The 53,674-nt window shown below is 72.1% G+C and carries 60 protein-coding genes (2 of these 60 only partly in view); 36 read left to right on the top strand and 24 right to left on the bottom strand.

Annotation, left to right across the window (positions count from 1 at the left end; translation table 11 throughout):
• The 5 genes from ACIPW5_RS14025 to ACIPW5_RS14005 form a co-directional block, all read left to right on the top strand.
• Positions 1-584: the 3' portion of a phosphatase gene (locus ACIPW5_RS14025; RefSeq protein ID WP_401244359.1), read on the top strand. It extends 247 nt beyond the left edge of the window; only the last 584 of its 831 coding nucleotides appear in the window; its start codon lies beyond the left edge, outside the window; the stop codon is at positions 582-584.
• 115 nt (positions 585-699) lie between these two features.
• On the top strand, positions 700-909 hold the full coding sequence (locus ACIPW5_RS14020) for a helix-turn-helix domain-containing protein (protein WP_042803574.1): 210 nt from the start codon (positions 700-702) through the stop codon (positions 907-909).
• Between the two features lie 144 nt (positions 910-1,053).
• Entirely contained in the window at positions 1,054-1,152 is a 99-nt protein-coding gene (locus tag ACIPW5_RS14015) for a 30S ribosomal protein bS22 (RefSeq protein ID WP_003948845.1), read from the top strand.
• A gap of 96 nt (positions 1,153-1,248) precedes the next feature.
• On the top strand, positions 1,249-2,310 hold the full coding sequence (locus tag ACIPW5_RS14010) for an NAD-dependent epimerase/dehydratase family protein (protein ID WP_401244357.1): 1,062 nt from the start codon (positions 1,249-1,251) through the stop codon (positions 2,308-2,310).
• Positions 2,310-3,290, top strand: a complete 981-nt coding sequence (locus ACIPW5_RS14005; RefSeq protein WP_401244355.1) for a lysophospholipid acyltransferase family protein — start codon at positions 2,310-2,312, stop codon at positions 3,288-3,290. The genes ACIPW5_RS14010 and ACIPW5_RS14005 overlap by 1 nt, the downstream gene beginning before the upstream one ends.
• A 91-nt stretch (positions 3,291-3,381) precedes the next feature.
• Here the strand turns inward: ACIPW5_RS14005 and ACIPW5_RS14000 are convergent, their stop codons facing one another.
• The 3 genes from ACIPW5_RS14000 to ACIPW5_RS13990 form a co-directional block, all read right to left on the bottom strand.
• Positions 3,382-4,593, bottom strand: a complete 1,212-nt coding sequence (locus ACIPW5_RS14000) for a DUF5667 domain-containing protein (RefSeq protein WP_401244353.1) — start codon at positions 4,591-4,593, stop codon at positions 3,382-3,384.
• Between the two features lie 231 nt (positions 4,594-4,824).
• Positions 4,825-5,628, bottom strand: coding sequence for an ECF subfamily RNA polymerase sigma factor, BldN family (locus ACIPW5_RS13995; protein ID WP_401244352.1), 804 nt, complete (start codon positions 5,626-5,628; stop codon positions 4,825-4,827).
• Positions 5,629-5,968: 340 nt separating this feature from the next.
• Positions 5,969-6,976 (bottom strand): HAD family hydrolase, encoded by a 1,008-nt coding sequence (locus tag ACIPW5_RS13990; protein ID WP_401244350.1) that lies wholly within the window; start codon positions 6,974-6,976, stop codon positions 5,969-5,971.
• 99 nt (positions 6,977-7,075) lie between these two features.
• Between ACIPW5_RS13990 and ACIPW5_RS13985 the strand changes: the two genes are divergently transcribed.
• From ACIPW5_RS13985 to ACIPW5_RS13950, 8 genes are all read left to right on the top strand, one after another.
• Complete coding sequence (locus ACIPW5_RS13985) at positions 7,076-7,354, top strand: glutaredoxin family protein (RefSeq protein ID WP_401244348.1); 279 nt, start codon at positions 7,076-7,078, stop codon at positions 7,352-7,354.
• Between the two features lie 273 nt (positions 7,355-7,627).
• A complete protein-coding gene (locus ACIPW5_RS13980) occupies positions 7,628-8,452 on the top strand; it encodes a redox-sensing transcriptional repressor Rex (protein WP_401244346.1) in 825 nt (274 codons plus the stop codon).
• Positions 8,449-10,212 (top strand): glutamyl-tRNA reductase, encoded by a 1,764-nt coding sequence (locus tag ACIPW5_RS13975; protein WP_401244344.1) that lies wholly within the window; start codon positions 8,449-8,451, stop codon positions 10,210-10,212. The genes ACIPW5_RS13980 and ACIPW5_RS13975 overlap by 4 nt, the downstream gene beginning before the upstream one ends.
• Entirely contained in the window at positions 10,209-11,177 is a 969-nt protein-coding gene (hemC, locus tag ACIPW5_RS13970; RefSeq protein WP_401244342.1) for a hydroxymethylbilane synthase, read from the top strand. The genes ACIPW5_RS13975 and hemC overlap by 4 nt, the downstream gene beginning before the upstream one ends.
• Positions 11,174-12,859, top strand: coding sequence for a uroporphyrinogen-III synthase (locus tag ACIPW5_RS13965; protein WP_401244340.1), 1,686 nt, complete (start codon positions 11,174-11,176; stop codon positions 12,857-12,859). Before hemC ends, ACIPW5_RS13965 begins: the two co-directional genes overlap by 4 nt.
• 120 nt (positions 12,860-12,979) lie before the next feature.
• A complete protein-coding gene (locus ACIPW5_RS13960) occupies positions 12,980-13,345 on the top strand; it encodes a hypothetical protein (RefSeq protein ID WP_401244339.1) in 366 nt (121 codons plus the stop codon).
• Positions 13,346-13,434: 89 nt separating this feature from the next.
• Positions 13,435-14,436 carry a porphobilinogen synthase gene (gene hemB / locus ACIPW5_RS13955; protein WP_401244337.1) on the top strand — a complete coding sequence of 334 codons (1,002 nt, stop codon included), beginning with the start codon at positions 13,435-13,437 and terminating at the stop codon, positions 14,434-14,436.
• A gap of 65 nt (positions 14,437-14,501) precedes the next feature.
• On the top strand, positions 14,502-14,774 hold the full coding sequence (locus ACIPW5_RS13950) for a DUF1876 domain-containing protein (RefSeq protein ID WP_401244335.1): 273 nt from the start codon (positions 14,502-14,504) through the stop codon (positions 14,772-14,774).
• 59 nt (positions 14,775-14,833) lie between these two features.
• Here ACIPW5_RS13950 and ACIPW5_RS13945 read toward each other — a convergent pair whose 3' ends face one another.
• Positions 14,834-15,580: an ABC transporter permease gene (locus ACIPW5_RS13945; RefSeq protein WP_401244333.1), complete on the bottom strand. Its 747-nt coding sequence runs from the start codon at positions 15,578-15,580 to the stop codon at positions 14,834-14,836.
• On the bottom strand, positions 15,577-16,497 hold the full coding sequence (locus ACIPW5_RS13940) for an ATP-binding cassette domain-containing protein (RefSeq protein WP_401244331.1): 921 nt from the start codon (positions 16,495-16,497) through the stop codon (positions 15,577-15,579). Before ACIPW5_RS13940 ends, ACIPW5_RS13945 begins: the two co-directional genes overlap by 4 nt.
• A 94-nt stretch (positions 16,498-16,591) precedes the next feature.
• Between ACIPW5_RS13940 and ACIPW5_RS13935 the strand changes: the two genes are divergently transcribed.
• The gene (locus tag ACIPW5_RS13935) at positions 16,592-17,377 is read left to right on the top strand and encodes a TetR/AcrR family transcriptional regulator (RefSeq protein WP_401244329.1); all 786 of its coding nucleotides are present in this window, start codon (positions 16,592-16,594) and stop codon (positions 17,375-17,377) included.
• A 48-nt stretch (positions 17,378-17,425) separates the two neighbouring features.
• Complete coding sequence (locus ACIPW5_RS13930; RefSeq protein WP_401244327.1) at positions 17,426-17,698, top strand: DUF1876 domain-containing protein; 273 nt, start codon at positions 17,426-17,428, stop codon at positions 17,696-17,698.
• Here the strand turns inward: ACIPW5_RS13930 and ACIPW5_RS13925 are convergent.
• Positions 17,688-17,927 (bottom strand): DUF397 domain-containing protein, encoded by a 240-nt coding sequence (locus ACIPW5_RS13925; RefSeq protein ID WP_401244326.1) that lies wholly within the window; start codon positions 17,925-17,927, stop codon positions 17,688-17,690. The two genes, ACIPW5_RS13930 and ACIPW5_RS13925, sit on opposite strands and share 11 nt — an antisense overlap.
• A complete protein-coding gene (locus tag ACIPW5_RS13920) occupies positions 17,924-18,748 on the bottom strand; it encodes a Scr1 family TA system antitoxin-like transcriptional regulator (protein WP_401244324.1) in 825 nt (274 codons plus the stop codon). The genes ACIPW5_RS13925 and ACIPW5_RS13920 overlap by 4 nt, the downstream gene beginning before the upstream one ends.
• Before the next feature lie 140 nt (positions 18,749-18,888).
• On the opposite strand from ACIPW5_RS13920, the gene ACIPW5_RS13915 reads away from it, so the two are divergent.
• Genes ACIPW5_RS13915 through ACIPW5_RS13905 form a run of 3 tightly spaced genes read left to right on the top strand, consistent with a single transcriptional unit; the run spans position 18,889 to position 22,077 of the window.
• Positions 18,889-19,257 carry an ATP-binding protein gene (locus ACIPW5_RS13915; protein WP_401244322.1) on the top strand — a complete coding sequence of 123 codons (369 nt, stop codon included), beginning with the start codon at positions 18,889-18,891 and terminating at the stop codon, positions 19,255-19,257.
• Between the two features lie 37 nt (positions 19,258-19,294).
• Positions 19,295-19,657: a hypothetical protein gene (locus tag ACIPW5_RS13910; RefSeq protein WP_401244320.1), complete on the top strand. Its 363-nt coding sequence runs from the start codon at positions 19,295-19,297 to the stop codon at positions 19,655-19,657.
• A complete protein-coding gene (locus tag ACIPW5_RS13905) occupies positions 19,654-22,077 on the top strand; it encodes an ATP-binding protein (RefSeq protein WP_401244318.1) in 2,424 nt (807 codons plus the stop codon). Before ACIPW5_RS13910 ends, ACIPW5_RS13905 begins: the two co-directional genes overlap by 4 nt.
• A 34-nt stretch (positions 22,078-22,111) precedes the next feature.
• On the opposite strand, the gene ACIPW5_RS13900 is transcribed toward ACIPW5_RS13905, so the two are convergent.
• From ACIPW5_RS13900 to argS, 4 genes are all read right to left on the bottom strand, one after another.
• Positions 22,112-22,909, bottom strand: coding sequence for a VOC family protein (locus tag ACIPW5_RS13900; RefSeq protein WP_401244396.1), 798 nt, complete (start codon positions 22,907-22,909; stop codon positions 22,112-22,114).
• A 176-nt stretch (positions 22,910-23,085) separates the two neighbouring features.
• Complete coding sequence (locus ACIPW5_RS13895; RefSeq protein WP_401244317.1) at positions 23,086-23,376, bottom strand: hypothetical protein; 291 nt, start codon at positions 23,374-23,376, stop codon at positions 23,086-23,088.
• Positions 23,373-23,720 (bottom strand): DUF6247 family protein, encoded by a 348-nt coding sequence (locus ACIPW5_RS13890; RefSeq protein ID WP_401244315.1) that lies wholly within the window; start codon positions 23,718-23,720, stop codon positions 23,373-23,375. The genes ACIPW5_RS13895 and ACIPW5_RS13890 overlap by 4 nt, the downstream gene beginning before the upstream one ends.
• 121 nt (positions 23,721-23,841) lie before the next feature.
• Positions 23,842-25,605, bottom strand: coding sequence for an arginine--tRNA ligase (argS, locus tag ACIPW5_RS13885; RefSeq protein ID WP_401244313.1), 1,764 nt, complete (start codon positions 25,603-25,605; stop codon positions 23,842-23,844).
• Positions 25,606-25,796: 191 nt separating this feature from the next.
• Between argS and lysS the strand changes: the two genes are divergently transcribed.
• Complete coding sequence (gene lysS / locus ACIPW5_RS13880) at positions 25,797-27,539, top strand: lysine--tRNA ligase (protein WP_401244312.1); 1,743 nt, start codon at positions 25,797-25,799, stop codon at positions 27,537-27,539.
• A gap of 81 nt (positions 27,540-27,620) precedes the next feature.
• Here lysS and ACIPW5_RS13875 read toward each other — a convergent pair whose 3' ends face one another.
• The 3 genes from ACIPW5_RS13875 to ACIPW5_RS13865 all read right to left on the bottom strand — a co-directional run bounded on the left by ACIPW5_RS13875 (position 27,621) and on the right by ACIPW5_RS13865 (position 30,952).
• Positions 27,621-29,036 (bottom strand): DUF2637 domain-containing protein, encoded by a 1,416-nt coding sequence (locus tag ACIPW5_RS13875; protein ID WP_401244310.1) that lies wholly within the window; start codon positions 29,034-29,036, stop codon positions 27,621-27,623.
• Positions 29,037-29,135: 99 nt separating this feature from the next.
• Positions 29,136-29,924, bottom strand: coding sequence for a DUF3558 family protein (locus tag ACIPW5_RS13870; protein WP_401244309.1), 789 nt, complete (start codon positions 29,922-29,924; stop codon positions 29,136-29,138).
• 134 nt (positions 29,925-30,058) lie between these two features.
• On the bottom strand, positions 30,059-30,952 hold the full coding sequence (locus tag ACIPW5_RS13865) for a hypothetical protein (RefSeq protein WP_401244307.1): 894 nt from the start codon (positions 30,950-30,952) through the stop codon (positions 30,059-30,061).
• Positions 30,953-31,160: 208 nt separating this feature from the next.
• Between ACIPW5_RS13865 and ACIPW5_RS13860 the strand changes: the two genes are divergently transcribed.
• On the top strand, positions 31,161-32,354 hold the full coding sequence (locus ACIPW5_RS13860; protein ID WP_401244305.1) for an RtcB family protein: 1,194 nt from the start codon (positions 31,161-31,163) through the stop codon (positions 32,352-32,354).
• Between the two features lie 98 nt (positions 32,355-32,452).
• Here the strand turns inward: ACIPW5_RS13860 and ACIPW5_RS13855 are convergent, their stop codons facing one another.
• Entirely contained in the window at positions 32,453-33,376 is a 924-nt protein-coding gene (locus ACIPW5_RS13855; protein WP_401244304.1) for a hypothetical protein, read from the bottom strand.
• Positions 33,377-33,702: 326 nt separating this feature from the next.
• Here ACIPW5_RS13855 and ACIPW5_RS13850 point away from each other — a divergent pair, with 326 nt between their 5' ends.
• Positions 33,703-34,377 carry a polysaccharide deacetylase family protein gene (locus ACIPW5_RS13850; RefSeq protein WP_401244303.1) on the top strand — a complete coding sequence of 225 codons (675 nt, stop codon included), beginning with the start codon at positions 33,703-33,705 and terminating at the stop codon, positions 34,375-34,377.
• Between the two features lie 3 nt (positions 34,378-34,380).
• Here ACIPW5_RS13850 and ACIPW5_RS13845 read toward each other — a convergent pair whose 3' ends face one another.
• Together ACIPW5_RS13845 and ACIPW5_RS13840 are read right to left on the bottom strand one after the other, a co-directional pair.
• A complete protein-coding gene (locus ACIPW5_RS13845; RefSeq protein WP_401244301.1) occupies positions 34,381-35,148 on the bottom strand; it encodes an SDR family NAD(P)-dependent oxidoreductase in 768 nt (255 codons plus the stop codon).
• A gap of 147 nt (positions 35,149-35,295) precedes the next feature.
• On the bottom strand, positions 35,296-35,628 hold the full coding sequence (locus ACIPW5_RS13840) for a YnfA family protein (protein ID WP_401244300.1): 333 nt from the start codon (positions 35,626-35,628) through the stop codon (positions 35,296-35,298).
• Positions 35,629-35,752: 124 nt separating this feature from the next.
• Between ACIPW5_RS13840 and ACIPW5_RS13835 the strand changes: the two genes are divergently transcribed.
• The gene (locus tag ACIPW5_RS13835) at positions 35,753-36,232 is read left to right on the top strand and encodes a hypothetical protein (RefSeq protein ID WP_401244299.1); all 480 of its coding nucleotides are present in this window, start codon (positions 35,753-35,755) and stop codon (positions 36,230-36,232) included.
• Between the two features lie 36 nt (positions 36,233-36,268).
• Here the strand turns inward: ACIPW5_RS13835 and ACIPW5_RS13830 are convergent, their stop codons facing one another.
• Positions 36,269-37,006: a Mut7-C RNAse domain-containing protein gene (locus ACIPW5_RS13830; protein ID WP_401244297.1), complete on the bottom strand. Its 738-nt coding sequence runs from the start codon at positions 37,004-37,006 to the stop codon at positions 36,269-36,271.
• A 64-nt stretch (positions 37,007-37,070) separates the two neighbouring features.
• Positions 37,071-37,487 carry a winged helix-turn-helix transcriptional regulator gene (locus tag ACIPW5_RS13825; protein WP_401244296.1) on the bottom strand — a complete coding sequence of 139 codons (417 nt, stop codon included), beginning with the start codon at positions 37,485-37,487 and terminating at the stop codon, positions 37,071-37,073.
• Between the two features lie 166 nt (positions 37,488-37,653).
• On the opposite strand from ACIPW5_RS13825, the gene ACIPW5_RS13820 reads away from it, so the two are divergent.
• Complete coding sequence (locus ACIPW5_RS13820) at positions 37,654-38,553, top strand: NADP-dependent oxidoreductase (protein WP_401244394.1); 900 nt, start codon at positions 37,654-37,656, stop codon at positions 38,551-38,553.
• 168 nt (positions 38,554-38,721) lie between these two features.
• Here ACIPW5_RS13820 and ACIPW5_RS13815 read toward each other — a convergent pair whose 3' ends face one another.
• Entirely contained in the window at positions 38,722-39,291 is a 570-nt protein-coding gene (locus tag ACIPW5_RS13815; RefSeq protein ID WP_401244294.1) for a TetR/AcrR family transcriptional regulator, read from the bottom strand.
• Between the two features lie 95 nt (positions 39,292-39,386).
• Here ACIPW5_RS13815 and ACIPW5_RS13810 point away from each other — a divergent pair, with 95 nt between their 5' ends.
• A complete protein-coding gene (locus ACIPW5_RS13810; protein ID WP_401244293.1) occupies positions 39,387-39,992 on the top strand; it encodes a DUF2867 domain-containing protein in 606 nt (201 codons plus the stop codon).
• 32 nt (positions 39,993-40,024) lie between these two features.
• Here the strand turns inward: ACIPW5_RS13810 and ACIPW5_RS13805 are convergent, their stop codons facing one another.
• Positions 40,025-40,462: a hypothetical protein gene (locus ACIPW5_RS13805; RefSeq protein WP_007264729.1), complete on the bottom strand. Its 438-nt coding sequence runs from the start codon at positions 40,460-40,462 to the stop codon at positions 40,025-40,027.
• Between the two features lie 358 nt (positions 40,463-40,820).
• Between ACIPW5_RS13805 and hemL the strand changes: the two genes are divergently transcribed.
• The 8 genes from hemL (at position 40,821) to ACIPW5_RS13765 (ending at position 49,077) form a co-directional block, all read left to right on the top strand.
• Positions 40,821-42,143, top strand: a complete 1,323-nt coding sequence (gene hemL, locus ACIPW5_RS13800) for a glutamate-1-semialdehyde 2,1-aminomutase (RefSeq protein ID WP_401244292.1) — start codon at positions 40,821-40,823, stop codon at positions 42,141-42,143.
• Complete coding sequence (locus ACIPW5_RS13795) at positions 42,140-42,814, top strand: histidine phosphatase family protein (RefSeq protein WP_401244290.1); 675 nt, start codon at positions 42,140-42,142, stop codon at positions 42,812-42,814. The genes hemL and ACIPW5_RS13795 overlap by 4 nt, the downstream gene beginning before the upstream one ends.
• Before the next feature lie 192 nt (positions 42,815-43,006).
• The gene (locus ACIPW5_RS13790; protein ID WP_401244288.1) at positions 43,007-44,221 is read left to right on the top strand and encodes a hypothetical protein; all 1,215 of its coding nucleotides are present in this window, start codon (positions 43,007-43,009) and stop codon (positions 44,219-44,221) included.
• A gap of 66 nt (positions 44,222-44,287) precedes the next feature.
• A complete protein-coding gene (locus ACIPW5_RS13785; RefSeq protein WP_401244287.1) occupies positions 44,288-44,932 on the top strand; it encodes a TlpA family protein disulfide reductase in 645 nt (214 codons plus the stop codon).
• A 4-nt stretch (positions 44,933-44,936) separates the two neighbouring features.
• Positions 44,937-45,719, top strand: a complete 783-nt coding sequence (locus tag ACIPW5_RS13780) for a cytochrome c biogenesis CcdA family protein (RefSeq protein WP_401244285.1) — start codon at positions 44,937-44,939, stop codon at positions 45,717-45,719.
• Between the two features lie 13 nt (positions 45,720-45,732).
• Positions 45,733-47,463 carry a cytochrome c biogenesis protein ResB gene (locus tag ACIPW5_RS13775; protein ID WP_401244284.1) on the top strand — a complete coding sequence of 577 codons (1,731 nt, stop codon included), beginning with the start codon at positions 45,733-45,735 and terminating at the stop codon, positions 47,461-47,463.
• On the top strand, positions 47,460-48,548 hold the full coding sequence (ccsB, locus tag ACIPW5_RS13770) for a c-type cytochrome biogenesis protein CcsB (RefSeq protein ID WP_401244282.1): 1,089 nt from the start codon (positions 47,460-47,462) through the stop codon (positions 48,546-48,548). The genes ACIPW5_RS13775 and ccsB overlap by 4 nt, the downstream gene beginning before the upstream one ends.
• A gap of 25 nt (positions 48,549-48,573) precedes the next feature.
• Complete coding sequence (locus ACIPW5_RS13765; protein WP_401244280.1) at positions 48,574-49,077, top strand: SRPBCC domain-containing protein; 504 nt, start codon at positions 48,574-48,576, stop codon at positions 49,075-49,077.
• Here the strand turns inward: ACIPW5_RS13765 and ACIPW5_RS13760 are convergent.
• Together ACIPW5_RS13760 and ACIPW5_RS13755 are read right to left on the bottom strand one after the other, a co-directional pair.
• Entirely contained in the window at positions 49,053-49,598 is a 546-nt protein-coding gene (locus tag ACIPW5_RS13760) for a hypothetical protein (RefSeq protein WP_401244278.1), read from the bottom strand. The two genes, ACIPW5_RS13765 and ACIPW5_RS13760, sit on opposite strands and share 25 nt — an antisense overlap.
• Before the next feature lie 80 nt (positions 49,599-49,678).
• Positions 49,679-50,032: a PLD nuclease N-terminal domain-containing protein gene (locus ACIPW5_RS13755; RefSeq protein ID WP_401244276.1), complete on the bottom strand. Its 354-nt coding sequence runs from the start codon at positions 50,030-50,032 to the stop codon at positions 49,679-49,681.
• A gap of 90 nt (positions 50,033-50,122) precedes the next feature.
• On the opposite strand from ACIPW5_RS13755, the gene ACIPW5_RS13750 reads away from it, so the two are divergent.
• From ACIPW5_RS13750 to ACIPW5_RS13735, 4 genes are read left to right on the top strand one after another with little or no spacing between them, the layout of a single operon-like run.
• Entirely contained in the window at positions 50,123-51,580 is a 1,458-nt protein-coding gene (locus tag ACIPW5_RS13750) for a menaquinone biosynthesis decarboxylase (protein ID WP_401244274.1), read from the top strand.
• Positions 51,577-52,050: a hypothetical protein gene (locus ACIPW5_RS13745; protein WP_401244272.1), complete on the top strand. Its 474-nt coding sequence runs from the start codon at positions 51,577-51,579 to the stop codon at positions 52,048-52,050. Before ACIPW5_RS13750 ends, ACIPW5_RS13745 begins: the two co-directional genes overlap by 4 nt.
• The gene (gene mqnP, locus ACIPW5_RS13740; protein WP_401244270.1) at positions 52,047-52,970 is read left to right on the top strand and encodes a menaquinone biosynthesis prenyltransferase MqnP; all 924 of its coding nucleotides are present in this window, start codon (positions 52,047-52,049) and stop codon (positions 52,968-52,970) included. Before ACIPW5_RS13745 ends, mqnP begins: the two co-directional genes overlap by 4 nt.
• 26 nt (positions 52,971-52,996) lie before the next feature.
• Complete coding sequence (locus ACIPW5_RS13735) at positions 52,997-53,584, top strand: Uma2 family endonuclease (RefSeq protein ID WP_401244268.1); 588 nt, start codon at positions 52,997-52,999, stop codon at positions 53,582-53,584.
• Here ACIPW5_RS13735 and ACIPW5_RS13730 read toward each other — a convergent pair.
• Positions 53,577-53,674, bottom strand: the final stretch of a protein-coding gene (locus tag ACIPW5_RS13730) for a rhomboid family intramembrane serine protease (RefSeq protein WP_401244266.1). The gene runs 517 nt beyond the window's last position; 98 of the gene's 615 nt are visible here — the last part of the coding sequence; the start codon falls outside the window, past its right edge; it ends in the stop codon at positions 53,577-53,579. The two genes, ACIPW5_RS13735 and ACIPW5_RS13730, sit on opposite strands and share 8 nt — an antisense overlap.

Genomic DNA, 53,674 nt, shown 5'->3' with positions numbered 1-53,674 from the left:
GGACCGTGGCGGCTCTGGGGGCCTTCGCGGAGCGGCTGGCGGTGGCGGCGGGGGCGCGGTCGCCGGTGCTGTTCGGGACGGGGCACCCGCATCGGCTCCTGCCCTTCTACGCCGCTTTGGCGCGGGCGTTGTCGGCGGCGGGATGTGTCGTCCTCACTCCGGCGCAGGGGGTGCATGTCGACATGGCGACCCGGTTCGGCGTACGTGCGCACCGGATCGATTACGTACGGGGGGTCGCGCTGGTGCGGGAGTCCGGCGCGCGGGGCGCCGGGAGTGCCACCGGCGCACACTCCCATTCTCCGCTGCCGGTTCGGATCGCCCTGGGGGCGCTGGCGGCGGCCGGGGGGCCGTTGCCGGAACTGGTGGTGGGTGACCACGGGTGGGTCTGCGGTGCAGGTCAGCTGGGTGTGGAGGCGATCGGGCTGGGCGATACGGATGATCCGGCGCTGTTCGTCGGAGAGGCCGAGGGGCGGGTGGCGGTGACCGTTCCGCTTGATGACGGGGTGCGCTCGGACTACTACGGTCCGCTCATCCGGCACGTGTTGCACCGCGCCGGACTGCCGGGGTGTCAGGAGTGGCCGTAGCTCCTCTTCCCCACTCGTATCACCCGCCCCTACTCTGGGGAGTGAGCGTGCGACGACGAGGAGTAACCGGAGGGGAAGCCGGTGCCCGTCATGCGCGGAAGGTCAGGTGGGTGTCATGGCTGCTGGCGAGAGGCCTCTCAGTGAGGTTCAGTTCCTGACCGTGGCGGAGGTCGCCTCGGTGATGCGAGTGTCGAAGATGACGGTGTACCGGCTGGTGCACAACCGTCATCTGCCCGCGATCCGGGTGGGCCGGTCCTTCCGGGTCCCCGAGAACGCGGTCCACGAGTACCTCCAGGAGTCCTTCGTGGGGGTGGAGTCGGCCTGAGATCCGGGCCTCCTGCCGAGGCTTGGTAACTCCTGCGGAGGGCTCGGATTACAAGCTCTGAGTTTGGGCGGGTAGGCTAGGCCGACGTAGGTCGTGTGGGCCCAGACGCCCCGCACCAGTGAAGAGAAGTGAGCGAGGGTAGTCGTGGGCTCTGTTATCAAGAAGCGGCGCAAGCGGATGGCCAAGAAGAAGCACCGCAAGCTGCTCAAGCGCACCCGCGTCCAGCGCCGTAACAAGAAGTAAACGGCAGCTGTACGTGTTCTCCGCAGCCCCTCCACCATCCTGGTGGAGGGGCTGCGGTGCAGCCGGGGGTACTTCTTCGAGGGAGGCGCTGAGCTCGTGGGGAAGGTCGTGCTCGTCACCGGGGCAGCCCGGCAGCTGGGGGGCCGCTTCGTGCGCCGCGTCCAGCGCGACCCGGAGGTGGAGCGGGTCATCGCCGTCGACGCGGTGAGCCCGCCGCACCGGCTCGGCTCGGCCGAGTTCGTGCGGACGGACATCAGACAGTCGGCCATCGCCCGGGTGCTCGCGGAGCACGCCGTGGACACGGTGGTCCACCTGGCGGTGACCGGCGGCGCCGCCGCGGGGGCGCCGGGCGGGCGCAGCACCGTCAAGGAAACGAACGTCATCGGGACGATGCAGCTGCTGGGGGCCTGCCAGAAGTCGCCGACGGTACGGCGGCTCGTGGTGAAGTCGAGCACCAGCGTGTACGGGGGCACGGCGCGGGACCCGGCCGTGTTCACGGAGACCACGCAGCCGAAGTCGCTGCCGGCGGGTGGCTTCGCGAAGGACGCCGCCGAGGTCGAGGGGTACGTACGGGGCTTCGCGCGCCGGCGGCCGGACGTGGCGGTGTGCGTGCTGCGCTTCGCGAACATCCTGGGGCCCTACGCGGACTCCGCGCTGGCGGAGTACTTCTCGATGCCGGTGATGCCGACGGTGCTGGGGTACGACCCGCGGCTGCAGTTCGTCCACGAGGACGACGTGGTGGAGGTGCTGCGGCTGGCGGCGGGGGAGCCGGAGCGGGGGACGCTGAACAGCGGGACCTTCAACATCGCCGGCGACGGGGTGCTGCTGCTGTCGCAGTGCGCGCGCCGGCTGGGGCGGCCGACGGTGCCGTTCCTGCTGCCGGCGGTGACGTGGGTGGGGCAGGCGCTGCGGGCGGTGGGGGCGACGGACTTCTCACCGGAGCAGATCCGGCTGCTGACGCACGGGCGGGTCGTGGAGACCACGCAGATGCGGGAGACGCTGGGCTTCCGGCCGATGTACACGACCGCCGAGACGTTCGCGGACTTCGCGCGGAGCCGGGGGAGCGGGCTGCTGCCGCCGGAGCGGGTGGCGCGGGCCGTGGGGCGGGTCGCGGAGCTGTTGGACGTTGACGAGGTGGACGAGGGAGTGGAGCGATAGTGGCCGACGCCAAGGTCATCCCGTTCGACGAGGACCGGCCGCGCCGGCGGGCCGGTGCGGCCCGGAAGGTGCGGGCGGTCCCGGACCGGCCGGAGGCGGTGGAGCCGGTCGCGGAGGCTCCCGTGCGGGGCGGCGGCGAGGGCGGCTGGGACCGGCGGATCGCGGGCGGGCTGGCGTTCCTGCGGCGGCGGATCACGGGCGAGTACGAGGTCGACGAGTTCGGCTACGACAAGGAGCTCACGGACCAGGTCCTGATGTCCTTGATGCGGCCGCTGTTCGAGAAGTACTTCCGGGTGGAGGTCCGGGGCGTCGAGAACATCCCGAAGGAGGGCGGCGCGCTGATCGTGGCGAACCACTCGGGGACGCTCCCGCTGGACGGGCTGATGCTCCAGGTCGCCGTGCACGACCACCACCCGGCGCAGCGGCACCTGCGGCTGCTGGCGGCGGACCTGGTGTTCATGCTGCCGGTGGTGAACGAGATCGCGCGGAAGGCCGGGCACACGCTGGCGTGCTCGGAGGACGCGCAGCGGCTGCTGGAGGCCGGTGAGCTGGTCGGGGTGATGCCGGAGGGCTTCAAGGGCATAGGGAAGCCGTTCGGGGACCGGTACAAGCTCCAGCGGTTCGGGCGCGGCGGTTTCGTCTCGACGGCGCTGCGGGCGGGCACGCCGATCGTGCCGTGCTCGATCGTGGGGGCGGAGGAGATCTACCCGATGATCGGCAACGCGAAGACGCTGGCGCGGTTGCTGGGCCTGCCGTACTTCCCGGTGACGCCGACGTTCCCGTGGCTGGGGCCGTTGGGGGCGGTGCCGTTGCCGACGAAGTGGACGATCCAGTTCGGTGAGCCCATCCCGACGGACGGGTACGCGCCGGAGGCGGCGGAGGATCCGATGCTGATGTTCAACCTGACGGACCAGGTGCGGGAACAGATCCAGCACGCGCTGTACAAGATGCTGGTGCAGCGGAGGTCGGTCTTCTTCTGACGGTGGGGCGGGGCACGGGGTGCTCCCCGCCCCGGACCCCACGCCTTGAACGCCGGCGGGCTGGATCTCCCCGCCGGCGTTCGGGCGCGCTCTACTCCGCGTCCTCCGCCTGGATGCCCAGGCCCGGGAGGAGGCCCGGGAGGAGGGGTGGGAGGGTGATGTCGGGCTGGGGTTGGGCGGACGGGGCCGCGGGCGGGGTGGACTGGCCGTGCGCGGGCGGGTTGAGCAGGTTGCCCGTGCCGCCCAGGAGGCCGCTGCCCGGGGCCGGGGCGTGGCTGCCGCCGGAGGGGCTGGGGGCGGCCGGGGTCTGCGCCGCGGCGGGGGAGTCCGGTGCCGGTGCGGGCTGCTGCTTGCCCGTCGCCGGGGTGCTCGGCCTGGCCGGGGTGCCTCCGGAGCCGCCGCGCTGCTGCTCGGGTGGCTTGGGCAGCATGCCCTGGAGCGGGGCCACCTCGTCGTCTATGGCCTGGAAGACCGAGGTCACCTGGTCGCCCACGTCCATCAGCTGCGGCGGCAGGTTGGACCGGAGCCGGCCCCACGCGTCGCGGTGGGAGTTGGAGAACGAGGACAGGGTCTGGATCGGCCCGAGCGAGCCGTCCCGCTTGTAGGCCGCCTGGAGCAGCCGGTGGCCCTCGGCGGCGTCGTGCTGCATGCCTGCCAGCGCCCGCCGGATCTCGCCCAGGACCTCGTGGTCCAGGGGGCCGGAACGGCCGCGTTCCATCAGCCGGCGCGCTTCCGACAGGCGGTTCGAGGCCCGGTCGAGGTAGACCTCGCCCCGGTCCACGCCCTCGTCGGCCATGCCCAGCTTCAGGTCCTCCATACCCAGCTTGACCGGGTAGAGCGGATCACCGGGCAGGGCGTCGGTGCTGGCAGCGGCCACTCCGCTGAAGGCCCCTGCGGCCACACCCACGGTGAGGCCCCCCGCTGCGATGCCCTTGGACCAGCGGGAGCGGGGCCGCAATTTCCGGAGCGAGGTCGCCCGGTGGGCGCCGCGGCCGGTCCGCTGCTCGGGCACCAGAGGGTCCGCGGCGGCACCGCCCCCGGCCCTCTCCTCCATCACCATGGCCTCCATGGCGGCGACGAGCTGTGCTCGTTGCACCACTTTGACCTCGGGGTCCAGCACCGGGCGCGGCATTTCGCCGAGCACGCTCGCCAGGGTCAACAACCGGTCGTGGTCGGCGGTTTCGGCAGGTGCCTCGGACTGCTCGGCCGCCGGGTCCGGTTCCGAAAGAGCGGACGGGGTCCGATCCTCCAGGGCCTGGGCGAAGGCGTTCGCCCGCCGGTGCGGAGTCACGTTCGCGATCACTGGCGGCACCTCCTCTCGTCATGACGATCGACTCCCCAAGGTGTCCGGAAGGTTGCCTTCCTTGAGCACATCCACACGTTCGGGTGAGCGGCTTCGGGCAGGGCGTGTCCACAGGGAGCCTGCATTCCGCACAACGAGCGGCGCGGCACTTGGGTTACGGACGAAGGATGATCGGACCACAGCGTCATCGAGGGGTCACCGGTTGTGAGGTTGTGTGTGTGCGGGAGCGGGTCAGCGGGCGTCGTCCGGCAGCAGGCGGGCCAGGGTGCGGACCGCCCGGTACTGGAGCGTCTTGATGGCGCCTTCGTTCTTGCCCATCACCCGGGCGGTCTCGGCGACCGAGAGGCCCTGGAGGAAGCGCAAGGTGACGCACTCCTGCTGCTGGGGGTTCAGTTTCCGTACGGCTTCGAGCAGGGCCGCGTTGGAGAGGGACTCCAGGACGGAGTCCTCGGGGCTGCGCTCCACCTCGTTGGCGTCGAGCATCTCGCCGGTGGTGACCTCCAGGCGGAAGCGGCTGGACTTGAAGTGGTCCGCCACCAGGTTCCGCGCGATGGTCACCAGCCAGGCGCCGAAGTCGCGGCCCTGCCAGGTGAAGGTGGAGATGCGGCGCAGCGCGCGCAGGAAGGTCTCGCTGGTGAGATCCTCCGCGGTCGCCTTGCCGCCGACGCGGTAGTAGATGTAGCGGTACACCGTGTCGCTGTACTGGTCGTAGAGGCGGCCGAAGGCCTCGGCCTCGCCGGCCTGGGCGCGTTCGACGAGGTCCATCATGCGGGCCTGGTCGCTGTCCGCGGTGGGGCGGCGGGCGGCGGTCGTGCTGGTGCCGCCGGCGGCGGAGCCCGCGCGACCGCGTCTGCCCACGGTCGCCCCGCCGTCCGTCAGGGCGTAGCAGGGGCCGGCCGGGCCGAGGCCGGCAGGGACCGCGGCGGCGAAGGCGGGGACGGCGTACGCGGTGGGGACGAAGCCGCGCAGGTGGTCGAGGACCGTCGCGCGCAGCGTAGCCAGGCCCGAGGCGTCAACCCCGACAGGTGGGTACACGGGACTCCCAGAGGCAGAGCTTCCATCACGTGCAGTGCGGGACCGTTCACCCGTCGTGGGGACGGATGGGCGGTGGCATGCGTTTGAGGAGAATAACGCTTCGTACAGGCAGCGCTACACCCAGTTGCCTAAATCACCGGTTCCGACACTTCTGTTGCGTGTCCAGGGCATATTCAGGCCCGGTTGGTGATCGATTCCTGATCACTTGGGTGCGCGGAATGGACGCTTCCACGGTGGCTCGCGACCGAGTCGGGCAGGCCGGAGTGCCGCGCCGACGGCGCGGGTAGAGGGGAGCGAATGACCGCCGGGCGGCCCGTGGGAGGGCGGGGGCCCGGCGTTGCTACTTGCGGCGCCGGTGCAGGGCGATGGCGGCGGCCGCGCCGCCCGCGATCGCGCCGACTCCGGCGGCGGCCGGGACGCCGACCTTCACGGCCTTGCGGCCGGTCCGATAGTCGCGCAGCCGCCAGTCGTTGGCACGGGCATGCTTGCGCAGTTTTGTGTCGGGATTGATCGCGTACGGATGTCCGACCAGGGACAGCATCGGGATGTCGTTGTGCGAATCGCTGTACGCGGCGCAGCGTTCGAGGTCGAGGTCCTCGGCGGCGGCCAGTGCGCGCACCGCCTCCGCCTTCGCGGGGCCGTGCAGCGGCTCGCCGACCAGGCGCCCGGTGTAGACGCCGTCCACGGACTCGGCGACGGTGCCCAGGGCGCCGGTCAGGCCGAGGCGGCGGGCGATGATCGTGGCGGTCTCGACGGGGGCGGCGGTGACCAGCCACACCTTCTGGCCGGCGTCGAGGTGCGCCTGGGCCAGGGCGCGGGTCCCCGGCCAGATCCGCTCCGCCATGTACTCGTCGTAGATCTCCTCGCCGATGGCCATGAGTTCGGAGACCTTGTGGCCCTTGACGATGGACAGGGCGCTGTCGCGCGCGTCCTGCATGTGCTCGGGGTCCTCGACCCCGGCGAGCCGGAACCAGGCCTGCTGCCAGGCGAAGCGGGCCAGCTCGCGGCGGCGGAAGAACTCGCGCTTGTAGAGGCCGCGGCCGAAGTGGAAGATCGCGGCGCCCTGCATGACGGTGTTGTCGAGGTCGAAGAAGGCGGCGGCGAGGTCGTCGCCGTGGACCGGGAACTCCGGCTCGGCGGCTTCGGTCTCCGCGGCCGGAACCTCGGTTCCGGGGGCTTCCCCGGGCGCGGACGCAGGGGCGTCCTCCGGTGCGCCGGCCGCCTCGGGGGCGTGTGGTGCACCGGCCTGCGCGGTCTTGCGGGCGGCCTCGGCCGAGGCCTCGCCTGCCAGTACGCTCCGCGCCGTCGCGGAGCGCCTACGGGGGGTGAGCCATCCCAGAGCGGCCATGACGCGAGCATAGCCATTGTGTTCGGGAGTTCCCGAACCGCCGGGAAACGGAGCGGTTAACTCTTCGGGCACCCCCGCCCGGCGCGGGACAATGACGACATGAGTCCTCTGCTGCGCCGTAAGGAAAAGAAGCGTCCCGAGGAGCGGATGGTGACGCTCATCGGGAAGCCGGGGTGCCATCTGTGCGACGACGCCCAGGAGGTGATCGAGAAGGTGTGCGCCGAGACGGGCGCACAGTGGGAGAAGAAGGACATCTCGCAGGACGAGGAGCTCTACCGGCGGCACTGGGAGCAGATCCCGGTGGTGCTGGTGGACGGCGAACAGCACACCTTCTGGAGGGTGAACCCTGACCGGCTGCGACGGGCATTGGGCGCCTGACCGTTTCGCCCGTTACCATCATGGGCGATTTATGGGGACACGGGGGTGTATCGATGAGGAGTGTGTACCGCTTTGCCCCCCTCGGGATTTGAACGGGTTCGGCCCGGTCCCGGTCCGGACCCCTTCTGTCCGGCCCGCGTGACCCCGGTCACTTTGCTCGGACAAAGCGGACACAATCTTTGTGCACGCGTTCACAAAGACATAGCCTGCATTCGACGGGGCGGTCCTGGGACAAGAGGCCGCCTGCAGCCCCGCTCATCCCGCAGGAGCATCGTGGCAACTGGCCGAACTCACCGACCGGCGACCCGCAGCCGAGGTATTCCCGAGGCCACTGTCGCCCGGCTTCCGCTGTACTTGCGCGCACTCACCGCGCTCTCCGAGCGATCGGTTCCCACGGTGTCCTCCGAGGAGCTCGCGGCCGCCGCCGGAGTCAACTCCGCGAAGCTGCGCAAGGACTTCTCGTACCTCGGTTCCTACGGCACCCGCGGTGTCGGCTACGACGTCGAGTACCTCGTCTACCAGATCTCCCGCGAGCTCGGTCTGACGCAGGACTGGCCGGTCGTCATCGTCGGCATCGGCAACCTCGGCGCCGCCTTGGCCAACTACGGCGGCTTCGCGTCGCGCGGGTTCCGCGTGGCCGCGCTGATCGACGCCGACCCGGCCATGGCCGGCAAGCCGGTGGCCGGCATCCCCGTGCAGCACACCGATGATCTGGAGAAGATCATCGAGGAGAACGGCGTCTCGATCGGCGTCATCGCCACGCCCGCGGGCGCGGCCCAGCAGGTCAGCGAGCGGCTGATCGCCGCCGGCGTGACCTCCATCCTGAACTTCGCGCCGACCGTGCTCTCCGTGCCCGAGGGCGTGGACGTGCGCAAGGTCGACCTGTCCATCGAGCTCCAGATCCTGGCCTTCCACGAGCAGCGCAAGGCCGGCGAGGGCGCCGGCGGCGCCGACGCGGACGCCGAGACCGGGCCCGGCGGGGACGCCGCCGCGGGCGCCGCGCCCGTCGCCGCCGTCGAGCCGCCGGCCGGCCGGGCCGCCGCGGCCGCGCGCAAGGGCGGACCCGAGGGCGACGTGCCGGCGGTGATGCCGGCATGAGCCTGCTCGTCGTAGGCCTGAGCCACCGCAGCGCGCCGGTGAGCGTGCTGGAGCGGGCCTCGCTGTCCGCCGATGCCAAGGTCAAGCTGCTGCACGACACCCTGGCCGCCGAGCCGGCGGCCGAGGCGACCGTACTGGCCACCTGCAACCGCATCGAGCTCTACGCCGACGTGGAGAAGTTCCACGCCGGTGTCGCCGAGCTGTCCACGCTGCTGGCCCAGCACAGCGGGGTCGCGCTGGAGGAGCTCACGCCCTACCTCTACGTGCACTACGAGGACCGGGCGGTGCACCACCTGTTCTCGGTGGCGTGCGGGCTGGACTCGATGGTCGTGGGCGAGGGCCAGATCCTCGGCCAGATCAAGGACGCGCTGGCGCTGGGGCAGGAGCTCCACACGGCGGGCCGCCTGATCAACGACCTCTTCCAGCAGGCGCTGCGCGTCGGCAAGCGGGCGCACTCGGAGACCGGGATCGACCGGGCCGGGCAGTCGCTGGTGACCTTCGGGCTGGAGCAGCTCGCGGTGCACCGGCCGGTGGGCGAGTGGGCCGCCGGGAAGCGGGCGCTGGTGATCGGCGCCGGGTCGATGTCCTCGCTGGCGGCGGCGACGCTGGCGCGGGTGGGCGTCGCCGAGGTGGTCGTGGCGAACCGGACCGCGGAGCGGGCCGAGCGTCTTGCGGAGATTTTGGTTGCCTCGGGCACTGGTGTTGCGGCGCGGGCCGTACCGATGTCCGCCGTGGCGGACGAGCTGGCGTGGGTCGACGTGGTCGTCTCCTGCACCGGGGCCACCGGGCTGGTGCTGACCGGGGACGACGTCGCCGCCGCGCTGGAGGGTGGCCCTGCGGGGCTCGCCCCCACCCCGCCCCTTCCCGAAACCGGGGGCGAGCCCCCGGCCCTCGCGCTGCACGCGGCGGGGCTGGGTGTGGCCGGGGTCTCCGGGGCGGGGACGGCCGTCGGCTTCGCCGCGGCCGTGGACGCCGAGGTCGTGGCGCGGCTCGCCGCGGCTGCGCAGGGCGGGCTGCGGATCGCCGATGCCGGGGCCGTGCGGACGATCCCGGCGCCCGCCGCCGTCGACGCCGACGGGTGCCCCCTCGGGCTCGACGCTCCGGCCGGCGGCGGCCGCTCGGCGCTCGCCGGGGTCGACGCCGGGTCGCTCGAACTGCACGGGACCTGGGCCGACCAGGGCGAGGCCGCCGCGCAGCGGCAGCCGCGCCGGGCGGCGCGGGCGCTGGCCGACGGGGCCGTTCCCGTACGGCTGGCCCTGCTGGACCTGGCCATGCCGCGGGACATCGACGCCGCCGTGCACCGGATCCCGGGCGTGCGGCTCGTCGACATCGAGAGCCTGGCGGAGGCGTCCGCGGACGCGCCGATGGCCGCCGACGTCGACGCCGTGCGCGGGATCGTCGCGGCGGAGGTCGCCGCGTTCGGTGCCGCGCAGCGGGCCGCGCACATCACGCCCACCGTCGTCGCCCTGCGGGCGATGGCCGCCGAGGTCGTCGCCATGGAGGTGGCACGGCTCGACGGACGGGTACCGGACCTCGACGAGCGGCAGCGCGCGGAGGTCACCCAGACCGTGCGCCGCGTCGTCGACAAGCTCCTCCACGCGCCGACCGTGCGCGTCAAGCAGCTCGCGAGCGAGCCCGGCGGCGCCGGGTACGCGGAGGCGCTGCGCGAACTCTTCGACCTCGACCCTCAGACGGTGGCTTCCGTCAGCCGGGCGGACGCGGCCGATCCGATGAACGACGACCCAGGACGGGCATCATGAACACACGTCCCGACCAGCCCCTCAGGCTCGGCACGCGGCGCAGCAAGCTGGCCATGTCCCAGTCCGGGCACGTCGCCGAGGCGGTACGGGCGATCACCGGCCGGCCCGTCGAGCTCGTGGAGATCACGACCTACGGTGACGTGTCCCGCGAGAACCTCGCGCAGATCGGCGGCACCGGCGTGTTCGTCACGGCGCTGCGCGACGCGCTGGTGCGCGGCGAGGTCGACTTCGCGGTGCACTCGCTGAAGGACCTGCCGACGGCGCAGCCCGACGAGCTGGTCATCGCGGCCATGCCGAAGCGCGAGGACCCGCGCGACGCGCTGGTGGCACGTGACGGCCTGACCTTCGAGCAGCTGCCCGACGGGGCCCGCGTGGGTACCGGTTCGCCGCGCCGCATGGCGCAGCTGAACGCCTACGCCCGCAACCTGGGCAAGTCGATCGAGACCGTCGCGATCCGCGGCAACGTCGACACCCGGATCGGTTTCGTGCGCGCCGGCGAGCTCGACGCGGTCGTGCTGGCCGCGGCCGGCCTGAACCGGATCGGCCGTGCCGACGAGGCGACCGACCTGCTGTCGGTCGACAACGTCCTGCCCGCCCCCGGCCAGGGCGCCCTGGCCGTGGAGTGCCTCGCCTCCGACGCGGACCTCATCTCCGCGCTCGGCCGGCTCGACGACCCGCACACGCGGGCCGCCGTGACCGCGGAGCGTGCGCTCCTCGCCGCCCTGGAGGCCGGGTGCAGCGCACCCGTGGGCGCGCTCGCCGACCTTCTGGCCGACGGGCAGATTGTCAATGAAATGCGCCTGCGTGGTGTCGTCGGGACCCTCGACGGTTCGACGCTGGTGCAGCTGTCCACCACCGGTCCCGTGCCCCAGTCGTACGACGAGGCAGTGGCGCTCGGCCGCGAACTCGCGGACGAGATGCTGGCCAAGGGCGCGGCCGGTCTGATGGGGGAGCGATCCCTTTGAACCCCTCAAGCCCCACCACCTCCCCTTACGCGGGCGTTGCCGCCCCCGGGCTCGTCACCTTCCTCGGTGCGGGTCCGGGCGACCCGGGTCTGCTGACGCTGCGCGCCGTGGAGGCGCTCGCCGCCGCGGACGTACTGATCGCGGAGCCCGAGGTGCTGGAGGTCGTACGGACCCATGCGCGCACGGGTGTGGACACGCCACAGCTGACGGTCGCTGACGAAGTGTCAGCAGCCGTCGGTGTCCCGGCGATCCGTACTCCGTCCACCGCCGCGGACGTCGCCAATCTTGTCATGGAGGCCGCGCGCTCCGGCAGGCGGGTCGTCCGTGCGGTGACGGGCGACCCCGGACTGGAGGGGAACGCGGCCGCGGAGATGCTCGCCTGCGCCCACCAGGGCATCCCCTTCGAGGTGGTGCCCGGTGTGGCCACCGCCGTCGGCGTGCCCGCGTACGCGGGTGTTCCGCTGCGCGGGGAGCAGGGCGCGGACGTGCGCTTCGTGGACGCCCGGCACGCCTCGGCGCGCTGCTGGAGCGAGGTCGGCGCCAGCGACTGCGGCGTCGTGGTCTCGGCGACGCTGGAGACGGTCGCGAGCGCGGCCGCCGAGCTGGTGTCGGCGGGCCGCAAGCCGGAGACCCCGCTGACGGTGACCGTCGGCGGTACGACGACCCGGCAGCGGACCTGGAGCGCGACCCTGGGCACCATCGCCCAGGTGTTCAAGCAGGGCAAGGTGCTCCCCTCGCCCGAGGGCTCGCGGCCGGTCATAGCCGTGGTCGGTGAGCAGGGTGCCGCGGCGCGGCGCGAGGAGCTGGCCTGGTTCGAGTCGAAGCCGCTGTTCGGCTGGCGGGTCCTCGTACCGCGTACGAAGGAGCAGGCCGCTTCGCTCTCCGACCAGCTGCGTTCCTACGGTGCGGTGCCGCACGAGGTGCCGACCATCGCGGTGGAGCCGCCGCGCACCCCGCAGCAGATGGAGCGGGCCGTGAAGGGGCTCGTCACCGGACGCTACGAGTGGATCGCCTTCACCTCGGTGAACGCCGTCAAGGCGGTGCGGGAGAAGTTCGAGGAGTACGGGCTCGACGCGCGCGCCTTCGCGGGCATCAAGGTCGCCGCGGTGGGCGAGCAGACCGCGGCCGCGCTGGTGGAGTTCGGCGTGAAGCCGGACCTGGTGCCGAGCGGCGAGCAGTCGGCCGCGGGTCTGCTGGAGGACTGGCCGCCGTACGACCCGGTCTTCGACCCGATCGACCGCGTCTTCCTGCCGCGCGCCGACATCGCCACGGAGACGCTGGTGGCCGGGCTGATAGAGCTGGGCTGGGAGGTCGACGACGTCACGGCCTACCGGACCGTGCGCGCCTCGCCGCCGCCGGCGGACACCCGTGAGGCGATCAAGGGCGGCGGTTTCGACGCCGTGCTCTTCACCTCGTCGTCCACCGTCCGGAACCTGGTCGGCATCGCCGGCAAGCCGCACAACGTGACCGTCATCGCCTGTATCGGGCCGGCGACGGCGAAGACGGCGGAGGAGCACGGGCTGCGCGTGGACGTGCTGTCGCCGGAGCCGAGCGTGGGCAAGCTGGCGGAGGCGCTGGCCGCGTACGGGGAGGCGCGCCGGGAGGCGGCCAAGGCGGCCGGCGAGACGGTGGCCCGCCCGAGCGAGCGCAGGCCGGGCGCGCGGCGCCGTCGCGCGACGTGAGGTTAGTGGTCGGAGGGGCCCGGGAGCGGTGTACGCCCCGGGCCCCTTCGGCGTTTCTGAGTAGCGGGCTGAGTAGCCGTGCGGATTCCGGGGGCGTCCGGTGCGCGGTTGAGTGGGGGCATGACCGAAAACACCGCTGCCGCGCTTCCCGACACCCGTGACCGCAGGGCCTTCCTGGCGCCGCTGCTCTCCACGGTGGTGACCGTGCCGATGGGGCTGCTGTCGCTGTTCTACGCGGGGATCTCGCCGATGGCCTGCGACTCCTGCGGCGGGGAGGTCGCCGACGCCTTCGACGCGAGCTTCAACACGGCCTGGCCGGTGTTCCTGGGCGGCCTGGTCGTGGTCCTCGTGGTGCTGCTCGCCTCCTGGTTCCTGCCGTGGCGGCGCCGCAACTCCGGGCGGCGCGTGGTGCTCGCCCTCGTCGCGCCGGGTGCGGTCCTGTTCAACACCGCCGTCTTCTACGGGCTGGTGGACTGGCCGGCCTGAGGAACGCACCGGGCCCTGCGCGGGCGGGGCGGGGGCGGGCTCTACGCTGGGTGGTGACTGCTGTCGAAGCTCGAAAAGGCGACCAGAAGATGAGCACGTACGGATCCTTCCCCGGCTCGCGGCCCCGCCGGCTGCGCACCACCCCGGCGATGCGGCGGATGGTCGCCGAGTACCGGCTGCACCCCTCGGACCTGATCCTGCCGGCGTTCGTCCGCGAGGGCATCAGCGAGCCGCTGGCGATCTCGGCGATGCCGGGCGTGGTGCAGCACACCCGGGACACGCTGCGGAAGGCCGCCGTGGAGGCGGTCGAGGCGGGCGTCGCGGGGATCATGCTCTTCGGCGTCCCGGCGGACGAGAACAAGGACGCGCTGGGCACGGCGGGCACGGAGCCGGACGGCATCCTCCAGGTCGCGATCCGCGACGTGAAGGCCGAGGTCGGCGACGACCTGGTGATCATGTCGGACCTGTGCCTGGACGAGTACACCGACCACGGCCACTGCGGGGTCCTGGACGAGCACGGCCGCGTCGACAACGACGCGACGCTGGAGCGGTACGCGGAGATGGCGCAGGTCCAGGCCGACGCGGGCGTCCACGTGGTGGGCCCGAGCGGGATGATGGACGGCCAGGTCGGCGTGATCCGCGACGCGCTGGACGAGACGGGCCACGAGGACGTCGCGGTCCTGGCCTACACGGCGAAGTACTCCTCCGCCTTCTACGGGCCCTTCCGCGAGGCCGTCGCCTCCTCCCTCCAGGGCGACCGCAAGACCTACCAGCAGGACCCGGCGAACGCCCGCGAGTCGCTGCGGGAGCTGGCGCTGGACCTGGAGGAGGGCGCCGACATGGTCATGGTGAAGCCGGCCGGCCCCTACCTGGACATCCTGCACCGGGTCGCCGAGGCCGTGGACGTGCCGGTGGCGGCGTACCAGATCAGCGGCGAGTACGCGATGGTCGAGGCGGCCGCGGAGAAGGGCTGGATCGAGCGCGACCGGGCGATCATGGAGACGCTGCTCGGCATCAAGCGGGCGGGCGCGGACACGATCCTGACGTACTGGGCGACCGAGGTCGCGGGCTGGCTGCGCGCCGAGCGCTAGAGCGTGCACGCCGCGCGGGGCGGGCGCACCCTGGAGGGGTAGTCCGACCGTGGAGGTGATCCCGCATGGCCACGCTCGCCGGATGGCACGTGGAGCTGGAGTTCACCGAGGACGGCCACCGCACCAATGCGGCGGCCCTGCTCAGGCTCGGTGACGGCTGCGAGATGAGGGCGCGCGGCTACGCCATGCGGCATCCCTCCGACCCGGAGCAGCTGCGGGTCGGCGAGGAGATCGCGGGCTCGCGGGCCCTCATGGACCTCGCGTCGCAGCTCTTGCAGAAGGCGCACACGGAGATCGACGAGGTCTCGGGCAAGCACTCGTACCCGCTGACCCGCTGACCGCTCCGGTCCGCCGGGAAGGGCCCGTGCCGGAGATCCGGCGCGGGCCCTTCCCGCGTTCAGCGGGTGCGGTGGCGGAACAGGGCCGCCGCGAGGGTGAGGGCCACGGCGGTGATGCCCGCGCACCAGGCCAGTGCCGTCCACGGGGTGTCGCCGGCGGGCTGGTCCAGCAGCAGGGCCCGCAGGGATTCGATGACCGGGGTCAGCGGCTGGTGCCCGGCGAAGCCGTGCAGCCAGGACGGCATGGTGTCGATGGGGACGAAGGCGCTGGAGGGGTAGGGCAGGAACATCATCAGGAAGGTGAACCCGCCCGCCGCCTCGGGGGTCTTGGCCAGCAGCCCCAGAGCCGCCGCGAGCCAGGAGATCGCGGTGATGTACGCGACGAGCAGTCCGGCGGCGGCCGGCAGCGCGAGCGGTCCGCCCGAGGGCCGGAAGCCGATGGCGAGGGCGACCAGCAGCACCAGGGTGGTGGAGAGCAGGTTCCGTACGACCGAGGCCGCGACGTGCCCGGCCAGGATGGCCACGCCCCCGACGTCGAGGGAGCGCAGGCGGTCGACGATGCCCTTGCTCATGTCGTCGGCCACGCTCACGGCCGTGCTCGCCGCGCCGAAGCCCGCGCACAGCAGCATCGCCCCGGGGACCACGTAGGTCACGTACTCGGTGCCGGTGTCGATGGCCCCGCCGAAGAAGTAGACGAAGATCAGCATCAGCATGACCGGCAGCATCAGGGCGGCGATCAGGGCGTCCGGGCTGCGCCGGCTGATGCGCAGGCTGCGCCCGGTCATGGTGAGGGCGGTGGCGGTCATCGGGCTGCTCCCGTCAGGGCGAGGAAGACGTCGTCGAGGGTGGCGGTGCGCACGGCGAAGCGGGCGACGGCGGTGCGGTCGGGGTCGAGTTCGTCGAGCATGGCCCGCACCTGGGCGGCGGAGCCGTCGGTGGCCAGGCCCAGCGTCAGTTCGTCGGGGGCGTGGTGCACGGCGCGGGCGGCGAGCGCCTCGTAGGCCGTGCGGCTGGTCAGGGTGAGGTCGAGGCGGTGCCCGGCGACGCGGCCCTTCAGCTCGGCGGGGGTGCCCTCGGCGGTGATCCGGCCGGAGTCGAGGACGGTGACCCGGTCGGCGAGCCGGTCGGCCTCCTCCAGGTACTGGGTGGTGAGCAGGACGGTGGTTCCGTCGGCGCGCATCTCCCGTACGACGTCCCAGAGTTCGAGGCGGCTGCGGGGGTCGAGCCCGGTGGTGGGCTCGTCGAGGAAGAGCACCTCGGGGCCGCCGACGAGGCTGGCGGCGAGGTCCAGGCGGCGCCGCATCCCGCCGGAGTAGGTCTTGGTGAGCGCGCCCGCGACCTCCGTCAGGCCGAAGCGCTCCAGGAGTTCGCCGGCCCGGGTGCCGGCGTCGCGGGCGGAGAGCCCGGCGAGCCGGCCGGTCATGCGGAGGGTCTCGATGCCGGTCTGGAGGTCGTCCAGGGCGGCGAACTGCCCGGTCAGCGCGATCCGTTCGCGTACGCGGGCCCGCTCGCCGGCGATGTCGTGCCCGGCGACGCGCGCGGTCCCGGAGTCGGGCGCGGTGAGGGTGGCGAGGATGCGGACGGTGGTGGTCTTGCCCGCCCCGTTGGGCCCGAGGAGGGCCAGGACGGAGCCGCGGGGGACGGCCAGGTCGAGGCCGTCGAGGACGCGGGTGCCGTCGTAGGACTTGGTCAGGGCTCGGGCGTACAGGGCGTGATCGTTCACGGCTCATCCCTTCTGCGTATGGGTTACGCGCTTCTGTGTAAGTAATACACAGAACTAGGATGTGGGTCAAAGAGACGCGAAGGGAGGGGTGGCCGTGCCGAAGGGCGAACCGGATGAAACCGGCCTTCCGCTGAGCCTGCAGATGGCCTGGGGCCTGCGTGAACGCCCCTCCAAGGGGCCCCGCCCGACCCTCACCCTCCCGAAGATCGTCGACGCGGCCGTCGCACTGGCCGCCGGAGAGGGCATGGACGCCGTCTCCATGGGCCGCGTGGCCAAGGAGCTCGGCGTCTCGACGATGTCCCTCTACCGCTACGTCACGGCGAAGGAAGAGCTGTACATCCTGATGTCCGAGGCGGGCGTCGGCACCCCGCCGCCACTGCCGCCCGAGGCGGAGGGGTGGGACTGGCGGACCCTGCTGACGGACTGGGCCTACGCCCAGCGCACCCTGCTGATGACGAAGCCGTGGATCCTGCGCATCCCGCTCGCGGCCCCGCCGGCCTCACCGAACCAGCTGGCCTGGATGGAACGCGGCCTCGCCTCCATGGCCGGCACGGTCCTGGCCGAGGGCGAGAAGCTCTCGGCGATCATCCTGATCGGCGGGCTCGTCCGGAACGAGGCCACCATGGCCGCCGACATGATGGACGCGATCATCAAGGGCGGCCTCCCCCCGGACCAGGTCATGGGCCGCTACGTGAACTCCCTGCGCCTGCTCACCGCCCCCGACACCCACCCGGCCCTCACGCGGCTCCTGTCCTCGGACGCCTTCACCGGCGCGGGCGAACCCGACTTCCAGTTCCGCTTCGGCCTCGACCGCATCCTCGACGGCCTGGCCCGCCTGATCGCCGAACGCGAGGCTCGGGAGGCCCCGCCGAGCGCGTAGGCGCGTACGGGTGCACGCTGGAAGCCAGCGGCCACGGAGGTGATCGCCATGAAGGATGCCGTCGGATGGCACGTCGACATGAAGTTCGACGAGGACAGCGAACGCACCCGCGCCGCCGCCCTCGTCCGGCTGCCGGACGGGAGCGAGCTGCGCTCTCACGGCTACGCCAGCCGTCACCCCAGTGACGGCAACCAGCCCAGGGTGGGCGAGGAGCTCGCGGCGGCGCGCGCGCTCAACGATCTGAAGGAGCAGCTGCTCACCAAGGCGCACGACGAGATCGACGCGGCGTCGGGACGCACGTCGTACCCGATCACGCGCTGACCCAGCCGGTGAGCGCCGCCCAGCTGGCGGGCCCGAGGTCGAGGACGGGACCGTCCTCGACCTTGGAGTCCCGGACGTGGACGGTGGCGGGGGTGGTGGCGACCTCTACGCAGTCGCCGCCGTTCGCTCCGCTGTAGGAGGACTTTCGCCAGGCAATGGCCACTTCGAGGCACTGGCCGCCATCGCTGCCGCTGTAGCTGGACTTGAACCACCTGAGTGTGGTGCTCATAGCTCTCCTAGCAGGCGCTCCAACAGGCCTCGCGTCTGCTCGGTATTGAGGGCCTGTGTTCGCAGCATTGCATACCGGCGGGCCAGGATGCTGACCTCGCTCGGGTCTGAGATGAGCCGACTGCCTCGCTGGCCTTCGGAGTAGCCGAAGTGCTGGTGGTCGTGCGTCTCCAGAAGCGTGAAGGGGCCGTCGAGGGCTGCGTGTTTGCCCTGTTCGAGGGGCATCACCTGGAGGGAGACGTCTGCGAGTTCCGCGCAGGCGATCAAGTGCCGAAGCTGTTCCTCGTACGCCTCCTGGCCGCCGATCCCATGGAGGACGACCGGCTCCCAAACGACGAAGCTGAGCGTCGGCGGGGTCTTGCGGCGCAGTATCTCCTGGCGCGCCATGCGGTCGGCGGTGAGTGCCTCGATCTCCTCCTCCTGATATGCGGGCACACGGCACTTGAAGACTGCCCGGGCGTACGCCTCTGTCTGGAGCAGGCCCGGCACGACCTGGTTGTCGTACCAGGACAGGGTGACCGCAGTGAACTCGCGGTCCATGTACTCCTCGGCCCAAGGGGGCGTTGTATCGAAGGCCGGCATTTCGTTCGCGGCGACTGCGAGGGTGCCCGGCAGGCCCAAGTGCTGGTCCAGCAGCTCGGCGACGTGCGGCATGAGGGCGCGGCGACCCTGCTCGATGGAGGCGATGGTCTCTTCGTCCACCTGGATCCGGGCGGCGAGTTCCCTCTGGGTCAGGCCTTTGGCGGCCCTGGCGGTGGCGACCTGTCGGCCGACCATCTTCATGGTCGTCGCGTTCGCGCGCGGGCGCTTCTTTGGCGGCATGGCGATGGACTCCCCACCTGTGCACGTGGACTACCCCGTGCCGACCCGTACTCATTGGAGAGTACGGGTCGGCGCAGTGTTACACGCTAGTCACAGCGCGCGATCGTCGTCCCGTGAATCTAAATACTCAACCCGGCCTGATGCGCGAGCGGTCGTTCCCCCGGGCCTTCCACACAGTGGCAGCGGCACGGGCGTTCGCCCGCGAGACGCTTGCCGCCTGGTACGTCACCGACCGCCCGGCGGACATCGTGCTCTGCGTCAGCGAGCTGGCCACCAACGCCCTCCGCCACGGCGTCCCGCGCGGCCGCACGTACCGCCTCCGCCTCCTGAACTTCGGCTGCTGCCTGCGCGTCGAGGTGCACGACAGCGGGCCCGGGCGGTCGCGGATCCTCGGGCGGCCGCACGGGAACGGGCTGCGGATCGTCGGGGCCGTCTCCGACCTGTGGGGCGTCCTCCCGCGCTCGCCCGGCAAGGTCGTATGGGCCGAATTCCGGTCCGGGGACTGCTAGTTTCGGCTGATCGGAAGGTATGGCCGTAGGGGGAGCAATGTCGCGTCCGTGGCGATGGGTCGTGGTGGTCGTGGCCACCGGGCTCGGGTTCCTGATCGCCTTCAAGTTCGGGCAGTGGGACCCCTTCGGCCTGTTCCCCGAGAAGGACTCCGACCGCGTCTCCGCCGCCGGCGGCTTCGGCGGGGCCATGGCCGCCGTGATCGCCCTCGTCGGCGGCTGGTGGGCCGGCGGCTCGGGCGCCGGCTCCTTCAACCAGCGCGCCCGGGCCTCCGGCACCTCGCAGATCACCCAGCACGGCAGCGGTGCCGGCTCCGGCGGGGTCAATCAGGACGCCCGCGCGGACGGAGACTCCCGCATCGACCAGCGCCACGGCGGTGAGGCCGAGGAGCAGCCCTCGTGACGGCCGAGCAGCACGCCAGGGCGAGTGGCAACGCCCGCATCGAGCAGCGGATCACCTACGCGGCCGGGGCCGGCCCCGCGCCCCGGGCCGGGCTCGGACTGCCCGAGGCGCCTCCTGCCCTCGTCGGGCGGGACGGGCCGATGGAGGAACTGCTGGCCCTCCTCGCCGACGGCGGGCCCACGGTCGCCGTTGTCTCGGGCCTGGCCGGGGTCGGCAAGAGCGCGCTCGCCGTGGCGACGGCGCACCGGGCGGCGGAACGGGGCTGGTTCGGGGACCGGGTGTTCCACCTACGCCTGCGCGGCTACGCCCCCGGCGGTGGCGTGAGCGGGCCCGAGGCGGTGCGGGAGATGCTGCGGCAGCTCGGGATCCGGGACGCGGACACGCCGGAGTCCCAGGACGGCCGGGCGGCGCTCTACCGGGGGCTGCTGGCGGAGCACGCGCGGGCGGGGGAGCGGGTGCTGATCGTCGCCGACGACGCGGGCGAAGTCGCCCAGGTCCGGGACCTCGTACCGGCGCACCCCGGACACCGGCTCCTCGTCACCTCCCGGCACCGGCTCGTGCACCGGGACTTCGCCGCGCAGGTCGTGACCCTGGACGCGCTGGCGCCCGAACCGGCCGCCGCACTCCTCACCGGGGCGGTCCTGCGCACCTGGCCGAAGGACCCCCGCCCGGCGGCGGAACCGGAAGCCCTCGCGGAGGTCGCGGAGCAGTGCGGACGGCTGCCACTGGCCCTCACGGTCGCCGGGGCACTGCTGGCGGGCGATCCGGGGCTCCCCGTAACGGAGCTGGCGGCCCAACTGGCCGATGCACGGACCCGGCTGTCCACGCTGGACTCCGATCTGGACGACGGCGTCCGGGCCGCCTTCGACCTCTCGTACGGCTGGCTCCCGCCCGACCAGGCCCGCGTCTTCCGCCTGCTGGCGGTGAACCCGGGCCCGGACTGCTCCATGACCTACGCCGCGCTGCTGGCCGGCGAGCGATTCGCCGGCCTGCGGCCGAAGCTGGCGGCGCTCGTACGGGCCTCCCTGCTGGCCGAGGAACCGGTCGGCTCGGGCCGCTGGCGGATGCACGACCTGGTCCGGCTGTACGCGCGGGAACGCGGCGAGGAGTGCGCGGAGCAGGACGGCCGGGAGGCGGCGGTCGACACCCTGCTGGGATACCTGGTCCTCCAGGCCGAACTGGCGCGGCAGGTGCTCGCTCTGGACACGCGGCCGGCGGCAGGGCCGGATCTGCCGTCGCCGGAGGAGGCCCGGCACTGGATCGGCGCCGAACGCGCCCTGCTGGTCGCCTCCGTGGGCTTCGCCGTCGAGACCGGGCGGCCGGAGGCGGCCGTCGAACTGGGTTCGCGCTTGCTGTCGTACCTGCAGATCTACCACTACGGACAGGACGCGCTGACGGTGGCGCGCAGGCTCCTCATGGCCGCGGAGGGCAGCGGGAGCGCCGAGGAGGTCGGCGGGCGGCTGTACGACCTCGGCCTCGCGCTCCTGTCGGTGGACGAGCCGGAGGAGGCCGAGAGGGTTCTCACGCGGGCCCTGGCGGTGTTCCGGGAGAAGTCCCTGCGGATGCTGGAGGGCAAGGCCCTGAACCAGCTGGGCAGCGTGTGCGCGGCGGCGGGGCGGTGGGCGGAGGCGGAACGGCTGAAGCGGGAGGCCCTGGCGATCCTCCGGGAAGAGGGGATCCGTCATGCGGAGGGCACCGTACTGTCGGGCCTCGCCCGGATCTACGAACAGACGGGACGCCCGGACGACGCCATCGCGACCATGCGGCAGTCGGTCTCCCTGATGGAAGCCCTGGACGACCCGCACCGCGAGGTGTCCGCACTGAACTCCCTCGCCGACGTGCTCTGGCGGGCCGGACGGCGGGAGGAGTCCACGGCCGTACGGGAGCGGGCGGTCGACACCCATGCGGAGTTCGGCAACCGCAAGCAGTCGGCACGGATGCTGTCCGCGCTCGCGCAGTCGCTGGTGGACCTCGGGAGGGACCAGGACGCCGAGCGGCGGTACGAGGAGGCCCTTGCCGTCGTCACGGAAGAGGGCGACCTGCACAGGCAGGGGATGATCCTGGGCAACCTGGGCCTGCTCCACGGCCGTGCGGAGCGGCTGGACCGGGCGCGGGAGCTGCTGGAGCGGGCCTGCGTGCTCCTCGCGGAGGTGGGGGACCGGAGCAGCGAGGCGGCCTTCGCCGGTGCGCTGGCGCTGACGCTGCACGCCCTGGACCGCCCGGCGGAGGCCGCCGGTGCCTTCGAGCGGGCGGCGGAGCTGCACGCGGGGCTCGGCGACGCCGAACAGGAGTCGGTGGCGCGGGCGGCCGCCGACGGGCTGCGGGGGCAGCCGGACCCTCCCCGCCGCCGGTGGCGGCGCAGGCGGGCCCGTCAGTCGCCCCCGCCGCCCCCGCAGGACGCGTCGCCGCCCCTCGCGTGAAGGGCGGCGCGCGTCCACAGGCTGGGGGCGAACCCTAGGACGGGTCCTCCTGCATCGACGCCGTGATGACGGAGAACGCCCCGCCCTGCGGGTCGGCCAGGACCGCCATGCGGCCCGCGACCATGTCGAACGCCGGGGCCAGGACCGTCGCGCCGGCGCGCACGGCGGCGGCCTGGACCTCGTCCACGCTGTCCACGTGGAAGTACGCCTGCCAGTGCGGCGGCACGCCCGGCGGCATCTTGCTCATGTCCATCATCCCGCCCACCGCGCGCCCGGCGACCTGGAACTCGACGTAGTCCTCGGCGCCCTCCATCTCGGACCGCGCCGTCGTCACCGGCAGGATCGACGAGTAGAACGCCGACGCCCCCGCCAGGTCGGGCGTCGTCAGCTCGTTCCAGATCAGCGCGCCGTGCTCGTTGACGATGCCCGCACCGTCGAACGTGCCCGGCTGCCACAGGCCGACGACGGCGCCCGTCGGGTCGGCGATCACGGCCATCCGGCCGAGGTCCATGACGTCCATCGGGCCCATCATGACCGTGCCGCCCGCGTCGGTGACGGACTTGACCGTCGAGTCGATGCCGTCCGTGGACAGGTACGTCGTCCACACCGTCGGCGGCAGCGGGTCCGGCACCGTCCCGTCCGGGTTCATCGCCTTCATGATCCCGGCGACCGGCTTCCCCTTGAGGGTGCAGACGGCGTAGCCGCCCGTCTCCGGCGGGCCGACCTCGCCCTGCCACCCGAAGAGGTCGCAGTAGAAGTCGAGCGCCGCCTGCTGGTCGGGAACCATCAGGTCGATCCAGCACGGGGTGCCGGGCTTGTAGGGGCCGTTCATGTCGGGCACGGATGCCTCCGTCGGTGGTGCTGGGGCTGGACGGGCCATCCCCTACCCGGCCCCAGCACCCGAAATCGGTCCGTACGGGTGACTCCCCGCCGCCCCGTGCAGCGCCCTGACACACCGAAGAGGCCCAGCCCCGGGGGAACGTTCCCCGGGACGCGCGTCATGCCGGCCTACTGCCAGAACAGCTCTTCCACCACGATCTGGGGCTCGGCCACCCGGGGCAGGAAGGTGAACCGGACCCAACCGCGGTTGCTGTCGAAGTACGCGATGTGCGGGCCCCGGGGGACGGTGGAGCGGGCGGGCTCCACGCCGTCCCCGCGGTACGGGTGGCGGGCGGTGAGCAGTTCGAAGACGGTCTCCCGGAGCGCCTCGCGGACCTCGTCCGAGAGGCTGAGCCGGTACTTGTCGGCGTCCTGGGTGTAGTCCACGGCCCAGGGTGGGCCGGTGAACTCCTCGCTCACTCGCCGGGCTCCAGCCCGCGCAGTCCGTGCCGGATGCGGGAGGCCTCGTCGAGGAGCTTGCGGGCCGTTTCGGCGTCGGTGGCGGCTGCGGCCCGCGCTTCCAGCCCGGCCACGTGCCGGTCGAGTCCCGGGTCGCGCGCAAGGGCGTACTCGCCCCACCAGCGGGCCATGAACGCGGGGACGGGCCCGATGTCGTACGCATCGGCGATCTGCCGCCGCCAGGCGGCGTCGAAGTCCGGGAGCAGTGCCGGGGCGTGAGCGGCTATGGCGGCGCGCAGGGCCTTCGGCGTGTACTCCGGCATCGGCGGCACGGACCCGCCGGGCGAGGGCGTCGCGGTCGTCATTTCCGGTTCCTCCTCGGATCGGACGCCTTCCACCCTAGTCCTCGGGGTCCCGGCCGGGCCGGGAAACGCGACGGCCCCCGGTGCGGGTGCGCCGGGGGCCGTCGGGCGGTGCATCAGGGCGTCAGAGCTTCTCGGGGGTCCGGATCCCGAGGAGCGCCATGCCCTTGGTCAGGGTGCGGGCGGTCAGGTCGCACAGGAACAGGCGGTTCTCGACCTGCTCCGGGGTGTCGGCCTTCAGGACCGGGCACTCGGCGTAGAACGTCGTGTACAGCGACGCCAGCTGGTACAGGTACGCGGCCAGCTTGTGCGGGGCGTACTCCTCCGCCGCCTCCGCGATCAGCGCGCCGAAGCCGTCCAGGTGCAGGCCCAGGGCCCGCTCCGAGGCGGTCAGCTCCAGCTCGGGGTGCGCGGCCGGCCGGGCCTCGCCCGCCTTGCGCAGGATCGACTGGATGCGCGCGTACGCGTACTGGAGGTACACCGACGTGTCACCGGTCAGCGACACCATCTGGTCCAGGTCGAACTTGTAGTCGCGCGCGGCGGAGGTGGAGAGGTCCGCGTACTTCACCGCGCCGATGCCCACCTGGGCGCCGCGCTCGGCGATCTCCTCCTCCGTCAGGTCCTGGGCCTTCTCGCGGACGACCGCGGCGGCCCGGTCCACCGCCTCGTCCAGCAGGTCCACCAGCCGGACCGTCTCGCCCTCACGGGTCTTGAACGGCTTGCCGTCCTTGCCGAGGACCGTGCCGAAGGCCAGCTGCACGGCCTTGACGTCGTCGTTCAGCCAGCCGGCCCGGCGGGCCGTCTCGAAGACCATCTTGAAGTGCAGCGACTGCCGCGCGTCCACCACGTAGATCAGGCTGGTGGCCGCGAGGTCGGAGACGCGGTTGCGGATCGCCGAGAGGTCGGTCGCGGCGTAGCCGAAGCCGCCGTCGGACTTCTGGACGATCAGCGGGGTCGGGTTGCCGTCCGGGCCCTTGTACTCGTCGAAGAACACGCACAGCGCGCCGTTCGAGCGGACGGCGACGCCCGACTCCTCCAGCAGCTTGCACGTCTCGACCAGCATGTCGTTGTAGCCGGACTCGCCGACGACGTCGGGGTCCTGGATGTCCATGTCCAGCTTGTTGAAGACGGAGTAGAAGTAGATCTTCGACTCGTCGACGAAGCGCTGCCACAGCTCCAGGGTCTGCGGGTCGCCCGCCTGGAGGTCCACCACCCGGGCCCGGGCCCGCGTCTTGAACTCCTCGTCGGAGTCGAAGAGGGCGCGCGAGGCCTTGTAGAGGCGGTTGAGGTTGGACATGGCCTCCTCGCCGGAGGCCTCCTCGTCGCCGCCCTTGTGGTCCAGCTCGTGCGGGTGCTCCAGCAGGTACTGGATGAGCATGCCGAACTGGGTGCCCCAGTCGCCGATGTGGTGGCGGCGGATCACCTTCTCGCCGGTGAACTCCAGGATCTCCACCATCGCCGCGCCGATCACCGCGGACCGCAGGTGGCCGACGTGCATCTCCTTGGCCACGTTCGGCTGCGCGTAGTCGATCACCGTGGTGCCGGCGGACGCGTTCAGCGCCACGCCGAGCCGGTCGTCGGCCGCGCGGGCGGCCAGCGTCCTGATGATCGCCTCGTCGGAGACGGTGATGTTGAGGAAGCCGGGGCCGGAGACCTCGACGTCCTTGATCACGCCGCCCTTGTCCAGGCCTTCCAGCACGGTCGCGGCCAGCTCGCGCGGGTTGGCCTTCGCCTTCTTCGCGAGCGCCAGGATGCCGTTGGCCTGGAAGTCGGCCCGGTCGCTACGTCGCAGCAGCGGGTCGGCGGCACCGGCCTCCGGCAGGGCGGAGACGAGGGCGTCCGAGACGCGCTGTTCGACGGAAGAAGCGAGGGAAGGGACCGAGGCCATGAGCTGCCGTTCCTGTGAGGTTGCACGTGCGCGTGCGCTTGGTTGTTCCGACAAGTGCCGAGTATCCCACGCGGAGGGTGCCCGCTTCCCGGTATATGGCGGCGCGTATCGAGGGGTGGAAGCAACCCCGGACCGGCCCCTTCCGTCTGGGAGAATGGCCATAGCCAGCATTCGAGATAGAAGGACGTGTCGTGGCTCAGAGCGCGCAGGGCAGCAGCACAGAGACCGACTGGGTCTCCCGTTTCGCGGACGAGGTCATCGCCGAGGCGGAGCGCCGGGCCCCGGGCAAAACGATCGTCGTCGCGTCCGGACTCTCCCCTTCCGGCCCGATCCACCTGGGCAACCTGCGCGAGGTCATGACCCCGCACCTGGTCGCGGACGAGATCCGCCGCCGGGGCCACGAGGTCCGCCACCTCATCTCCTGGGACGACTACGACCGCTACCGCAAGGTCCCCAAGGGCATCCCCGGCGTCTCCGAGGAATCCCACGCCCAGCACATCGGCCGCCCGCTGACCGCCGTGCCCGCCCCCGAGGGCTCCTCGTACCCGAACTGGGCCGAGCACTTCAAGGCCGCCATGGTCGACTCCCTCGCCGAGCTGGGCGTCGAGTACGACCCCATCAGCCAGACCGAGCAGTACACCAACGGCGCCTACCGCGAGCAGATCCTGTTCGCGATGAAGCACCGCGGCGACATCGACGCCGTCCTCGACCAGTACCGCACCAAGCAGAAGCCGGGCGGCAAGAAGCCCCAGCAGAAGCCCCTCGACGAGGCCGAGATCGAGGCCGCCGAGGGCTCCGGCGCCGCCGGCGAGGACGACGGCAGCGCCGAGGGCGCCGAGTACTTCCCGTACAAGCCGTACTGCGGCGCGTGCAACAAGGACTTCACCAAGGTCACCGCCTACGACGACACGACCACCGAGCTGACCTACGTCTGCACGGAGGACGAGTTCACCGAGACCGTCAAGCTGTCCGAGTTCAACCGCGGCAAGCTGGTCTGGAAGGTCGACTGGCCCATGCGCTGGGCCTACGAGGGCGTCACCTTCGAGCCCTCCGGCGTCGACCACTCCTCCCCGGGCTCCTCCTTCCAGGTCGGCGGCCAGATCGTCGGCCTCTTCGGCGGCGAGCAGCCCATCGGCCCCATGTACGCCTTCGTCGGCATCTCCGGCATGGCCAAGATGTCCTCCAGCAAGGGCGGCGTCCCCACCCCGGCCGACGCGCTGAAGATCATGGAGCCGCAACTGCTGCGCTGGCTGTACGCGCGCCGCCGCCCCAACCAGTCCTTCAAGATCGCCTTCGACCAGGAGATCCAGCGCCTCTACGACGAGTGGGACAAGCTGGAGGCCAAGGTCGCCGACGGCTCCGTGCTCCCGGCCGACGCCGCCGCACACGCCCGCGCCGTGCGCGTCGCCTCCCACGAGCTGCCCCGCACCCCGCGCCCGATGCCGTACCGCACCCTCGCGTCGGTCGTCGACATCACCGCCGGGCACGACGAGCAGACCCTGCGCATCCTCTCCGACCTGGACCCGTCGCAGCCGCTGACCTCCCTCGACGCGGTCCGCCCGCGCCTGGACCGCGCCGAGAACTGGATCACCACCCAGGTCCCGGCCGACCAGCGCACCCTGGTCCGCGAGGACGCCGACACCGAGCTGCTGTCCTCCCTCGACGAGGCCGGCCGCGAGTCCCTGCGGCTCCTGCTGGAAGGCCTCGACTCGCACTGGTCGCTGGACGGGCTCACCACCCTCGTCTACGGCGTGCCCAAGGTGATGGCCGGGCTGGAGCCCGACGCCAAGCCGACGCCGGAGCTGAAGGTCGCCCAGCGCGAGTTCTTCGCCCTGCTCTACCGCCTCCTCGTGACCCGGGAGACCGGCCCGCGCCTGCCCACGCTGCTCCTGGCCGTCGGCGCCGAGCGCGTGCGCAAGCTGCTCGCCGCCTGATCCCGCACCGACACCGGGACGCGGAAGGGCCCGCACCCCTCGGGGGTGCGGGCCCTTCCGCATGCGTGCGCGCCGTACCGGCTACGCGATGTGCTCGCTCTCCAGATCACGCTGGTAGCGCTGCTTCAGCCCCGGCATCAGCCGCTTGAGCTCGGCCTCGCTGCGCGGGTCCGTCTCCCCGAGACGGGCGGACAGGTGCTTGTCCAGCTCGTCCGGCTCCGGGAACTGGGAGTACTTGTCGATGTACGCCCGGAACACCTCGTACGCGGCCTCCGCGAACTTCTCCTCCTCGGCGTCCCCGTCCTCCTGCACCGGCTGCCCCAGCTCCAGCTGTTCGGGCTGCTCGGGCTGCTCCGGCCCACGGTCCTCCGGGCCCGCCGGGGCCATCGCCGGGGTCGGCTCCGGGCCCTCGACGCGGGGGTCGTAGTCGCCCTCGTACGCCGCCTGCGGCGCCCGCGGCCCGGCGAACCAGGCGCTGTCGTGCGCGGCCGGCATGGCCGTCGGGTCCACCGCGAAGGGCGCGGGGGCGTGGGACTGGCGGGGCTGCGCGGCCCGGTCCCGGCCCTCCCGCTGCTCGGGAACCTCCGGCGCGGAGCTGCCGCCGGACCCGTCGGCGGGCGCCGGGGCGGAGGCCTGCGCCGGGGCGGGAACGGGCACCGCCTGGGACGGCACCGCCGCGGGAGCGCCTCCCGCGGCCCCGGGCCCCGCCGGCAGGGCAGCGGCGGCATGGGCGTGGGCCTCCGGAGCCGGCAGCACCGCCCCCGCGGCGACGGCCGGAGCCGTCACGACCGCCGGAGGCAGCAGCACCGGGTCGATGCCCGCCGCCGCCAGCCCCTCGGGGGCCGTCTGCGACAGCGGCACGCCGATCCGGGCCAGCCGCAGCGGCATCAGCGCCTCCACCGGCGCCTTGCGCCGCCACGCCCGCCCGTACCGGGCCTGGAGCCGCGCCTGGTAGATCAGCCGGTCCTGCTCCATGCCGACGGCCTGCTCGTAGGAGCGCAGCTCCCACAGCTTCATCCGGCGCCACAGCTTGAAGGTCGGCACGGGGGAGAGGAGCCAGCGGGTGATCCGCACCCCCTCCATGTGCCGGTCCGCGGTGATGTCCGCGATCCGGCCCACCGCGTGCCGGGCGGCCTCGACCGTGACCACGAACAGCACCGGGATCACCGCGTGCATGCCCACGCCCAGCGGGTCCGGCCAGGCCGCCGCGCCGTTGAACGCGATCGTCGCCGCCGTCAGCAGCCACGCCGTCTGGCGCAGCAGGGGGAACGGGATGCGGATCCACGTCAGCAGCAGGTCCAGCGCCAGCAGCACGCAGATGCCCGCGTCGATGCCGATCGGGAACACCAGCGAGAAGCTGCCGAAGCCTTTCTTCAAAGCCAGCGCGCGCACCGCGGCGTACGAACCCGCGAAACCGATCGCCGCGATGACCACGGCTCCGGCGACCACGACACCGATGAGTATCCGGTGCGTACGAGTCAGCTGCATCGCGGCCACCCGCGGTCCCCTCCCCTTAGTCGAGCTACGGCAGGCACAGCGTACGGGTGACTCCGCGTCACCCGCGCCCTAGGCCCCCTCTTGTCGGAGGAGTCGCTGCTACGAGTCCGACGACGGCGAAGCGGAAGCCGAAGCGGAACCCGACGGAGCCGCGCCCTCACCGGTGTTGGCGGCGCCGACCGCGGCGACCGCCTCCTTGGCCGCGGTGATCGCGTCCTGGAGCAGCTTGGCCTGGTCGGGGGCGCCGGCGCCCTCGTAGGCGGCACCGTTGTAGTCGACGGTGATGACCACGTTCTGGGCCCGGGCGACGACCGAGTTGTTCACGAAGTCGACGTCCTTCTTCACACCGAAGGACACGGAGGTGGCGGCGTCGCCGACGCCCCCGGCCTGCTCGGTCTTCACGTCGTGCGCGCCCTCGGCGGTCTTCGCCAGCTCGATCTGCTTGGCGTACTGGTCCTCCGCGCGCTTGTTGCCGCTGCCGAGGGAGGCGTGCGAGTCGTAGCGGACCAGGGAGACGGAGAGCCAGCGGTACTGCGAGCCCTTCACGCCGTCCGTCTTGAGGCCGTTCCAGGAGCAGCTGGCACGGTTGGACAGGTCGTTCGACTTGGCCGCCGTGCCGTTCTTGTCCTTCGCCTCCGGGACGAGCGACTCGATGCTCTTGCCGGTCACCGCCTTGCACGGGTCCGGCAGCTTCGCGAACGCCACCTTCTCCAGCGGGGCCGCGGACTTCGAGCCCGACTTGGCGGGCGCGGAGGCTTCGGACTTCTTGCCGGAGTCCTTGGAACCCGAGGACTTGTCCGAGTCGGAGGAGCATCCGGCGACGGTGAGGATCACCGGGACGGCTGCGCAGGCGAGGACGCGGGTGAGGCGCGAGGCTGATCGGTGCATGGTTCCTTCAGACGTTGGGGTCTTCTTCGGGGCGCGTTGCGGGCGCGGGACCCGAGCAACGGTAGCCCGATCGGGTGGCCGGATGCTGTGCGCGCCGTCACGCGGGGCGTGCGCGCCCCCTCCGGGCGGCGCCGTCACTCGCTGAAGCGCTCGGCCAGGGCCTGCGCCAACTGGCGCGCCTTCTCCTGCGTTTCCGCACTCGGGGGGACCGCGCCCGGTCCGGACGGCTGGACGCTGTACTCGACGGTGACCAGGACGTTCGAGGTGCGGAACACGATCCGCACCGTCCGCGTCTGGGCGCCGGCGGCGCCGGCCGCGCCGAGCTTGTCGTCCAGGAACGCCTCGCTGCCGAGCCCCTCCAGGACGCGCGAGCCGAGCTCGGGCGGAGCGGTCGGGGAGACGGGTGCGGAGGGCTGCCCGGACGGCTGCGCGGACTGCGAAGCGGAACCGGGAGCGGAGGGCGCCGGGGAGGGCGCGGCGCTGCCGCCGGGGGAGGCCGCGGGGGGTGCGCCGGGCGGCGTACTCGTATTCGTACCGTTACCGGCGCCGGGGGCCGGGCTCCCCGACGGCGCGGGGAAGGGCAGTTTGGCGTCGGTCAGCCGGCGCACGTAGACCTGGCGGGCCTTGTCGTCGTCGCTCGTCGCGCCGCGGTCGTACGAGACCACGCGCTCGAAGGTGACGGACAGCAGCAGGTTCCCCTCGGGCGCCTGCGCGTTCCAGCGGCAGCCGACGTGCCGGTCCCCGTCGTACGAGGGGTCCGCGGTCCCGGCGTAGAGCCGGTCGCGCTGCTCGGTGGTGAGGGAGTCGGCGGCCGGGAGCATGGCCTTGAGCCGCTTGGGGTCGGCGGCCTTGCAGGGCTGTGGCAGGCTGCGGTACTTACCGGGCTGTGCGGGCGCGGCCGTGCTCCCGCCGCCCTTCTGGTCGCTGGTCCCGATGCCGCTGCCGTCGGTGCATCCGGTGAGCCCGGCCGCTCCGGCCACGAGCGCGGTGAGCATCGCGATGCCCGGCAGGACTCGGCGACGACGCACCGGCGTCCGGTGTACCGGCATTGGGTCCACGTCCACTGACTCCCCTTGGCTCCCTCGGGAAAATCCGTTGCCGCGACTCGGGCACGGATGGACACAATGTCTATCGCACACGCACGTGCCGGCGCCGGTTCCCTGTCTGCTTTGGGGTGATGAGCGCGGCTTTTCGCGTATTCATACTTTTCTGTGGATTTCAGGGGATTGTTGTCATATGTCGTACGTAGAGGTACCGGGGGCGAAGGTCCCGATCCGGATGTGGACGGATCCGGCGTCGGTCGAGGACAGCGCGATGCGCCAGCTCCAGAACACGGCCTCCCTGCCCTGGATCAAGGGCCTGGCCGTGATGCCGGACGTGCACTACGGCAAGGGCGCCACGGTCGGCTCGGTCATCGCGATGAAGGACGCGGTCTGTCCGGCGGCGGTCGGCGTGGACATCGGCTGCGGCATGTCCGCGGTCAAGACCTCCCTGACGGCGAACGACCTCCCGGGCGACCTGTCGAAGCTGCGCTCGCGCATCGAGCAGGCGATTCCGGTGGGCGCGGGGATGCACCGGGACCCGGTGGACCCGTCGCGGCTGTACGGCTTCTCGGAGGCGGGCTACGCGGACCTGTGGGGGCGGTTCGACTACCTCGCGGACGAGGTGAAGTTCCGGCGGGACAGAGCGTTGCGGCAAATCGGAAGCCTTGGCCAAGGAAATCACTTCGTTGAGGTTTCCATCGATTCGTCCGGGGCGGTGTGGCTCATGCTGCACTCCGGTTCCCGCGGCATCGGCAACGAGCTCGCCGCGCACCACATCGGTGTGGCGCGGGGCCTTTCCCACAACCAGAACCTGGTGGACCGGGACCTCGCGGTGTTCCTCGCGGCGACCCCGGAGATGGACGCGTACCGCAGCGACCTCTTCTGGGCGCAGGAGTACGCGAAGTTCAACCGCGCGGCGATGATGAGCCTGCTCAAGGAGGTCGTCCGCAAGGAGTTCCGCAAGGCGAAGGTCTCCTTCGAGCAGGAGATCAGCTGCCACCACAACTACGTGGCGGAGGAGCGGTACGACGGCATGGACCTGCTGGTCACCCGCAAGGGCGCGATCCGCGCCGGCAGCGGCGAGTACGGGATCATCCCGGGCTCGATGGGCACGGGCTCGTACATCGTGAAGGGCCTCGGGAACGAGAAGGCCTTCAACTCCGCGTCGCACGGCGCGGGCCGGAAGATGAGCCGGACGGCGGCGAAGAAGCGGTTCACCGCGCGCGACCTGGCGGACCAGACCCAGGGCGTGGAGTGCCGCAAGGACTCGGGCGTCGTGGACGAGATCCCGGGCGCGTACAAGTCGATCGAGCAGGTCATCGACCAGCAGACGGACCTGGTGAAGGTCGTGGCGAAGCTGAAGGCCGTCGTCTGTGTGAAGGGCTGAATCACACCGTGCCGTGCCCGGAGGGATCCGGGCACGGCACACGTGTGTTGTTCGGGTTCTCAGTGGGGCCTGGCGCGGTCAGGCGCCGTCGGTGCCCTTCACGGCATCTTCTTCTCGGCGTTCTTGAGGGGGAGCGGACCGCTGGGGATGTTGGTGATCGTCACCAGGTTCCAGCGCCTGACGTCCGTCACGGGAGTGCCGCAGTTGAGCGCGGTGCCGGTGGAGCTGCACAGGAGCTCGTAGGTGTCCCCGGTGTTGGTCAGGACCTTGATGTTCGTGGCTGCGCCGAGGGAGGAGATGGTGGCTGCGCAGACGGTGGTCGCGGCCGGGTAGCCCGGGTTCTGGGCCGTCGTGGTGATGTTCTCGCGGCGGTAGTCGCCCTGGGTGTTGTCGTCCCGGTGGCCCGCGTACGCGACGCCGTTGATCAGGAAGACGCTGAATTCCTCGGTGCTGTTGGACAGGATCGAGTCGATGTCGTTGCCGCACCCGCTGGCTCCGGCCGGTCCGGGCGGGCCCTGCTGGCCGGGCGTACCGGGGGTGCCGGGAGTTCCCGGGGTGCCGGGGGCACCGGGTGTGCCGGGTGTACCAGGTGCACCCGGGGCGCCGTCGGCGCCGGGGGCGCCCGGGGTGCCGGGCTGGCCGTCTCGGCCGTCGCGGCCGTTCAGGCCGGGGGCTCCCGGGGCGCCGGGGGCTCCGGGGGGTCCGGGGGGTCCGGGCGGGCCGACCTTGCCCTCGCACGTGTCCTTGCGGGGGTTGGCCGCCGCGCCCTTGACGTCGGGTTCGTCGTACTCGTCGTCCCTGTCGACCTTGTCGACCTTGTCGTCCTTGTTCTTGTCCCTGCACTTGGGGTCGGCCTGCGCCGCGGCGACCGTGGCCGTCGCCGGCGCACCGGTGTCGGCCTGTGCGGGGGTGGCGAGGCCGAGCATCGCGATGGTCATCGTGGCCACCGCGCCGCCGGCGAGCCACTTGCTCTGCCGGGGCAGCGGGCCCATGCGGGACGGTGTCCTTGTCTCAGGACTCATGTGTGGTGCTCCTCGTGGGAACCGGGGGTCTGAACCTTGAGGCGTTGGCGGCCTCTGTCCCGCATGGTTCGCCCGCCGGAGCCCGCCCGGGCTGAGGCGCGAGGCCCGATCATCAGATAGGTGTGACAAATGGCGCCGATCGGCCGAGGTGGATGCCGATGGATTCCGGGAGGGGGACCGCCGCGCCGCGTTCGAAGGGCTTGCGCGACCGGTACTCGCCGCCGCGCGGGTCGGTGGGCGGTCCTGCCGGGACGGAGGTGAAGGGGTAACTTCCGCTTCTGGGAGGGGGATTGACGGCGGAGCTGGTCTAGACCAAGGTGTGCGGCATGTGGAGAACTCGTGTGCTTGTCGCCGCGCTCGCGTCGTTGTCGCTCGCCCTCGGGGCCGCCGGGTCCGCTCAGGCGGGGGTGGGGCTGCCGCCCGTCGTGTCGCACGTGCCGACCCAGGAGAAGGTCGTCTTCATCACCATCGACGACGGCTGGAACCACGATCCCGAGGCCGCCCGGATCCTGTCCGAGAAGCGGGTCCCGGTGTCGATGTTCCTGCTGCCCGGGGCGACCTCGTACGACACCGCGTACTTCACCGACCTGGTCGACCAGGGGCGGGCCACCGTCGAGAACCACACCGTCAACCACCCGGACCTGACCACCCTCGACGCCGCCGGCAAGGACGCCGAGGTGTGCGGGGCCGGGGAGCAGATCGCCGGGACCTTCGGGCGGACGCCGAAGCTGCTGCGCCCGCCGTACGGGGCGGTCAACGACGACGTGCGGCTCGCCGCGAAGGCCTGCGGGGTGAAGGCGCTGGTCACCTGGACGCACGACTTCACCACCTGGGGCCAGACCCCGCCCACCCCGCAGCTGAAGGCCGGGGACATCGTGCTGCTGCACTTCACGCCGACCCTGGCGGCGGACCTCCGGCGGGCCCTGGACGCGGCGAAGGCCGCCGGGCTGAAGCCGGCGGCCCTGATGCCGCACCTGAAGGGCGCCGGGCTGGTCCCGTAGGGGTCAGAGCTCGCGGTGGACCTTCGTGTTCGAGGCCTGGGCGCGGGGGCGGACCACCAGCAGGTCGATGTTGACGTGGCTGGGGCGCGTCACCGCCCAGGTGACCGTGTCGGCCACGTCGTCGGCGGAGAGGGGCTCGGCGACGCCCTCGTAGACCTTCTCGGCCTTGGTGGCGTCGCCGCGGAAGCGGGTCTTCGCGAACTCCTCGGTCTTGACCATGCCGGGCGCGATCTCGATGACGCGGACGGGCCGGCCGACGATCTCCAGGCGGAGGGTCTCGGCGAGCACGCGGGCGCCGTTCTTCGCGGCGACGTAACCCGCGCCGCCCTCGTAGGTGGCGTGGCCGGCGGTGGAGGAGAGCACGACGACCGTGCCGTCGCCGGAGGCGTCCAGGGCGGGCAGCAGTGCCTGGGTGACGTTGAGGGTGCCGATGACGTTGACCTCGTACATCGTGCGCCAGTCGGCCGGGTCGCCGGTGGCGACGGACTCGGCGCCGATGGCTCCGCCGGCGTTGTTGACGAGGACGTCGCAGCGGGAGAGGGAGGCCGCGAAGGCGTCGACGGCGGCGCGGTCGGTGACGTCGAGGGCGTGGGCGGTGGCCTCGTGCCCGGCCCCGGTGATCTCGGCGGCGAGCGCCTCGATGCGGTCCTTGCGGCGGGCGGTGAGGACGACGTGGTAGCCGGCGGCGGCGAGCTGCCGGGCGGTGGCCGCGCCGATTCCGCTGCTCGCGCCGGTGACTACGGCGGTTCGGGTGGCCGGGCGCGTGCTCATGGGCGGGGCTCCTCGTGGGGTCGCGCGGATCGCGGGGTGACCGCGTGGGTCAGGTGGGCCGCAGGGGTCGCGGGGGGTTGCGGGGTCGCCCGCCGGTGCGGTCGTTCGGTCGTTCGTACGGGCGAATCTCCGCCAGCATAGGCCGGGTCAGCGGCGCGGCGCGTACATGATCACGGCCATCCCGGCGAGGCAGACGAGCGCGCCGACGACGTCCCAGCGGTCGGGCCGGTAGCCGTCGGCGACCGCGCCCCAGAGCAGGGACCCGGCGACGAAGACCCCGCCGTAGGCGGCGAGGACGCGGGCGAAGTCGCCCTCCGGCTGGAGGGTGGCGACGAATCCGTACAGGCCGAGGGCGATGACCCCGGCGCCGATCCAGGCCCAGCCCTTGTGTTCCCGCACGCCCTGCCAGACCAGCCAGGCGCCCCCGATCTCCAGGAGGGCGGCGAGGGAGAAGAGGGCGACGGAGCGGGCGATCAGCATGGCTCGAAGCCTACGCACGGGCGCGCGGCGGGGCCGCCGGGCGAATGGCGGAGGGCTCGCCCTCCTTCGTGTGATGGTCCGATCGGCGTGCGGGCGGGGTGGCTACGGTCCGCGCGAGGAGGTGGTGACGGTGCGCCGTGGTGCCGTACGCAGTGTGGTGGTGGCGGGCTTGCTGGTGCTGTGCGGGGCCGGGCCGGCGGATGCCCGGCCGGGGTCGGACGAGGAGGCCGACGTGGCCTACCACGGACGGGTCCGGCTGGCGCAGGGTGAGCTGCGGGTCTGGATGGTGCCGCAGAACGAGGGTCCGGCCGAGGTGCCGAACGCGACCGTGCGGGTGCGGCTGTCCGCGGACCTCGCCGACCGGCACGAGCTGTCCGAGGGCTGCGCCCGGGTGGGCCGGCGGGAGGTGGTGTGCGAGACGGGTCCGCTGCCGCGGCACGGGCAGGGACGCCACATCGCGCTGCTGCTCGGGCTGCGGGAGCGGCCGGCGGAGGTCGCGGTGCGGATCGACACCCTGTGGGACGGCGGTACGGCCGACCGCAACCGGACCAACAACGAGCACGTGGTGCTGGCCCTGGACACGGGCGACCCGTACGCCTTCTGATCCCGGGTCCGGGTCCGGGTCCGGTTCAGGGTCCCGTCAGACGGTCGCGCCGTCCCCGAACTCGGCCAGGGCGTCGACGACGATCCGCTCCAGGCGGGAGTGGTGGGCGCCGCGCCAGTAGACGCGCTCGCAGTCGGTGCACTCGGCGAAGACGTCGTACGAGCGCTGCGTGCCGTGCTCCAGCCGGTCGCCCACGCTGTCCTTGTCCGCTTCGCGGAGCGGGCCGTTGCAGGCGGTGCAGCGGGTCCAGGGGGCGAGCTCGGGGGCGAACCGGCCGAGGACGTCGCGCAGTTGGTCGTCGGGGTTGTCGCTGTAGACGTACGCGCCGGCGAAGATCTCGCGGCGGCGCAGCAGGCCGCGGTCGCGGGAGAGCAGGACGCGCTGCTCGGCGGCGGAGCGGGTGGCGAGGGCGGGGTCGCCGATGTCCTCGTTCTCGTAGGCCGCGTCGACGCCGAGCAGGCGCAGCCGGCGGGCGAGGGTGCCGAGGTGGACGTCGAGGAGGAAGCGCAGCGGGGCGCCGTCGACCCGTTGGGGCCGGTCGACGCCGAACACCTCGACCGATTCGCCGGCCCGGGGGACGTGCGCGACGGTGACCTCCTGCCCGTCGACGAGCAGCCGGCCCACCTCGGTGAGGGGGACGCCGGCGGATTCGACGACGTGTCCGAGGCTGGAGGCGCCGTCGGTGGCCGTCGGTACGCGGTCGACGCGCCGGCTGGGCGGGGCGAAGAGGCGCAGTTCGGGGGCGAGGGTGAGGTGGATGCCGGGACCGTTCACGGTCCCAGCATGCCATTGGGGGGTGGGGCGGCGCGGCCGAATTTCGGCGGTGGTCAGGCGGTGGTCAGGCGGTGGCCGTGGCCCCGTCGTAGGCCTCGCGGTGGGCGCTGACCTCGTCGAAGTGGTTCTCGGCCCATTGCTTGACGGAGCCGAGGAGGCAGCCGAGGCTGCCGCCGAGTTCGGTGAGGTGGTAGTCGACGCGGACGGGGACGGTCGGGGTGACGGTGCGGCTGACGAGGCCGTCGCGTTCGAGGGAGCGGAGGGTCTGGGTCAGCATCTTCTGGCTGACGCCGGGGATCTTGCGGCCGAGTTCGCTGTAGCGCAGGGAGCCCTGTTCGGCTTCGCCGAGGGCATTGAGGACGAGGCCGACCCACTTGTCGCTGATGCGGGCCAGGAGCTGGCCGGTGGGGCATTCCTTGAGGAAGGCGTCGTAGGCGGCGCGGGCCTCCTCGCGGAGGGCGGCGGCGGTGCGGGTGGCCATGGGGTGCCCACTTCCGGGTCGGGTACGCACTCCGAGGTACGTACTTACGAAAGGAGAGTACCTCTCCATAAGTTAGTGGTCATCCGGAACGGCCGAACGGGCCCCGGACGACACCGACGGGGAGAGCGTGATGAGCGAGCAGAAGCAGCAGACCGGGGTCCGGACCATGCGGGCGGCGGTCGTCCATGCCTTCGGCGGGCCGGAGCGGGTGGAGCTGGCCGAGGTGGCGGTGCCGGAGCCGGGGGCCGGGCAGGTCCGGATCCGGGTCCGGGCCGCCGGGGTGAACCCGGTCGACGGGGCCGTCCGTGCGGGCGTCTTCGGCGGGGCCGGGCAGCGGCTCGGGCTCGGCTGGGACGTGGCGGGCGAGATCGACGCGGTCGGCGCCGGAGTGGACGGCTGGACGGAGGGCCGCCGGGTGGTCGGGCTGCACTACGGCACGGTGAAGCCGCTCGGCACGCACGCCGAGTACGCGGTGCTGGACGCCTCGGCCGTGGCGGCGGCCCCGGAATCGGTGGACGACGCGGCCGCGGCGGCGCTGCCGCTGAGCGGCCTGACGGCGGCCCGGTCGGTGGACCTGCTGGGGCTCGCCCCGGGCGACTCGGTCCTGGTCACCGGCGCGGCCGGACTGGTCGGCGGGCTCGCGGTGCAGCTGGCCGCGCGGGCGGGGCTGGTGGTGACGGCGCTGGCGGGCGCGGGGGACGAGGAGCTCGTGCGCGGGCTGGGCGCGGCGGAGTTCGTGGCCCGGGGATCGGCGCCGGCCGGTCCGGTGGACGGGGTGCTGGACGCGGCGGTGATCGGTGCGGAGGCGCTCGGCTTCGTCCGCGACGGCGGCGCGTACGTCGGCCTCATCCCCGGCGCGGCGCCGGCCGCGGAGCGGGGGGTCCGGGTGGTGGAGCAGGAGGTCGCCGCGGACGGGGAGCTGCTGGGGCGGCTGTCGTCCCTGGTCGACGCGGGGGCGCTGACGCTCCGGGTGGCGGACGTCCTCCCGCTGGCGGAGGCCGCGAAGGCGCACGAGGCGCTTGCCGTGCCGGGTACGCGGGGGCGCGTCGTGCTGGTTTCCTCTTGACGGGGCCCTCGCACCGCTCAGCGCCGGGGCGCTTCGCGGGCTTCGGGCCGCTGCGCGGAGCGGGGTCCCCTACCCGACCTTCCGCCGTTCCCAGGGGCTTCGCCCCTGACCCCGTACGGCGCTACCGCGCCCGCGCCTCAAACGCCGGCGGGGCTGGATCTCCCCGCGTCAGGAAGGCGGGCGGAGGAGCCAGCGGCGGGTGAGGGCCGCCATGGCGGCGGGGCTGCGGCCGCCGTGGTCGACGGCGATGAACTGGCCGCCGATCCGCAGCGAGAACATCATCAGGCAGCGGACCTCGACGTCGTCCGGGTCGGGGCAGAAGGCCCCGAACAGCCCGCGCAGGTAGTCCATCCGGCGGTTGTCGACGCGGCGCAGCCGCGCGGCGACCGCCGGGTCGCGGCGGGCCCAGTCGCGGATCGCGAGGTCGACGGCGGTGCCCCGCACCGGGCCGTCGGCGGACTCGCCGACGAAGGTGAACAGCCGCTCCAGCCGGGCCCGCGCGTCGCCGCCGCCGCTCTCGATCCGCTCGATCACCGCGTCCGCGACCTCGTGCTCCCAGGTGCCGAGCATCTCCTCCAGCAGGGCGTCCCGGTTGCGGAAGTACCCGTAGAAGCCGCCCTTGCTGACGCCGAGGGCCTGTGCGAGCCCTTCGACGCGTACGGCGTCCGGGCCGCCGGAGGCGAGGGCGCGCAGGCCCTCTTCGATCCACTTGCCGCGGGGCGTGCGGGCGGTGGCCATGGTGTGTCTCCCGTCACGCGCCGATGATCTATACGCATCCGTATAGACGGGCCTAGCCTTGTCTGTACGGCATCGTATAGATGAGGGGTACACACATGAAACTCCCCAGTACCGCCCACACCTCCCGCCCCTGGCGCATCCACGAGATCGCCGGCGACTTCCGGCTGGAGGACGTCTGGGCGCTGCCGACACCGGGCGGACCGGACGACCTCGCCTGGCTGGTGGCCCAGTTCGCCGAACACCGCGACGAGGGGGCCGGCGTCTCCTCCCCCCTCTACCGGATCCTCTTCGCCGTCCGCTGGAAGCTCGGGGCCCTGCTCGGCTGGGACCGGCCCGGCGACGGCGTCGGCAAGCGGGTGGAATCGCTGCGGGGGCGGCTGCCGGCCGACCTGGCCGAGGGGCTGCGGGGGCCCGACCCGGAGGGCCTCCCCTTCACCTCCGTCTACCTGACCCACGACGAATGGGTCGCCGAGATGGGCAACCGGACCGTGCACGGGGTGATGCACATCGGCTGGGTCCCGGACGGCCGCGGCGGCTACCGCGGGCAGATGGCCGTGCTGGTCAAGCCCAACGGCCTGCTCGGCGCCGCGTACATGGCCGCGATCAAGCCCTTCCGGTACCTGGGGGTGTACCCGGCGCTGATCAGGGCGATCGGCCGCGAGTGGCGGGCGGGGGCCGCCGAGCGCCGGGCCGCGGTCTGACGGGCCCGGCTGCCTGACGGTTCCTACGGCTCCTACGGCCAGACCAGGCAGTACGCCTGGTGGCCGTTCTCGTGGAGGCGGTGGGAGAAGTCCTGCCACTCGTGCAGCAGCTGGTAGACGTTGAAGGCGTCGCGCGGGCCGCCCCGGTCGGGGACCGTCGACCAGATGAAGGCGGCCGCGCCCACCGACTCCTCGCCCACCCCGCGCAGCGGGTCCACCACCGTCATGGGCAGCTTGACCACCGCGTAGTCGGGGTGCAGGACGACGAGCTCCAGCGGGGGCACCTTGTGCAGGGGTATGCCCTCGATGCCGGTCAGGACCATCGCGGCCATGGTCTCCGGCTTGATCTTGGTGAACATGCCGCCCATGCCGAGCTCGTCGCCGCCCAGCTCCTCCGGCCGCATGGTCTGCGGCACCCGCGCGGCCGTCGCGCCGTCGGGTGCGCCGAAGTACTTGTACGTCACTCCCATGCCGCGGCCCTTGGGCAGGCCGCCGGTGTCCTCCGCGTCCTCCGCATCGTCCCCGGCGCCGGCCGTCCGTCCGGGGCCCTGCCCCGGAGCGGCCTCGGCGGCCTCGGCCGCGCGCCGCCGGTGCTTGCCGCGTCGGCGGGCTTCACGGGCTTCACGGGCGCGCTGCGGGTCCAGGCCGTCCGTACCCTCGCCCGGTCCACCACCGCGTTGCATATCTCCACCCGACACGTATTGCCTGCGCCTGCGCCTGCCCCGGCCCCGCGGCCCCCGCCACGCAGCCTGATCATCATGGCAGTGACCTCCCCCGAGGCGGCGCGGTGAAACGCCCCTCCGCAAGTCTGTCGCGGCCTCTGAGACCATGGCTGGTGTGAGCTACCCGTACCCGTATGAAGCCCCAGTTTCGCAGACGCTCTTCGAGCGCGCGTCCCTCGTGACCCCCGGCGGCGTGAACTCTCCCGTGCGCGCCTTCCGTGCCGTGGGCGGTACGCCCCGGTTCATGGTGTCCGGTACCGGTCCCTACCTGACCGATGCCGACGGGCGCGAGTACGTCGACCTGGTCTGCTCGTGGGGGCCGATGATCCTCGGCCATTCCCACCCCGAGGTGATCGGGGCGGTGCAGGCCGCGGTCGCCCGCGGCACCTCCTTCGGCACGCCCGGCGAGGGCGAGGTCGCCCTCGCCGAGGAGATCACCGCCCGTATCGAGCCCGTCGAGCAGGTGCGCCTGGTGTCGTCCGGCACCGAGGCGACCATGTCGGCGATCCGGCTGGCCCGCGGCTTCACCGGCCGCGCCAAGGTCGTCAAGTTCGCAGGCTGCTACCACGGTCACGTCGACGCGCTGCTGGCCGCCGCCGGTTCCGGACTGGCCACCTTCGCCCTGCCCGACACCCCCGGTGTCACGGGTGCGCAGGCCGGCGACACGATCGTGCTCCCCTACAACGACCTCGAAGCGGTGCGGGCGGCGTTCGCCGCGCACCCCGGCGAGATCGCCTGCGTGATCACCGAGGCCGCGCCCGGCAACATGGGTGTCGTCACCCCGGCCGAGGGCTTCAACCAGGGCCTCGCGGACCTGTGCCGGGAGAGCGGCGCGCTGTACATCTCCGACGAGGTGATGACCGGTTTCCGCACCTCCCGCGCCGGCTGGTACGGGGTGGACGGCGTCAAGCCCGACCTGATGACCTTCGGCAAGGTCATGGGCGGCGGCTTCCCGGCGGCGGCGTTCGGCGGCCGCGCGGACGTCATGGGCCACCTGGCCCCGGCCGGCCCGGTCTACCAGGCGGGCACGCTCTCCGGTAACCCGATCGCCACCGCCGCCGGTCTCGCGCAGCTGCGGCTGCTGGACGACGCGGCGTACGAGAAGGTCGACGCGGTCTCGAAGGAGATCCAGGGCCTGGTGACGGCGGCGCTGAGCAAGGAGGGCGTGGTGCACCGGCTGCAGACCGCGTCCAACATGTTCTCGGTGTTCTTCACCGCGGACCCGGTCCGCAACTACGACGACGCGAAGCAGCAGGAAGGGTTCCGCTTCAACGCGTTCTTCCACTCGATGCTGTCGCAGGGCGTCTACCTGCCGCCGTCGGCGTTCGAGTCCTGGTTCGTGTCCACGGCCCACGACGAGCGTGCGGTCGAGCGGATCGCGGCCGCGCTGCCGGCCGCCGCCCGCGCCGCAGCGGAGGCGACGGCATGAGCGACATCACCGTCGTCCACGTGATGCGGCACGGAGAGGTGCACAACCCGGAGGGCGTCCTGTACGGGCGCCGGCCCGGCTACCACCTCTCCGAGCTGGGCCGGCAGATGGCCGACCGGGTCGCCGAGCACCTCCAGGACCGGGACGTCACCTACGTGGTGGCCTCGCCGCTGGAGCGTGCGCAGGAGACGGCCTCGCCGGTCGCGAAGGTGCACGGCCTGGAGCTGGCCACCGACGGCCGGCTGATCGAGGCGGGCAACGTCTTCGAGGGCAAGACCTTCGGCGTCGGCGACGGCGCGCTGCGCAAGCCCGGCAACTGGAAGCACCTGACGAACCCGTTCAAGCCCTCGTGGGGCGAGCCGTACGTCGACCAGGTCGTGCGGATGATGAGCGCGATCGAGGCGGCGCGGGACGCGGCGCGCGGGCACGAGGCGGTGGCGGTCAGCCACCAGCTGCCGATCTGGATCGTCCGGAGCTTCGCGGAGCGGCGCCGGCTGTGGCACGACCCGCGGCGGCGGCAGTGCACGCTGGCTTCGCTGACGTCGTTCACGTACCAGGACGACAAGCTGGTGTCGGTGGGGTACAGCGAGCCGGCGCGGGACCTGGTTCCGGTGCACCTCCTCGCAGGGGCGAAGCCGGTGAAGGGCAAGTCCAAGGCCTTCGGGGCGTAGCCCCGACCCCCTGGGGCCCAGCGCCTCGAACGCCGGCGGGGCTATGGATAGCCCCGCCGGCGTTCGAGGCGAACCGGGCCAGGGCGGAATCCCAGCGAAGCGTCACGGTTTGACCTGTTTTCATAAAAGTTCCGCCCACCGTGTCGTGTCGGCCCCTCAAGGCTCGCGGAATGTCCGTTTATATGACATTTCATGAGCGATGTACGCGACGTCACGCGAAGAACACTGCTCGGCCTCGGACTCGGCGCCGCCGCGGCCGGCCTCACAGGGTGCGGTGCGGACCGCCCCCGCGCGGGAGAGGCGGCCGGCGGTGGGCCGATAGCCGTCGTGAAGGCCATCGGCGACGGATCCACCGCCGACACCGGCCCGCAGCCGCACCAGCCGCCCCGCCCCGTGCCCCTCCAGCCCGGCGAGACGCCGCCGCAGTTCGTCGTCTTCAGCTGGGACGGCGCCGGCGAGATCGGCAACGGCCTCTTCCCCCGCTTCCTCGACCTCGCCAGGGACCACGGCGCGGCCATGACCTTCTTCCTCTCCGGGCTCTACCTCCTCCCCGAGTCCAGGAAGGAGCTCTACCGCCCCCCGAACAACCCCGTCGGCGCCTCGGACATCGGCTACCTCAAGGACGAGAACGTCCGCAGCACCCTGCGCAACGTCCGCCGGGCCTGGCTCGACGGCCACGAGATCGGCACCCACTTCAACGGCCACTTCTGCTCCGGCGCCGGCTCCGTCGCCCACTGGACCCCCGAGGACTGGCGCAGCGAGATCGAGCAGGCGACCGGGTTCGTCACCGGCTGGCGGACCAACACCGGCTTCGCCGACCTCGAACCGCTCCCCTTCGACTACCGCAAGGAGCTGACCGGCGCCCGCACCCCCTGCCTCCTCGGGCAGGACGCGCTGCTGCCCACCGCCCGCGCGCTCGGCTGGCGCTACGACTCCAGCTCGCCCGGCGGCCTCCAGCGCTGGCCGGTGAAGAAGGAGGGGGTCTGGGACCTGCCGTTGCAGTCGCTGCCCTTCCCCGGGCACTCCTTCGAGGTGCTGTCCATGGACTACAACATCCTCGCCAACCAGTCGCGGAACACCACCAGGGGAGTGGCGGCCAACTACCCGGGCTGGCGCGCCCAGGCCACCGCCACCTACCTCGGCGGCTTCCGGCGGGCCTACGAGACCAACCGCGCGCCCCTCTTCATCGGCAACCACTTCGAGGAGTGGAACGGCGGGATCTACATGGACGCGGTCGAGGAGGCGCTCAAAAGCATGGCGGACAAAAGGGATGTACGGCTCGTATCCTTCCGGCAGTTCACCGACTGGCTGGACGTCCAGGACCCGAAAGTGCTGGCCGGACTCCGTACGCTCGGGCCCGGACAGGCCCCGTCCGGCGGCTGGCGGAACCTGCCGTCCGTACCCTGACCAGGGCATTGACACCCCCCTGGGGGGTGCGGAAGATCCGCAAATCGGTCATGCGAAACTTTTCACATGAGCCTTAGCCGCGCGCGTTCACCTCGAACCAGCCGCCGCTCGACCAGCGGCCGCGCCGTCCTGCTGACCGCGATCACCCTCGCGAGCGCCCTGACCCTGTCCGCGTGCGGCGATTCGGGGAGCGGCGGCAAGTCGGCCGGCTCGGCCGGCGGCAACTACGTGACCGGCCCCAGCGGCATCTCCACCGTCGCCCGGGCCGACCGCGTCGACGCCCCCAAGCTCGACGGGGAGACCGTCGAGGGCAAGACCCTCGACACCACCACCCTCAAGGGCAAGGTCGTCGTCCTCAACGTCTGGGGCTCCTGGTGCCCGCCCTGCCGCGCCGAGGCACCGTACTTCGCGAAGGTCTCCAAGGACATGGCCGACGGCGGCAAGGACGTCGCGTTCGTCGGCATCAACACCCGCGACAACAGCAAGCAGAACGCCGCCGCCTTCGAGCAGAACTTCGGGATCACCTACCCGAGCCTCTACGACCCGGACGGCAAGCTGATGCTCCGCTTCCCCAAGGGCACGCTCAACGCGCAGTCCATCCCCTCGACGATCGTCCTCGACAAGCAGGGCAAGATCGCCGCCCGCACCCTCGTCGCGGTCAACGAGGAGCAGCTGCGCTCGATGATCGACCCGCTCCTCGCGGAGCAGTGACCGGGTGGACCCGTACCTCCTGCCGGCCGCCGAAGCGGTCACCGGCGCCAACACCACGGTCCTCAACGGCGCGCTGCTGCTGGCCCTGCCGATCGCCCTGTTCGCCGGGCTGATCTCCTTCTTCTCCCCCTGCGTGCTGCCGCTCGTCCCCGGTTACCTCTCCTACGTCACCGGCGTCAGCGGTGCCGACCTCGCCGAGGCCCGGCGCGGCCGGATGCTGGCCGGAGCGAGCCTGTTCGTCCTCGGCTTCACCGCCGTGTTCGTCTCGACGGGCGCGCTGTTCGGTCAGTTCGGCGACGTCTTCCAGGGCGAGAACAAGGAGATCATCACCCGGGTGATGGGCGGCCTGGTGATCGTCCTGGGCCTCTTCTTCATGGGCGCGATCCCGGGCCTGACCATGCGCGAGTTCCGCTTCCACAAGAAGCCGACGGCCGGCCTGATCGGCGCGCCCCTGCTGGGCGTGCTCTTCGGCGTCGGCTGGACCCCGTGCATGGGCCCGACGCTCGCCGCCGTCCAGACGCTCTCCATCGACCAGGCCACCGCCGGCCGCGGCGCGCTGCTGACGGCCGTCTACTGCCTCGGCCTCGGCCTGCCCTTCATCATCGCCGCGCTCGCCTTCCGCAAGGCGCTCGGTGCTTTCGGCTGGGTGAAGAAGCACTATGCATGGGTGATGCGGATCGGCGGCGGCATGCTGATCCTGACCGGCCTGCTGCTCGTGACGGGGATGTGGACCGGCATCGTGAACGAGATGCAGAGCTGGACACAGGGCTTCACGGTGGGGATCTGAGGACGACACGGACATGAGTACGACCGACAAGGCGCCCGCCGAGGCGCCCAACGAGGCGCCCGACGAGGCCGCGGCCGAGGCGGCCGCCGACGCCGCCGCCGGAGCGCAGCTCTCCACGGCCCCGGCCGAGGAGGCCGCGTCCGCCCCCGTGGGCATCGGGGTGATCGGCTGGGCCCGCTGGTTCTGGCGCCAGCTCACCTCCATGCGCGTGGCGCTGATCCTGCTGTTCCTGCTCTCCCTCGGCTCCATCCCGGGTTCCCTCGTCCCGCAGACGCAGGTGGACCCGATGAAGGTCGCCGACTGGAAGCAGAAGCACGAGTTCTGGGTGCCCGTCGCCGAGAAGCTCCAGCTCTTCGACGTCTACAGCTCGGTGTGGTTCTCCGCGATCTACATCCTGCTGTTCGTGTCGCTGATCGGCTGCATCGTCCCGCGCACCTGGCAGTTCGTCGGCCAGCTCACCGGCCGCCCGCCGGGCGCGCCGCGCGTCCTGAAGCGGCTGCCGGCGTATGCGACCTGGCGTACGGAGGCCTCCCCGGAGGAGGTCCTCGCCGAGGGGAAGGCGCTGCTGCGCAAGCGGGGCTTCCGCACGGAGTCCGGCGGCGACGCCGTCGCCGCCGAGAAGGGCTATCTGCGCGAGGCCGGGAACCTGGCCTTCCACATCGCCCTGATCGTGATGCTGGTGGCCTTCGCGTGGGGCCAGCTCTTCAAGTCCGAGGGCGGCAAGCTCGTCCTGCGCGGCAAGGGCTTCGCGAACACGCTCACCCAGTACGACGACTTCAAGTCCGGCACCCTGTTCTCCTCCGACGACCTGCCGCCGTTCTCGTTCACCCTGGACCGGTTCGACGCGAGCTACGAGAAGAGCGGCCCGCAGAAGGGCACCCCGCGCGACTTCAAGGCGCACGTCACCTTCAGCGAGGGCGCGCACGGGGAGCCGAAGAAGGCCGAGATCGAGGTCAACAAGCCGCTGGAGATCGACGGCTCGAAGATCTTCCTGCTGGGTCACGGCTACGCGCCGGTGATCTCGGTGACCGACCCCAGCGGCAAGGTGATCTACAAGGACGCCGTGCCGATGCTGCCCTTCGACTCCAACCTGAGCTCCTCGGGCGCGGTCAAGGTCCCGGACGGTTACCGCAACCAGAAGGGCGAGAAGGAACAGCTCGGCTTCAACGCCATGTTCGTGCCGACCTTCGCGGGTGAGGGCAAGGGCACGATGCTGTCGCAGTTCCCGGCCCTGGACTTCCCCGTCCTCGCGCTGAGCGCCTACCACGGCAGCCTGGGCGTGGACGCGGGCCTGCCGCAGAACGTGTACCAGCTGAACACCTCCAAGATGCAGGAGTTCAAGAACCCCGAGGGGCAGCTCTTCAAGCAGCGCCTGCTGCCGGGCGAGACGATGACCCTGCCGGACGGCGCGGGCACCGTGAAGTTCGAGGGCATCGAGCGCTGGGCCACCTTCTCGGTCACCCAGCAGCCCGCCAACGGGCTGGCCCTCGCGGGCGCGGTCGTCGCCATCGGCGGTCTCGCCGCGTCCCTGTTCATCCAGCGCCGCCGGATCTGGGTCCGCGCGGTCCGCCGGGGCGAGGACGGCACGACGGTCGTGGAGCTGGCGGGCCTGGGCCGCAGCGAGTCGGCGAAGCTGGCGGAGGAACTGTCGGTGCTCTGCGCCGCCCTGTACGAACGGGCGCCGAGCCCGGCGCAAGCCGGGCAGGCCGAAAACACAGAGGAAGAAGAAGGGGAGCGCGCATGACGACGCTGCTCGCGGCGGCGACGAACGAGAGCCTCGCCGATCTCAGCAACAAGCTGGTGTACGCGTCGATGGCGGTCTACACGCTCGCCTTCCTCGCGCACATCACCGAGTGGGTCTTCGGCAGCCGCAGCAAGGTGGGCCGTACGGCCGCCGCGCTGACGGCGCAGAAGGCGGCGGCCGGCGCCCCCGCCGTCCAGGTCCGGCAGAAGGGAGGCGGCACCGCCGTCCTCGACAAGCCGGAGGTCGTCACCCGCTCCGCGTCGGGCACCCGGGACGTCCCGGACGGCCCGGGCGCGGCCGGCGGCACGGAGAAGGGCGACCTGTACGGGCGGATCGCGGTCTCGCTGACCGTCCTCGGCTTCCTCATCGAGGCGGCCGGCGTGGTCTCCCGCGCGATGTCGGTGGAGCGGGCCCCCTGGGGCAACATGTACGAGTTCTCGGTGACCTTCTCCACGGTCGCCGTCGGCGCGTACCTGCTGCTCCTGGCGCTGAAGAAGAACGTCCGCTGGCTCGGCCTGATCCTGATCACGACGGTCCTGCTGGACCTCGGCATCGCCACCACCTGGCTGTACACCGACAGTGACCAGCTGGTCCCGGCCCTGCACTCCTACTGGCTGTGGATCCACGTCTCCACCGCCATCTTCTGCGGCGCGGTCTTCTACATCGGCGCGGCCGGCGCGGTGCTCTACCTGTTCCGCGACAGCTACGAGAGCCACCTGGAGGCGGGCCGGACCGTCGGGAAGTTCCGCAGCTCGGTGCTGGAGCGGCTGCCCTCGGCGGCCTCGCTCGACAAGTTCTCGTACCGGATCAACGCGGCGGTCTTCCCGCTGTGGACCTTCACCATCGTCGCGGGCGCCATCTGGGCGGGCGACGCGTGGGGCCGCTACTGGGGCTGGGACCCCAAGGAGGTCTGGTCCTTCGTCACCTGGGTGGCGTACGCCTGCTACCTGCACGCGCGGGCCACGGCCGGCTGGAAGGGCCGCAAGGCCGCCTACCTGGCGCTCTTCGCCTTCGCCTGCTGGATCTGGAACTACTACGGCGTGAACATCCTGCTCAGCGGCAAGCACTCGTACGCGGGCGTCTGACCCGGGGGAGTGGGACGCTGGTGGTATGCCTCCTGTGAGCCATGCCACCAGCGAGCCGCGCGGGCCCGGCCGCTGGACCATCCGCTTCGAGATGCACCTGCCGTACGGGTACGAGGCCCTGTGGCCCGCCCTGACCACGGCGGAGGGGCTGATCGGCTGGCTGGCCGCCGCGGACGTGCTGGAACGCCGGCTCGGCGGGGCCGTCACCCTGCGCTGGCCGAACACCGGCACCACCGTGTCCGGGCAGATCACCGCCTGGGACACCGAGCGGGTCGCCGAGTACACGGTCTCCGAGCACGGGCGGATCCGCTTCCACCTGGAGGCGGTGGGCACCGACTCGACGGTGATCCGCTTCCTGAACGAGCGCGGCGGCTCCGAGGAGGAGCGCCTGGACTGCCTGGCCGGCTGGCACGACCACTTCGAGCGGCTGGAGGCCGCGATGGTCGGGCACCCGACGGACTGGGCGGCCTGGACCGGCACCCGCTGGGCGGAGCTGCGCGCCTCCTACGCGTCCTTCTCCAGGACGTAGGAGCCGCGTGCCGGGCCGGGCCCGAGGAAGAAGCTGAAGTACAGCTCCAGCGCCCCGCGCTCGTCGCGGCGCAGTTCGAACGTCCACGCGTACCGTCCGGGCGCCCCGGCCGGGGGCTCGGTGCCGCCGCGTCCGGCGGTGGCGGTCGCGGCGGGCAGCCGCAGCCGCAGGTGCTGGCCGAGGGTGCGGCCGGCGGGCTGTTCGGCGGTGAGCCGCCAGGAACCGGGGCCCGAGAGCCGCCAGCCGGCGGCGTAGTCGCGCTCCTGGCCGTCGAGGAGGGTGACGGCGGCGCTGCCGTCGGCCCCGAAGACCACCTCGGTGCCGTCGACGCAGCGCCAGGTGCCGACGATCTCGGAGATGTCGGCGTCGTACACGGCGGGGACCGGGCCCGCGTCGCGTCGCTGCGGGTCCCAGCCGCCCGTCATGGCGAGCAGGGCGCAGGTGAGCACCCCGTACGCGAGCAGGTTGCGCAGGACCGTGTCGACGACGCGGATCCGCGGCCGGGTGCGCGGCGGTGGCATGGCCTGATTCTGCCAGCGGTGTTGAACGTGTTCGATGATCTTTCCGGCCGCTTTTCGTCACACGTCCGGTGCCGCCGCGCCTACTCCCCGCCCTTGTCCTTGTCCTTGCCCTTGTCCCCGTCCGGGTCCTTGTCCGCGTCCTCGCCCTTGGTGCGCTCCTGCTCCTCGCGCAGGGACTTCAGGAACTCCGGGTTGTCGTCGGGCGCCACCCACTGCTGCCGGCGCGCCCGGCCGCCACCGCCGCCGCCGACCGCGGAGCGCTTGCGGCCCGCGAACAGCCACACCACCGGGCCCACGATCGAGAACAGCAGGATGATCAGCACCCACACCGTCTTCGGCAGGTGCTTGACCTCCTCCTCCGGGGTGTTCAGGCAGTCGATGAAGGCGTAGATGGTCAGCGCCAGGATCAGCAGGAACGGCAGGTAGCGCAGCACGGTGTGGGACCGACTCCCGGGAAGTGACGACGGGCCCGCGCGGGGCCCCGGTGACGCTTCCAGGGTATGGGGTGACGGATACTGGGCTCCATGGCTTACGACGATCTCCGCTCGCTGCTCCGGGCTCTGGAGCGGGAGGGCGACCTCAAGCGCATCAAGGCCGAAGTCGACCCGTACCTGGAGGTCGGGGAGATCGTCGACAGAGTGAACAAGGCCGGCGGGCCGGCGCTGCTCTTCGAGAACGTCAAGGGCTCGGCGATGCCGCTCGCCATGAACGTCTTCGGCACCGACCGCCGCCTCCTGAAGGCCCTCGGCCTCACGTCGTACGGCGAGATCAGCGAGAAGATCGGCGGCCTGCTCAAGCCCGAGCTGCCCCAGGGCTTCATCGGCGTCCGCGAGGCCTTCGGCAAGCTCGGCTCGATGGTCCACGTACCGCCGAAGAAGGTGAAGGGCGAGTCCGCGCCCGTCCAGGAGGTCGTCCTCACCGGCGACGACGTCGACCTCGACCGGCTCCCTGCGCTCTTCACCTGGCCCAAGGACGGCGGCTCCTTCTTCAACCTGGGCCTCACCCACACCAAGCACCCCGAGACCGGCGTCCGCAACCTCGGCCTCTACCGCCTCCAGCGCCACGACAAGCGCACCATCGGCATGCACTGGCAGATCCACAAGGACAGCCGCAACCACTACGCCGTCGCCGCCGCGCGCGGCGAGCGGCTGCCCGTCGCGATCGCCTTCGGCTGCCCGCCCGCCGTCACCTACGCCTCCACCGCGCCGCTGCCGGGCGACATCGACGAGTACCTCTTCGCCGGGTTCGTCGCGGGCAAGCGGATCGAGATGGTCGACTGCAAGACGGTCCCGCTCCAGGTCCCGGCCAACGCCGAGGTCGTGATCGAGGGCTGGCTGGAGCCCGGGGAGATGCTCCCGGAGGGCCCCTTCGGCGACCACACCGGCTTCTACACCCCGCAGGAGCCCTTCCCCGCGCTGAAGATCGACTGCGTGACGATGCGGAAGCGCCCGCTGCTCCAGTCGATCGTGGTCGGCCGGCCGCCGACCGAGGACGGCCCGCTGGGCCGTGCCACGGAGCGGTTCTTCCTCCCGCTCCTCAAGATCATCGTGCCGGACATCGTGGACTACCACCTGCCCGAGTCGGGCGGCTTCCACAACTGCGCGATCGTCTCGATCGACAAGAAGTACCCCAAGCACGCCCAGAAGGTCATGCACGCCATCTGGGGCGCCCACATGATGTCCCTGACCAAGCTGATCATCGTGGTCGACAAGGACTGCGACGTCCACGACCTGCACGAGGTCTCCTGGCGGGCGCTGGGCAACACCGACTACTCCCGCGACCTGACCGTGGTCGAGGGGCCGGTGGACCACCTGGACCACGCCTCCTACCAGCAGTTCTGGGGCGGCAAGGCGGGCATCGACGCGACCAAGAAGCTGCCGGAGGAGGGCTACACCCGCGACGGCGGCTGGCCCGACATGGTCGAGTCCGACCCGGCGACGGCGGCCCTGGTGGACCGCCGCTGGAAGGAGTACGGCCTGTGAGCCCCATCGGCATGGGCGGCCCCGCCCTCTTCATCGGCGACGACAGCACGTACGTGGCCCTCGTCCGGCCGGAACTCGACCCCGCCGACCCGGAGGTCCGCGAGGCCGCCGCGGAGGCGGGGGTCAGCCCCGAGGAGTTCGTCGGCCCCGGCGGCGTCTGGGCGCTGATGTGGGACGAGGAGGACGGCGGCGGCGGCTTCGAGCTGCCCGGCCTGCGGGACGCGGACGCCGACGACTTCGCCGAGCGCCTGCTCGCCGAGCTGTCCTTCGCCGAAGCCGAGCCGTTCACCGTCGAGGCCGGCCCCGTGCTGAGCCTGGAGGGCCGCCCGGCCGGCGACGACTGTGCCTTCCTGGCCCGGATCACCCCGCCGGAGGGCGAGGAGGTTCCCGCGCTCACCCTGGAGCTCACCCCGGAGACGGTGGACACCCTCCGCGCCGACCTCGAAGAATTCCGCAGGAGCCTGGCATGACCTCCGCCGCCGAAGCCCTCCCGGGACCGGGCCCCGCGCCGCAGGCCACGGGCCGGGTCAAGGCCTTCCTGCGGCTCGTGATGATCGAGCACTCGGTCTTCGCGCTGCCCTTCGCGTACATCGCCGCACTGACGGCCATGTACCGGCTCGACGGGCGCATGCACTGGACCGAGCTGCTGCTCGTCACCGTCTGCATGGTGGGCCTGCGGACCTTCGCGATGGCCGCCAACCGGATCATCGACCGGGAGATCGACGCCCGCAACCCGCGCACCGCCGGGCGCGAGCTCGTCACGGGCGCGGTCTCGGTGCGGTCCGCCTGGACCGGCGCGGGCATCGCGCTGGTGGTCTTCCTCGGCGCGGCCGCCCTGCTGAACCCGCTGTGCCTGGCGCTGGCTCCGGTCGCCGTCATCCCGATGGTGGTCTACCCGTACGGCAAGCGCTTCACGAACTTCCCGCAGGCCATCCTGGGCCTGGCCCAGGCCATGGGGCCGGTCGGCGCCTGGCTGGCGATCACCGGCGAGTGGTCCTGGGAGGCGGTGGTCCTCGGTCTCGCCATCGGCGTGTGGATCGGCGGCTTCGACCTCATCTACGCCTGCCAGGACGTGGACTCCGACCGCGCGGACGGCGTCAAGTCCGTCCCGGCCCGCTTCGGCGTCCCGGCCGCCCTGTGGGGGGCCCGCGGCTGCCACGTGGTCACCACGGCCCTGCTGGCCTGGTACGCCGTCCTCACCGACGGCGGCGCCTTCCTCTGGCTGGGCCTCGTGATCGTCGCTGCGGCGTTCCTCTACGAGCACACCATCGTCAAGCCGCACGACCTGTCCCGCCTGAACCGCGCGTTCTTCACGGTCAACGGCTTCATCGGCATCGCCCTGTTCGTGTGCGCTTTGGCCGATCTGGTGGTGCGTGGTCTGACGGTCTAGCTACCGTGCGGCCTACCATCGAGTGCATGGACAGGGAGGCCGACGTGACCGTTTCGGAGAGCGACCGCCTGCACTCACAGCTCAGCCGGTACGAGGACATGTTCCCGGGCTACCGGATGGAGATTGTCGAGGGCGCCATCGTGATGAGTCCGCTGAAGGCACACCACGCGAGGACCATTCGGTTGCTGTGGAACGCGCTTGAGGCGCAGCTGTCGGCGGACTGGGGTTTCATCAGCGATGTCGCAGTGCCGTTCGACGGCGACAACGAGTTCTGTCCGGACCTCGCGGTGCTGCCGGCGGTGGAAGCGGACAGGAACCTCAGCGCCTACCCGCCCGACCTGATCGAGCTGGCCGTCGAGGTCATCTCGCCCAGCAGCGTCCGCAACGACTACGAGGTCAAGGACCGCGCGTACGCCCGGCGCGGGATCCCGCACTACCTGATCTTCGACCCCTACAAGGCGCAGTGCACGACCCTCTGGAACCCCGGCCCCGACGGCTACCGCGGCCGGGACGTGATCCCGTACGGCGACGCGGTCGTGGTGGAGACCGGCATCGGGAAGCTGACCGTCGACACGTCGGGCCTGCCGGTGGACCCGGCCTCGGCCGTCAGCTGAGCAGTGCCGGCCGGGGCGGCGCCGGGCGGCGGAAGTACAGGGCCGTCAGCACCCCGCCCGCCAGCCCGCACAGGTGGCCCTGCCAGCTGA

Source organism: Streptomyces sp. NPDC090077 (assembly GCF_044747545.1).
Lineage (GTDB): Bacteria > Actinomycetota > Actinomycetes > Streptomycetales > Streptomycetaceae > Streptomyces.
Note: the sequence above shows the minus strand (reverse complement) of the source record. Positions and strands in the feature narration are given on the sequence as shown.

What these genes read in the sequence shown, in the direction of transcription:
- ACIPW5_RS14020 (WP_042803574.1), top strand. Translation starts at nt 700, where the DNA reads ATGGCTGCTGGCGAGAGGCCTCTCAGTGAGGTTCAGTTCCTGACCGTG.
- ACIPW5_RS13990 (WP_401244350.1), bottom strand. Translation starts at nt 6,976, where the DNA reads ATGGCCGCTCTGGGATGGCTCACCCCCCGTAGGCGCTCCGCGACGGCG.
- ACIPW5_RS13985 (WP_401244348.1), top strand. Translation starts at nt 7,076, where the DNA reads ATGAGTCCTCTGCTGCGCCGTAAGGAAAAGAAGCGTCCCGAGGAGCGG.
- ACIPW5_RS13975 (WP_401244344.1), top strand. Translation starts at nt 8,449, where the DNA reads ATGAGCCTGCTCGTCGTAGGCCTGAGCCACCGCAGCGCGCCGGTGAGC.
- hemC (WP_401244342.1), top strand. Translation starts at nt 10,209, where the DNA reads ATGAACACACGTCCCGACCAGCCCCTCAGGCTCGGCACGCGGCGCAGC.
- ACIPW5_RS13960 (WP_401244339.1), top strand. Translation starts at nt 12,980, where the DNA reads ATGACCGAAAACACCGCTGCCGCGCTTCCCGACACCCGTGACCGCAGG.
- hemB (WP_401244337.1), top strand. Translation starts at nt 13,435, where the DNA reads ATGAGCACGTACGGATCCTTCCCCGGCTCGCGGCCCCGCCGGCTGCGC.
- ACIPW5_RS13950 (WP_401244335.1), top strand. Translation starts at nt 14,502, where the DNA reads ATGGCCACGCTCGCCGGATGGCACGTGGAGCTGGAGTTCACCGAGGAC.
- ACIPW5_RS13945 (WP_401244333.1), bottom strand. Translation starts at nt 15,580, where the DNA reads ATGACCGCCACCGCCCTCACCATGACCGGGCGCAGCCTGCGCATCAGC.
- ACIPW5_RS13930 (WP_401244327.1), top strand. Translation starts at nt 17,426, where the DNA reads ATGAAGGATGCCGTCGGATGGCACGTCGACATGAAGTTCGACGAGGAC.
- ACIPW5_RS13925 (WP_401244326.1), bottom strand. Translation starts at nt 17,927, where the DNA reads ATGAGCACCACACTCAGGTGGTTCAAGTCCAGCTACAGCGGCAGCGAT.
- ACIPW5_RS13920 (WP_401244324.1), bottom strand. Translation starts at nt 18,748, where the DNA reads ATGCCGCCAAAGAAGCGCCCGCGCGCGAACGCGACGACCATGAAGATG.
- ACIPW5_RS13915 (WP_401244322.1), top strand. Translation starts at nt 18,889, where the DNA reads ATGCGCGAGCGGTCGTTCCCCCGGGCCTTCCACACAGTGGCAGCGGCA.
- ACIPW5_RS13910 (WP_401244320.1), top strand. Translation starts at nt 19,295, where the DNA reads ATGTCGCGTCCGTGGCGATGGGTCGTGGTGGTCGTGGCCACCGGGCTC.
- ACIPW5_RS13900 (WP_401244396.1), bottom strand. Translation starts at nt 22,909, where the DNA reads ATGAACGGCCCCTACAAGCCCGGCACCCCGTGCTGGATCGACCTGATG.
- ACIPW5_RS13890 (WP_401244315.1), bottom strand. Translation starts at nt 23,720, where the DNA reads ATGACGACCGCGACGCCCTCGCCCGGCGGGTCCGTGCCGCCGATGCCG.
- argS (WP_401244313.1), bottom strand. Translation starts at nt 25,605, where the DNA reads ATGGCCTCGGTCCCTTCCCTCGCTTCTTCCGTCGAACAGCGCGTCTCG.
- ACIPW5_RS13870 (WP_401244309.1), bottom strand. Translation starts at nt 29,924, where the DNA reads ATGCACCGATCAGCCTCGCGCCTCACCCGCGTCCTCGCCTGCGCAGCC.
- ACIPW5_RS13860 (WP_401244305.1), top strand. Translation starts at nt 31,161, where the DNA reads ATGTCGTACGTAGAGGTACCGGGGGCGAAGGTCCCGATCCGGATGTGG.
- ACIPW5_RS13855 (WP_401244304.1), bottom strand. Translation starts at nt 33,376, where the DNA reads ATGAGTCCTGAGACAAGGACACCGTCCCGCATGGGCCCGCTGCCCCGG.
- ACIPW5_RS13850 (WP_401244303.1), top strand. Translation starts at nt 33,703, where the DNA reads ATGTGGAGAACTCGTGTGCTTGTCGCCGCGCTCGCGTCGTTGTCGCTC.
- ACIPW5_RS13845 (WP_401244301.1), bottom strand. Translation starts at nt 35,148, where the DNA reads ATGAGCACGCGCCCGGCCACCCGAACCGCCGTAGTCACCGGCGCGAGC.
- ACIPW5_RS13840 (WP_401244300.1), bottom strand. Translation starts at nt 35,628, where the DNA reads ATGCTGATCGCCCGCTCCGTCGCCCTCTTCTCCCTCGCCGCCCTCCTG.
- ACIPW5_RS13825 (WP_401244296.1), bottom strand. Translation starts at nt 37,487, where the DNA reads ATGGCCACCCGCACCGCCGCCGCCCTCCGCGAGGAGGCCCGCGCCGCC.
- ACIPW5_RS13820 (WP_401244394.1), top strand. Translation starts at nt 37,654, where the DNA reads ATGCGGGCGGCGGTCGTCCATGCCTTCGGCGGGCCGGAGCGGGTGGAG.
- ACIPW5_RS13815 (WP_401244294.1), bottom strand. Translation starts at nt 39,291, where the DNA reads ATGGCCACCGCCCGCACGCCCCGCGGCAAGTGGATCGAAGAGGGCCTG.
- ACIPW5_RS13810 (WP_401244293.1), top strand. Translation starts at nt 39,387, where the DNA reads ATGAAACTCCCCAGTACCGCCCACACCTCCCGCCCCTGGCGCATCCAC.
- ACIPW5_RS13805 (WP_007264729.1), bottom strand. Translation starts at nt 40,462, where the DNA reads ATGGGAGTGACGTACAAGTACTTCGGCGCACCCGACGGCGCGACGGCC.
- hemL (WP_401244292.1), top strand. Translation starts at nt 40,821, where the DNA reads ATGGCTGGTGTGAGCTACCCGTACCCGTATGAAGCCCCAGTTTCGCAG.
- ACIPW5_RS13795 (WP_401244290.1), top strand. Translation starts at nt 42,140, where the DNA reads ATGAGCGACATCACCGTCGTCCACGTGATGCGGCACGGAGAGGTGCAC.
- ACIPW5_RS13790 (WP_401244288.1), top strand. Translation starts at nt 43,007, where the DNA reads ATGAGCGATGTACGCGACGTCACGCGAAGAACACTGCTCGGCCTCGGA.
- ACIPW5_RS13785 (WP_401244287.1), top strand. Translation starts at nt 44,288, where the DNA reads ATGAGCCTTAGCCGCGCGCGTTCACCTCGAACCAGCCGCCGCTCGACC.
- ACIPW5_RS13775 (WP_401244284.1), top strand. Translation starts at nt 45,733, where the DNA reads ATGAGTACGACCGACAAGGCGCCCGCCGAGGCGCCCAACGAGGCGCCC.
- ccsB (WP_401244282.1), top strand. Translation starts at nt 47,460, where the DNA reads ATGACGACGCTGCTCGCGGCGGCGACGAACGAGAGCCTCGCCGATCTC.
- ACIPW5_RS13765 (WP_401244280.1), top strand. Translation starts at nt 48,574, where the DNA reads ATGCCTCCTGTGAGCCATGCCACCAGCGAGCCGCGCGGGCCCGGCCGC.
- ACIPW5_RS13760 (WP_401244278.1), bottom strand. Translation starts at nt 49,598, where the DNA reads ATGCCACCGCCGCGCACCCGGCCGCGGATCCGCGTCGTCGACACGGTC.
- ACIPW5_RS13750 (WP_401244274.1), top strand. Translation starts at nt 50,123, where the DNA reads ATGGCTTACGACGATCTCCGCTCGCTGCTCCGGGCTCTGGAGCGGGAG.
- mqnP (WP_401244270.1), top strand. Translation starts at nt 52,047, where the DNA reads ATGACCTCCGCCGCCGAAGCCCTCCCGGGACCGGGCCCCGCGCCGCAG.
- ACIPW5_RS13735 (WP_401244268.1), top strand. Translation starts at nt 52,997, where the DNA reads ATGGACAGGGAGGCCGACGTGACCGTTTCGGAGAGCGACCGCCTGCAC.